We start from the raw sequence: 57,671 nt of genomic DNA on the forward strand, positions 1-57,671 counted from the left end.
AAGGCACCCAGTGATGGGTGCCTTTTTTTAAAATAATAGACTTTATCAAGTGAACTGGTAGAATTGAAAGCAAACGTTGTTTAGGGAAGGAGGAAGCGCAGGTGAGCAATTATTCATCAAAATATAAACAAGGTGTTATTGATACATATTTATCTGGCATGAGCTGGGACTACTTGGAAGAGCATTTTACACCATCCAAGGTAACGATGCAGAAGTGGGTTAAAAGCTATTTACTAGCTAACCCAGAAAAAGCGATTGTCTTGTATGAAAAGAGTCGTAAAAATGAACAGCAGCTGCTGGATGAACTTGATCAGGTCTATCAGAGTTTAGAACAACTTGAGTCAACACAATCGCATTCCTCAAATGAAAATACTGGAATTGTAACAGATGTTGAGATGTTGGAGGCTTTGCGGACTAATGATCAAGATGCAGAAGCAATCGTTTATTATCAAATCATTATGACTGAGCGCGATCGGCAATATCTGGGCATTCCGGCAGATCAAGTGGCTCATTCAGCCAACCTACCGGTAACGGATACGTTTACCTATTTTCACGATGCTCCAATTAAGCTACCTAGTCAAAGTGAGCAAATTGAGATTGAGCTGCTTGAGCACAATCAATCAGGGGTTGTAATGCTCCAAGGTTATGAATATCGTCAAGGCGAGCCAATTGATGAAGATGAAAGTATCCATATTGATTGGCTATTAGATCAATTGGTCAGTGACGGTCATATTGATGTACCAAATAATGTACGGTTAGTTTATAATGTTTTGGAAAGTTATACAGTTGAGAAACTCCGTAAGAAGTATCAGGACCATAAGTTCAGTATCTTGCAAAATTATATTCAGACCGGTGAACTGGAATGGATTTAAAAAGGAAGTAATCAAATCAATGATTACTTCCTTTTTTATGCAATGGGGAAAGTGAATGTTTGAATGGCAAGATCGTTATAGCCTTGATAGTAGAGTTGCTTCTTATCAATGGAATAAGCACTGCGATAAATGGTGTAAGTGTCCGAGCGACTGGTGCTCTTGGGGACTGTTACACTATTCAGAATATGCCAAGTTTCAATAACATTATTCGCCTCGTCGATCGGGGTTACGGCATAGTCTTTCAAGATGGTTGCTCGAATGAACCGAGCGGTTGGAGTGAAGCCTCCTGGGAAAGCTGGTTTGCCACTGAAATTACCACTTGAGATTCCATTCAGCAGCGTTGATGTAGTTGAGAAGTCCATGTAGTCATCAAGTTTAGCGATTTCTCGTTGAAAGTTAGGTGCGTTTGTAACAACACCAATTGGATTATTGATGACAATCAGTTCGCCATCAATCGGCTCAATGCTAATCATTGCCCCAGTTGGATCAGTCAAGGCAAAGTGTAGATCATTGCGGCCGTAGTCGAAGGCTGCATGTTCGGCGGTCATTAGTTGAACTTCGTGAATGTGTTCAACCACATCGTCAACGGATTTGAAATTGCCTAGAAGCCAAAGAATGAATTCTAAGGGTGCAAGGGGGAGTTTGTCAGATTGTGGAACGTTATTATAACCCGACTTGTTTGAAAAAGTTAGCTTTTGACCGGCCAAACCATACTCATTAATACCATCAGATAAATCAACATGCAAATTGGCAATAGAGTGACCGACGCCTAAGATTGCATATTTATTATTGACTACTCGCTGATCATAGGCCGTAAGCCATTCATAGTCGCGAGGAAGTACAAGTGGCGTTGCGGGAAAGGTATGCCAGTCCATTGTGCGGGCAAAGAGGATGTTATTATCGAGGGCGTGCATTTTTATACTAGTACACATTAGCTTGAGCCTTTCAGAAGATATAAGTGCCTTTAGTATAAATGATTTTCTTGAAATAAAACAGTTACTTGAATCTTAACTAGCAAAGGTATATATTAGTTTTAACCTTATAAAATTATGGATGGTGCGACTAATGAGCCTATTTCCAAATGAAGAACGACGTAAAATCCTAGCAATTGATTCAAAAAGTTTTTATGCAAGTGTTGAAGCAATTTCGGTTAATCTAAATCCATTAACAGCGGTGCTGGTCGTAATGTCGACAGCCGAGAATGCCGGCCGTGGATTAATTCTTGCGGCGTCGCCAATGGCTAAGAAGCTTTTTGGCCTATCAAATGTTTCGCGAGCGTATGAAGTCCCAATCCATGATCCGCGTTTAATAATCCGGCAGCCGAGGATGAATTATTATATCCGGGTTAATAAGCAAGTGAATGATATCTTTCGTAATTTTGTAGCTGATGAAGATTTACACATTTATTCAATTGATGAGTCCTTTTTAGATGTAACAGATTCATGGGAATATCTCCGTGCGCAATATGGTAGTGACTTAACCTTGAAGCGTTTGGGACGCATCATCCAACGTGAACTACGGGAGAAAATTGGACTATATTTATCGGTTGGGATTGGCGATTCATTAGCAATGGCTAAATTGGCGCTAGATTTAGAAGCTAAAAGTGCTCCCGATTTATTGGGCGAGTGGCACTTTGAAGATTTGGCTGAAAAGTTATGGCCACAGACCAAGTTGGACGATGTTTGGAGTATTGGCCGTCGTACCGCGAAGCGACTGTACCGGTTGGGTATTATGAGTATGGGTGATTTGGCAATGGTTGATCCGGCAGTTTTGTATAAGGAATTTGGTGTAAGGGGTCATGAGTTATTTGCCCTAGCGTGGGGAATTGACCGAAGTAGAATCACTGATAAGCATCATGCAAAAGAACATTCATTATCGAATGGACAGGTGTTACCACGAAACTATCAAACGGCGGCGGAGATAAGCAATGTAATCCGTGAGATGGCTGAACAAATTGCGAGTCGTCTACGGGCTGAAAAATTGGTGGCTGGGCAAGTTTCTTTAAGTATCAGTTTTAGTCGCAACACCACCGGTGGTCTAAATGGTCGATCAAATATTATTCCCACGAATCGAACGGTGGCAATTGTTGATGCATTGGAGGAAATCTTTCAGCAGAAATACCAAGGTGAAAGTGTACGAAATATTTATGTCGGGGCCAGTAAAACGGGACCGGCTGGGATGGAACAGGGTGATCTTTTCGTTTCTTACGATGAAGATATGAAACAACAAAAGCTAGATCAGACGGTGGATAGAATTCGTAAAAAATATGGTATCACGTCAATTGTTAAATCTGCATCCTTGACTCAAGGTGGTACGATGATTGGTCGGGCTGGATTAGTAGGTGGGCACCGCGGGGGTAATGCTTATGGATCATGAATTTGAGCAAGGTTACGAACGGGCGCGACACTTTTTTAACGAACATTATCTTGATCGGGGGATGCTGAAATGGATGGGATATTATTTGTCCGATCATACACAGAGCATTGCAAAGGATGCACGAGCACAAGTTGAAATTGATAGTCGGACCCGCAAGCAAGAAATGACAGAGAGTGAAATTTCAGATATCTTATTCCATAGCTATGAAAACACTTTGCCAGTGGTCGTTCAGGTCAGTGGTCAAACAATTGAAGGAACACTACCTGAGAAAATTACGGGGAAGGTTTTGGGTTACGATGAAAATAATGCTGTATTTATTGGGAAACAGGCGATTATTATTAAGGATATTTGGTGGGTCGGATATCTTGATTGATTTTTGATAAAATTAAAATAACTAATTAGAAAAGAGGGCGACGCATTGGCATTATCATTACTGTTTGGCCGTGCAAGTATGGATCATGAGCTGGCATTGTTGGAAGAAATGCAATTGGTGCGAAAGCATGATCCACAAGCACAGATCTTTTACGTAGTCCCTAATCACATCAAATTCGAATCAGAAATCAATATCTTATCGCGCCTTGCAGATCTGGATGGCCGACGTGGTGCAGCACTGGTTACACCAAATGTACAAGTATTCTCACTGAGCCGCCTTGCATGGTATTACATGCAAGATGATCCAATTTATCGGCAATCTAACCTGTCAGAAAATGGATTGGTAATGTTGGTTCAAAGATTGTTGGCTGAAAACGTTGATCAACTCGAACAATATCAAGGTATGCTTGGAAAACAAGGTTTTATTAGTCAGTTTTCAAAGCAGTTGCTTGAATTAAAGCAATCCGGTTTGACTTGGAATGGTGTTAGGCAAATGGCACAAGATCTTAGTGATCAAGTAGTTTTGCAACGCAAGCTGAATGATTTTGCATTGATTGGCGAAGCCTTAGATCAAGAAATGGCCGAACGAGGGCAGTATCTATCTAGTGAGCTTCTAACTGCCCTAAAGTTATTTCTCGCGACCTCTCGGGTAGACATTAAAAATCATTATTTCTTTATCAATGGCTATTCCCAAATGACACCAAGTGAGCGAGGCGTAGTTGAAGCGCTGATTGAACATGCAGGCGGCGTGACAATTGCATTGACGACTGATGATGGTGCGGCGAGCATAACGACCGATAAATTAATTGATTACGATTTGTTTTATAAGCCGAAAGTCTTAGCGCAGAATTTCAGAGATTTTGCTCAGAGTAAAAATATTGCGGTTATCGCAAATAGTATTGACCGTAAGCGCGATATTTCAACCACATATGTTGCGGTTGAAAATTTTTGGATTGACTATGTTCAGCATGGTATTGGTCAGTCTAAAAGCAGTACATTAGTACCTGATCTTGAGATCGTTGAGTTATCCTCGCGCTATCATGAAGTTGATCAGATGGCGCGAACCATTCGTCGTGAAGTAGCGCAAGGAAAGGCTCGTTATCGAGATTATATTCTTTTGACGCCCGATCTTGGTCAATATGAAAACATTATTCCAGCAATTTTTGCTAAATATGATATTCCAATCTTTATGGACCTAGATCGGCCAATGGCGGCGCATCCGTTGGTTGCGTTCATTCGTAAGCTACTGGTATTGGCGCCAAATTATTCATTGGTGGACATCATGACCTTGTTAAAAACAGAGTTATTGATTCCGGCGGGAATTGACCGTGAAGCTTATCGTGATGCATTGGCATTAACGGAGAACTATGCACTTGCTAAGAACTATACAGGTTGGCGTTGGACTGACCAGACAAATTGGCAGTATGACTATCGAGTTACAGATGAGGATGATGAGACCGTCAGGGAACGTGCTGCAAAACAAGACGGTCAACTAGCATTAATTCACGATCAAATCAGTAAGTTGATTGCACCATTATTAGATAAGCTAGAACAGGCCACTGATGCGAGAGCGATTGTTAGTATTTTGTATCGTTTTATGAAGACCACAGGGGTCGATCAGCAAATCATCCAGTGGCGTGATCTAGCAATTGAGAATGGCGATCTTTGGGGGGCTCAGCAACCAGAGCAGGTCTGGCGAACATTGATGGATATTTTTGATGATTTCGTAAATGTCTTTGATTCTGAGCGGATCTCATTAGCTGATTTGAGCGACTTATTAGGGGCGGCATTTGATAATGCGAAGTATACTGGGATACCTGCAACTATGGATCAAGTTAGGATTTCAGAAAGCGGGATCGTTCAAAATAAGGGCTACCAAACCGTAATGGTATTCGGTGCTACTAGTACTAATCTTCCTGCAACGGTCAATCAGAAATCACTCTTACATGATCTTGATCGGGCGAAGTTGAGTCCAGTATTACCTGAAAATGTTTATTTGAATGATACAGCTGAGCAGACTATGTCAGAAGAAGAATTGCGAATTTATAACGCGATGATGATTGGAACGCACCGACTGATTTGGTTATATGCAACTAGCAATGGCGAAAAGCAGCAGCAAGCCTCAAGTTATGTGCTACGCCTGAAAAAACAATTCGACTTAGATGTGGAAGTCCAACCTCGATTGCCGTTCTTTGCTGGTGGGGCAGATGATGTTGATCCTTGGGTTGGCTCAACGCCAGTAACAACAGCGAATATCCTGATTGCAAAACGCTTGGCACAACAAGCTGATACACCGTTGAGCGAATCATGGAAGGCGTTGCAGCGACTAGTTGAAAAGGAAAATCTTGCACTAACAAAACAATTGTTTGGTGCATTGTTCTACCAGAATCGACCACAAGATGTTCACCCAGCTTTGATTCAAAACTTGTTTGGTACTAATTTAAAGACATCAATATCTCGATTAGAGAGTTATGCGAGAAATCCGTATGAGTTTTTCCTGAAGTATGGCCTGCGATTGCAAGAGCGACAAGTACTTGCATTAACGCCAGCTGAAAAGGGGACATTGATGCATGGTCTCTTGGAACACTCATTCCAAGGTTTGATTAAAAACCACCAAACGTTAGGTGAGCTTTCCGCCACACAGCTTATCGAACAAACAAATCAGGCACTGCAAAGTTTGATGGAATTGGACGATCCAACTTACGACATTTTCAAATCAACTCCACGAATGGAGTTTTTGACCAAATTGCTTAAAGAGCAAGTTGAGCAAGCTTTATTCAATATGCAGCGTGGGCAGGCTCAGGGTGGCACAATTCATAGTTTGGCAGTCGAAACAGGCTTTGGACTTGGCAAGGGTGGTTTAGATCCAATTAAACATGAGTTACCTGCAGGGGAAGTGACTGTTCGCGGTAAGATTGATCGCTATGATCAAGTTGGTGAGGACTATTTGGCAGTTGTCGATTATAAGTCCAGTGCGAAGGTTTTCGATTACAATCAGGCGTTAGCAGGTTTGGAACTGCAATTACTGACATATTGGGATGCGATGACGAAAAATGCGCATACAATTGCTGATAAGCAGATTGCGGCAGCTGTGTTTTGGACCTTAAATAGTAATTTAATTAAGGCGGAAGATCTATCGGTTGACTCATTTAAAGCCTTACAGGAGCAAGCGTTATCAGAGAGCCATGAGCAAGGCAAGTATCGTGGAATAATCCTAGATACAGGTAACTTTGTCGATGAATTAGCTGGTAACGATGAAGATAAAGCACCTTTTGCAATCAAGCGGAAGAAATCGGGTGATTTTGCAGCCAGCGCTGATGTGATTTCAGAAGAAGAGCAGACGATCTTGTTGGATTTTGTAGCGGCTAAGACCACTCAATTGGCTGGTCAGATTTTAGAAGGAAAGTTTCCCTTGCAGCCATATCGTGATGGTAATAAAACAGCACTACAATATTCAGAATATAAGTCGATAATGCGCTTTGATGCAATGATGGGTGACCAGTATCATGACTTAATGGGTAAGCTGAAAAAAGAAGATGCTTTAACTGCTATGCAGGCATTGATAAATAAGGTGAGAGGAGCAGATGCGTAATGGCGATGAAGTTTACAGCGTCACAGACAGCTGCGATCGAGACAAAGGATAAGAATATCTTGGTATCGGCCTCAGCTGGTTCTGGAAAAACACGAGTGCTAGTTGAACGAGTAACTCAGCAACTATTAGCCGGTGCGGATATTGACCGCTTTTTAATTGTTACATTTACAGAAGCAGCAGCTGCTGAGATGAAGGATCGCTTGGAAGGAGCTCTTCTTGCGCAGTTAGCAAACAGTACCGGCAAACAGCAACAACATTTAAGACGTCAGCTTAGACTACTGAAGGTTGCAAACATTTCGACCTTACACGCTTTTGCACTGAGGTTAATTGAGCAATATCATTACGCAATTAATTTAGACCCACAGTTTCGGTTGGCAGACGATGCTGAGTCGACTTTATTAAAGCTTGAAGTTTATCAAATGACCCTTAATCAGGCTTATGAGGATGATGCCAATGGTGTGTTTAAAGACTTTGTTAGTCAATTTGCAACCAGCGGGCAGGATGATCAGCCTTTGCAAGATGCTGTATTCAAGATGTTTAATTTTGCGATGGCCCGTCCGGATACCGACGAGTGGTTAGCAGCATTAACTGAGAAGTATGATTTCACAGGCGACTTTAGTCAAAGCACGTTCTATAAGGAAGCATTGCAACCTCAAGTCATTGAAAAACTTGATAGTTTGATCTTACGAAATGAAGTTTTACAAAACGAGGCCAGTATTGACTCAGAGGATCCAGGAATCATGAATCGCTTTGATAATCTGGTTGGTGACGGAAAGGTTTTTGAGTATGTTCGTGAGCAAATCAGCCATGCGAATAGTTGGGATCAACTAGTCAAGGCAGTTCGCGAACAAGTATTCGATGGCTGGGGAAAGCGTGATGGTAAGGGAAAGAACTTAAAGAAAGATACTGACCCTGAGGTTAAGAATGCTTGGGCTGAAGTTAAAGAGCAGCGTGATGATATCTTAAAAGAGTTTGAAGCGATGAAAGTGGCCTATTTCTTACTAGATTCGGCAGGCCTTGTTTTTACACTATCAGGTGCAAGCAATGTTTTGAGACAGTTGATTGATTTTGTTCAAGTTTTCAGAAAGAATTTCTTGACGGAAAAGTTGCGTCGGAAAGTTTTGGACTTTAATGATTTGGAACACTTTGCGCTTGAGATTGTTCAGAGACAAGAGATCGCTGATGACCTCCGGCAACAATATGTTCAGATCATGGTTGATGAATATCAAGATACCAATCAATTGCAAGAGGCGATTTTACAATCGTTTGTGCAGTCAGATAATGTCTTCCAAGTTGGCGATATCAAACAATCTATTTATAAGTTTCGTCAAGCTGACCCAGCATTGTTCAGGCAGAAATTAAGTGCTTACCCAGCGTTGCAAAACAGTGAAGTAATCACCTTGCAAGAGAATTTCCGTTCGCGACCAAATGTTACTAATTTTATCAATTACTTGTTTGAACAATTAATGAGTGAAGACTTAGGGGATGTTAATTATCAAGGCGCACACGAATTAGTTGCTGGGGCTGATTATTATCCAGATGAACTTGAAAAACATGCTGAACTGTTGGTCTATCTTAACGAGCAGTCTGACGAAGATGAGTCAGAGATTGTTGATGGTACTTCGGCGAATGGTTACACTGCTACTACGGGTCAGATAACGATGATGGGACACAAGATTAAGGATCTGATGGCAAGTCAAATGTTGATCTATGATCGGGAGCTGCAAGTCAAACGTCCACTGAAGTTTAGCGATATTACGATTTTGGTGCCCGCACGAGGCCAAAATTTAGACGTATTAGCAATCTTTAGGGAATTAGAGATTCCAATCATGATTAGTGCAGCGGAGAATTATTTCCAAACAATGGAAATCTCAATTATGTTGAGTCTGCTGCAAGTTATCGATAATCCACTACAAGATATTTCCTTGGTAGCAGTGTTACGTTCCCCAATTTATAATTTGGGCGAAAATGCCTTGGCATTTATCCGGGCACAGAAGGTGGATGGAAACTTTTTTGAGGCCTTAAAGGCAACTGTCGCGAGCGATCAAGTTTTGCTGGCAACAGATAGCATGGCCCTTGAGGAAATCGAGAAGGTTATTAAAACAGTTAAACAGTTTTTCGCTGATTTAGAGCGCTTCAGAATGTTGGCTGTGCAAAACCAAATTGTTACTTTGATTTGGGACATCTATACACAGACGGGTTGGTTAGATTATGTTGGGGGATTACCAGCTGGCGAGCAACGTCAAGCAAACTTGCATGCCTTATATGAGCGAGCAGCGGCTTATCAAAGGACCTCATTCGTTGGACTATATCAATTTATTAATTATGTTCAACAAATCCAAGCGCAGGACAAGGATTTGGGTGCGGCAGATGCAAATGTCGTGAGTGATGCCGTCCAACTAATGACGATTCATCATTCGAAGGGTCTGGAATTCCCAGTCGTCTTTATGCTTAATACAAGTCGGCGGATGATTTCGAATCAGGATACGACTGGTGCAATTGCTTTAGACGGTGAAGCAGGTGCGGGGATTGACTACATTGATGTTGAACATAATCTTAAGCTACCAACGCCGCAACGAGAGAACGTACGTGAAGCGATTCGGCGTGGTGCTTTTGCTGAACAATTGCGAGTATTGTATGTGGCACTGACAAGAGCTGAGCAACATATTTATCTAGTTGGAACATATAAATCGGCCGAAACGATGTGGAAGAAGTGGTCACAAGCTAAGTTCGGCAGTCAACGAATGTTGCCAGACTGGGTTCGCTTGAAAGGGAGTTCATATTTAGACTTGGCGGGGATGGCCTTGTTACGGCATCCTGATGTTAGTCAAAAATTGGCTGATTTAGTTGATATTGATTTGACGGAATTTACTGTGCAACCACCAAAAGTTGCTTTTGATTTTGATATTAATTTTGCAACTGAGCAACAACTTAACGATTGGCAAGATAGTTCAACTACTGAAAAAATTACTGAGGAACAAGTAGCGCTACCAGTGAGTCAAAGTAAGATTGATGATTGGCAGACAATTTTGAACTTTGAGTATCCGTATGAAACTGCAACCAGGGCGACTAATTATCAATCCGTTTCGGAATTGAAACGACTGTTTGAAGATCCTGATATTGTCGATGGTCAGCGAGGGCTTGATCGCCGACTGGTGGGGGATGATCTAGCCGGTTTACGATTTACTGCAACTGAATTGCCTGAGCCAGAGTTCTTGCAAGTTGACGATGGGAAAGTCGCTCCTGCAGCGGTTGGAACCGCGACACATCTCATTATGCAACGGATTGATCTGGCGCAAACTGGTGATTTAAAGACTATTATCGATCAGGTTGCATCGACCTTAGTTGATAATGGAATGATTGAGCCAGCTGTAGCAGAACATGTGAACCTGACTCAAATTGAGTACTTCTTTACTGAATCATCATTGGGTAAGGTGATGCGGCAACAAGCTGATACGCTTCAAAGGGAAGTGCCTTTTTCATTATTGTTTGAGGCAGATCGATTATATCGGGAGATTAATGGTTCAGAACGTGTGTTGGTTCACGGAATTATGGATGGCTATTTTGAAGTTGGTGATGAAACATGGTTATTTGATTATAAGACCGACTTTATTATGCCAAATGAAAGTGCGGCAGACGTATTGAGCAAGAGGTACGGCGGCCAATTGCGGGTTTATAACCAAGCATTAATTGCAATGGGAAAGACAAATGTGCGAAGTTTCATCTATTCGTTTGCGAAAAACGAAGTCATCGAGTTATAGAGAAATATGCATATCAAAGGACTGAGCTAAGCGCTGAGTCCTTTTTTTAGGCTTGTTTTTGTTTGTGAAATGATTTACAATATATCTATTGAAAAAAATAGCAATTAAAATTGAGGAGATCAACATGAAAGCAGCTGTAGTACGTGATAGTTTAGATGGATATGTAGATTTGATTGATAACTGGGAGCCACGTGCCTTAGGGTTTGGTGAGGCACTAGTTGACGTTGAATACAGTGGTTTGTGCCACACAGACTTGCACGTTGCAGCTGGTGACTTTGGTGACCCTTCTGCGCTGAACAAGCGTCCTTTCCGTCGTGTAATTGGTCACGAGGGTGTTGGAATTGTTACCAAGTTGGGTGAAGGATCTTCTGATTTCTTGAAGGTTGGTGACCGCGTGTCAATCGCTTGGTTCTATGATGCTTGTGGAAATTGTGAGTATTGCAACACCGGTAATGAAACTTTCTGCCGTAAGGTTCGAAATGCCGGTTACTCAGTTGATGGTGCCATGGCACAACAAGTAGTCGTTAACGCAAAGTACGCTGTTAAGGTACCTGCTGGGTTGGACCCAATGGAAGCCTCATCAATTACTTGTGCTGGTGTAACCATGTACAAGTCATTGAAGGTTGGTGAAACTAAGCCTGGGCAATGGGTATCAGTTGTCGGAGCTGGTGGACTAGGAAACTTAGCTGTGCAATATGCCCACAATGTTTTCGGCGCCCACGTGGTTGCTGTTGATGGTAATCCTGATAAGTTGGCAGCCGCACAAGCATCTGGAGCAGAATTATTGGTTAACCGTAAGACAGAAGATGTTGCTGCGGTTATTCAAGAAAAGGTTGGCGGAGTGCATAATGCGCAAGTTACAGCCGTTAATACAGCTGCCTTTGACCAATCAATTTCATCATTACGTCCAATGGGTAAGTTAGTTGCGGTGGCTTTGCCATCAGGTGACATGGGCTTGAACGTTGTTAAGACTGTTTTGGATGGAATCGAAGTCAAGGGTTCATTGGTTGGAACACGTGAAGACCTAAAGGAAGCCTTCCAATTCGGTGCCGAAGGTAAGGTTAAGCCAATCGTTACCCGTGCGGATATCAACGATATTAATGATGTAATTACTGATATGAAGAATAACAAGATTACTGGCCGGATGGTCTTTGATTTCACACACATGTAATAAAGGAAGCGATCAGAATAACTGATCGCTTTTTTGTTTGGACATAGAAAAAGGGATGATCGGATAAGACCATCCCTTTGATTTCTAACTAAGTTTTTTTGACTGGTTTGCTAAGAGCCAAGAAATCCCGATGAAGACTAAGATAATCACGAAGATCGAGGCGAACAGCAAGTCGTATGAGCCATGATCAATCATTAAGCCACCATAGACTGGCCCAATGGCTCGGCCAAGTGAAATAAACATTGTAATTAATCCTTGTGCTTGACCACGCGCATCAGGGCTACTGATACGATCAATCCATGCTGGGACTTGTGGTGATACAAACATTTCACCCAAAGTCAAAATGATAAAGGCACAGATGAAATCAAAATAACTCCGAGCAAAGATCAAATAAATGAAGGATAGACTGAACAAGAAACTACCACCTAGAACAGAAGTCTTGAACGGAATTTTAACGATTACGCGATCTAGGGCGATACCACCAACAATGATGATCAAGCCATTTAGTGTCCAGAGTGAAGAATATTGTTCCGTGGACATCCCTAGAGAAACCATATGTGTAGCAACGACCGTTTCCCAAAGTACATAGGCCATATAAATCGCAAAGGTTAGCCCAAGTAATGAGAAGACCAGGCGGGGCCATTTGACAGAGGGACGTTTTGTTTTACTAGATCGATCGGCACGTTGTTGAAGGCCGGCAACGTTGAAGTAACGTATCGCCATAAAAAGGAAAACTAAATACATCACACTGGCAATACCAAAGACCAAAGCAATTCCATGGTTGAAAATAAAGCCGACGCCGGCAGTTCCGACAACTACACCGACATTGAGAAAGAGATACTGCATGTTGAAGACCTTACGTGAGTCAACCGATTTAATGCTGGCCGCAAAGGCATTCAATAGCGCATAAATGATTCCGTCGGTAAGTCCCAGCACGGCCAGTAAAACTGCGAAGCTTGGCCAACCGTGAAAGAAGGTTAGGGCAATTAAGTCGAGCAAGGAAATCGCAACGGCGATCACCATTGCTTTATAAGGGTTCCAGCGGTCGAAGAACCGTCCGCCTAGCCATGATCCGAACATCATTAACAATGACATAATCATTAGGACAAGCCCGGCAGTGGTCATGCTTTCGCCGAGGTTATCATGCATGTATAAGGTCGTAATCGGCCATAGCAGGGAAGCTCCCGTACTTTGGAAGAGCGTGGCGATGTATAAAATGGGTGCTTTGATTTCTGTCTGGATCTTGGGCGATCTTTCAGCTTCTGGTGATTGAGTCATGATTCCTCCGATGTTTCGTAAAGATTATAAATTTGAGTGTAGCATAGTTCTGGTTCTTGTTATACTTAGACAGAATAATGTTTTTAGGAAGGTAAGCGATTATGGCAATTAAGAAACCTGAGTACATTTTGGCGATTGACCAAGGCACAACGGGAACGCGAGCAGTAGTTTTTAATCATAATGCACGGCGTGTAACGACGCAGACTGCACCGTTGACACCAATTATTCCTCAGACTGGGTGGTTGGAACAGCGGCCACTTGATATTTGGCGATCAGTTCAAACGGCGATCGCAGATGCTTTAATTCAAGCCGGCGTCCGGAGTGATGAAATCAAGGCGATCGGAATTGCTAACCAGCGTGAGACGACGATCATTTGGAATAAAAAGACCGGGCGTCCGATCTATAATGCAATTGTGTGGTCGTCAATTCAGTCGCAAGATATTGCTGAAGAATTGGCTAAGCAAGAATATTCGGAATTAATTCGCGAAAAGACTGGCTTACCACTATCAACATACTTTTCGGCCACTAAGATTCGTTGGATCTTAGACCATGTGGAAGGCGCACAGGAGTTGGCTGATGCAGGGGAGCTATTATTTGGAACGGTCGATACTTGGTTGATTTGGAACCTTACAGATGGTGAGGTCCATGCAACTGATGTATCAAATGCATCACGGACAATGTTATTTAATATCCACAGCCTAGAGTGGGATGATGAACTCTTAACCATTTTCAATATTCCAAAGAGCATGTTGCCAGCTGTGAAGTCGAGTGGTCAAATTATTGGAAACACGAATCCAATGCGCTTCTTTGGTGGTAGCGTACCGATTGCCGGTGTGATTGGTGATCAAAATGCATCATTGGTGGGCCAATTGGCAATTAAGTCTGGTATGATCAAAAACACATATGGTGCGGGCGCCTTTATGATGCTTAATACGGGGCACCACCCAGTTAAGTCGGAGCAAAACCTAGTGACGACCATCGCTTATCAGATTGGTGACCAACCAGTTTATGCTTTGGAGGGTTCAGTCTTTGCCGCTGGAACAGCTCTGCAATGGCTTCACGACGAGTTAGACATTGTCGACACTCAGTTGGACGCTTGGGAAGCAGCGGAGGCATCCAAGAACGATGATGAAGTTTACGTTGTTCCTGCTTTCAACGGGTTGGGGGCACCTTATTGGGATCCAAATGCCCGTGGAGCGGTCTTTGGGATGACACGTGGAACCAACCGTAATGATTTTATCAAGGCAACCTTGCAGTCAGTTGCTTATCAAACCGCCGACATTTTGACAATTATGGCCGATGAATATGATGGTAATATCCATACGATTATGGCTGATGGATCAGTTTCGCGAAATCCGTATCTGATGCAATTCCAAGCTGATGTGACGGGCGTGACCATTAAACGCGCAACTGATGAAGATACCACACCTTTGGGAGTCGCCTTTTTAGCTGGTTTGGCAGTTGGCTATTGGGCATCATTGGACAATCTGCAACACCTAATTGACGATGGTCGTAAGTTCTATCCAGCGATGCCAATTCAGCATCGTGACGTGTTAGTTCAAGGTTGGCAACGGGCGATTAGTGCAACCCGATACTTTGGTAATAATGAATCGAATTGATGAAAAACTTTTACATCAATCTAGCATCTTACTGAAAAAAGTTTTATAATATAAATGTGAAACGGTAGCGTTTTCATAAAGCGCCCGATTAATCAAAAATGCTTTAATTTTGCATAAATGCACAGAGGAGAATCAACATGCCCGCAGAAATTACTACATTGTTAACATTCTTTGGAGGAACTGGTGATCTGGCCAAGCGTAAGCTATATCCTTCAACCTATAATCTTTTTAAAAAGGGATTTTTGCAAGAGCATTTCGCAGTAATTGGAACTTCACGTGCTGACCTAAGTGAAGTTGAGTTCCGTCAAATGGTACGCGATTCAATTGCTGGCTTTGTTGATGATGAAGCAAATGCGGAAGCCTTTATTTCACATTTCACTTATATTCAACAAGATATCACTGACCAAGACTCATACAAGGCAATGAAAGAGTTGAATGACCAGCTAGATGCTAAGTATGATTTAAAGGGAAACCGAATCTACTATATGTCAGTGGCTCCCCGCTTCTTTGGAACGGTCGCAAAGTTCTTGAAGTCTGAGGGCTTGATCACAGAGAACGGTGAGTTTAACCGTTTGATGATTGAGAAGCCATTTGGTTCATCTTTTGGTACAGCTGAAGAGTTGCAAAATGAACTTTCAGAAGCCTTTGACGAAGCTCAGATTTTCCGAATTGATCATTACCTTGGTAAGGAAATGGTACAAAACATTGCGGCAGTTCGTTTTGGAAACCCATTGTTTGATGCCGCTTGGAACAAGGACTATATCGAAAATGTGCAAGTGACTTTGTCTGAGGTTTTGGGCGTTGAAGAACGTGCAGGCTACTATGATACTGCTGGTGCCTTGCGCGATATGATCCAGAATCACACTATGCAGATTATTGGTTGGCTCGCAATGGAAAAGCCAACAAGCTTTACCGATACTGATATTCGAGCAGCTAAAAATGCTGCCTTCAATTCGCTGAAGATCTATAATGCTGCCGAAGTAGCAGAAAACTTTGTACGTGGTCAATATGGCGAAAGTGCTGACGGTTCACAAAAGAAGTATCTTGATGAGCTTGATGTACCAGCTGATTCACAAAACAATACCTATGTCGCAGGTAAGTTGCAATTTGATATGCCACGTTGGAATGGTGTCCCATTCTATATTCGTTCCGGAAAGCGTTTAGCAGCTAAGCAAACACGTGTGGATGTGGTCTTCAAGAAGGGCCTAAACATCTTCGGTGGCGATGTTGAATTGGCAAATCCGGTTTTGTCAATTTTGATTGATCCAAAGGGTGGAATTGAATTCAAAATCAACGCTAAGGATGTTACATCAGAATTCTTGACTCGTGTAATCAACTTGGACTGGACTGTCTCAGCTGAAGACAAGCAACTAACACCTGAGCCTTATGAGCGGATGATCCATGATGCAATGAATGGAAATGGTTCAAACTTTGCTGATTGGAATGGTGTCGCAATTGCTTGGAAGTTCGTTGATGCGATTCAAGAAGCTTGGGATGCCCAACATCAGGACTTCCCTAACTATGTTTCTGGTTCAATGGGACCAGTTGCAGCAGATGAGCTTTTGGCGCGTGATGGCAATGAATGGATTTTTAAAGGTTAATTAGTATTAAATAAAAAAGCGTACGACTTTATTGAAAGGTAAAGTCGTACGCTTTTTTGTGGAGGTTACTCTACTCGCCATGGAAAGCTTGGTTTGGTTGCACCATAGACTGCCTCGGTTTGCATAGTTTGATCTGCCCAATTCTGGTTGCCATAGTCAAAGTGCCACCACTCTTCAATATAGTTACTAAAGCCGGCATTGATCATCGAATGATACAATAGGCGGCGGTTGTCACGGGCGTTTTGGCTGGTTACTTGTGCAGGACTTTCAAGGTAATCAGTTCTAGCGGTTTCACCTGTATCATCAAAGGGTGAGCCCATATCCAATAAGTGTCCGCTTGGGTCGGCGATTGATAAGTCGATTGAGCCACCGGTATTATGCGGTGAGGGCATCTTAGAGTTGGTCGAGGGGCGGGCTACGATGCGTAGCGTTGCATCATCTAGTTGCTGCGAGCTCCATGATGGATGAGTTAGTTGGATTTGTGACTTGAAAGTATCAAATAATGTTTGTTGCGTTTGGATTGATCGCCAGGCATCGAAAACAACGAATTTATATCCAGTTGGTAGGCTTTGCGCAGCTTGATTCAAACGGGTAAGAACATTCTGGCGAGCGAAAAGGTCAGGTAAAGCACCTGGCAATTGTTGGATAAAATATTGGGGGCTAACGATAATTTTTTCGGGTGCATAACTGAGGGACACTAGCGGTTCTTGATTTTCAATAATCGGGTTAGCGAAGATTCGTTGACGATCCCAAGGATTAGTTGAAGTTGGAATGGCGGGGAATGTCTCCATGATACTTTCTCCATTTCTGAGCGGCCTTTATGCAAGGTTAGTAAGGAATTCCAGTAGTAGCCGGTTAAATTTGTCGACATTTTCCAAGTGTGGAATATGACCAACATTAGGGATGACATAAGCGCGTGAGTTAGCGTTATTTTGTAACATGCGCGCCGCCTGCGCGTGTTCAGCTGGATAAAGGGGCGAACGCTCTCCGGCGATGAAGAGGTGGGGGACTTGTTCTTGTTTAAGCGTCGCGCGCCAATCTTGAACAACCGTGTCCAGGAGGAGTGTTCGACCGACCTTGAAGTTGAAGGGGAAACTGGTGGGTTGCATGGCGCGCTTCATGGTTTCTGATAATGGTTGAACCATCAGTCGCAGTTGTGGCAGGCGACCCATGAAGACGGGGATGTCGGTATAATTTAGGCCACTTTTGCCGCCGAGCCAGTCATCGTGTTGCATAATCGTTGGGTTTTGATCCTCAGTGACGATTGCGCGGAGTCGTTGATCGGTAAAAAGGGTTTCGTAGGTCATTACGACAACCGCACCCATAGAGTGGCCTATCAGAATAACATATTCGAGTTCAAGGTAGTCTAGTAATTCGTGGAGATCCATTGCTAGTCGGGCGGCGGTAAGTCCGTATTCAACCTGGCTGCTTGCACCATGTGCTCGGTGATCATAGGTGATTACCCGGAAGCCAGCAGCTAAAAGGGGCTCGACTTGATAAAGCCAAGTCACCTCGCTAGATGAGTAGCCTGTTGCGAGAACAATGGGCGGATTCAGTTTGCCACCCACATCGTGGTAATTAATTGATACGTGATCACTAGTTGTAAATTTTGCCATCTCATTACCCTACTTTGGTTTTTATGCATTTGTAAAACTATGCTTTCATTTTAACGCAGATTCTTAGTTTTTACAGATCCAGACATTGGTAACAAAAAACCGTTAACCCCATGTGGGAGTTAACGGTTTAGTTTAATCTTCTCTGATCTCACGTAAGATCTCTTCGAGATGGATGCCATGACTACCCTTTAGCAGTAACATATCATCACGATTTAGAACGCGATTAAGTTCCTTGACTAAGGCTGCCTTATCATCCGTAGCATATAGCTTGACTTGGTCAGCTGGGTATTTATCCTTGAGTGAATCCGCCAAGGAAGCAATGATGTCACCGACTAAGTAGACCCGCTGGATTTTGGCTGGGTCAAGTGAATCTGCCAAACTAGCATGAAGATCTGGACCTGCTGCACCAAGCTCAAGCATGTCACCTAAGACTACGATATGATCGCCATCAGTTGGAGCTTGTGCGAAGAAGCGCAGGACTTCTTTGGCTGCCGTAGGATTAGAGTTATAAACGTCTGACAAAATCTTACCACCGAAACGACCATCAACCCATTCAGTCCGATTCTCAGTGATTGGTGCATGTTGTAGGCCACGTGCAATATCACTCTGGCTGATGCCGAGTTCCTGGGCAACGGCGATCGCCGCTAAGGCATTGGTTACATTATAGCGACCAGTAAGCGGGATTGAGAAACGTTGCTCGGTTTGGTTAGTTTGGAACGTGGTTTGAATTGGCGACATATCCATTTCACTGGCGAAAAGATCATCCTTTGGATCAAGGCCGAAGGTGATTGTGCGCAGATTTGGATGTTGTGCTGTCCGCTCACGGAGCAAAGGTTCGTCGCCGTTATACACGAGAACACCTTGTTCTTGCATCCCGTTGATGATTTCCATCTTACCATCGGCGATATGCGCCCGAGTTTTGAAAAATTCGATGTGCGCTTCACCAATCATTGTCAGAACGGTAATGTCGGGATTGATTAGCTGTGAAAGGTGCGTTAAATCACCGGGACGGTCCATACCGAATTCAATAACAAGTAATTCAGTCCCTAAAGGCATTGAAAGAATCGTTGCCGGAACACCAATTTCATTATTGAAATTGGCAGGAGTTTTAACTGTCTTATAGGTTGTTGAACCGATTGAAGCAATTAAATCCTTGGTGGTCGTCTTACCATTAGAACCTGAGATCGCAACAATCTTTGGTTGAACCTTTTTTAAGTAGAAAGCAGCCAGAGCTTGGTAGGCTGCTAGTGAGTCGGCGACAACAATTACTGGAATGTTCTTAGGTGCTTGGGCTAAATGATCACGTTGCCAGAGTGTTGCTACGGCGCCAAGTGCCACAGCACTTTGAACATAGTTATGACCGTCATGATCCGCAACTAGTGGAATGAACAAACTACCAGCAGTTGCTTTACGTGAATCAAAAGTCGTGTTTGTGATGTCAAGCGTGGCTTCATTAAGCACTTCAGCACGTAGAGCATCTTTAATTTCAGCTAAGCTTAATTTGATCATGGTATGCTTCCTTAATTATCTTTGATAAATTCAATTTTACGGGTTTATTTAGCTTTGGGCAAATGTAAGGTTAAATTATTACAACGCTCTGCTATAATTGAGAATAGCGTCCATCTTATGAAATAGTGGTCAGATAAAAAAACTTATAAAAAAATTAGGGGTGAGCAGATCATGGCCAAGGAAATCGGCATTGATTTAGGAACAGCAAATGTCCTTGTATACGTTGAAGACAAGGGTGTTGTATTGAATGAACCATCAGTTGTGGCGGTTGATACGAAAACTGAAAAAGTATTAGCAGTTGGGACTGAGGCTTATCAAATGGTTGGGCGAACACCGGATAACATTCGGGCAGTCCGTCCACTAAAAGATGGTGTAATCTCAGACTTTGATATGACTGAGGCGATGTTGAACTATTTTATTGGTAAACTTGGCGTTAAAAGTGCCATGTCTCGTCCAAATATCATGGTTGCTGCACCAACAAACATTACGGAAATCGAGCGTAAGGCAATTATCCAAGCCGCTGAAAAGGCTGGGGCTGCGAAAGTTTATCTTGAATACGAGCCAAAGGTTGCGGCAATTGGAGCCGGTTTGGATATCTTTGCGCCAGTTGCCTCAATGGTAATTGACATGGGTGGTGGAACAGCTGATATTGCTGTGCTATCACTTGGTGACATTGTGTCATCACGTTCAATTCGGGTGGCCGGAGATCGTCTTAACCACGATATTGCTTTCTATGTTAAGAATGAGCATAATTTGCAAATTGGTGAGCGTTCAGCTGAACAAGTTAAGATTGAGATTGGAACGGCAATTCCTGAAGATGAGCCTCAAACAATGGAAGTTCGCGGACGTGATAACTTCACGGGTATGCCACGCTCAATTGAATTAAACGCGAATGAAGTTGAAGGTGCGATGCATGATACTTTGGCACAAATCGTGACTGCGGCACATGATGTCTTGGCAGAGATTCAACCAGAATTGGCCTCTGATATCATCGACCGTGGAATTATCATGACCGGTGGTGGTGCCTTGCTTAAGGGCATTGATACATTGATTTCTGACAAATTAGGTGTCCCAGTCATGATTGCAGATCATCCGCTCGATAATGTTGCGCGCGGAGCGGGCGAGTTGCTTGAATATATGAAGAAGATGAATGAAGGTAAGCGGAGGTAATTATGGCACGGAGTAATAAACCAGTCGCCGTTGAAATCAACGATTTGGGCGACAATCTCAATGAAGTTATGGTAAATAAGGTGCGTCTAGGAACGATTGATGAGACTAAGACGCCATTGCAAGTGCGATACGCTGACAACCGGACAACGAATGCCAAGTCTTTTGATGAAGCAGTGAGCTTGTTGATTGCCGAGTATAATTTGCACCATTAATTCAAAAGGTGGGGCAGTATGTTTAAGCGCTTTTTTAAAGCAGAAGGTGAAATTGATTGGGGCATTATCTTTGTGGTACTGATGCTAGCTCTGATTGGGTTGACGTCACTGTACGTTGCAGTTTCACATGATTCAACAATCGTCAGCGTTGCACGGATGGTGGTGATGCAGGGGATTTGGTACATTATCGGAATTGTTGCAGTGCTGGTCATTATGCGCTTTGATTCTGAGCAGCTTTGGCGAATTGCGCCGTATATCTTTGGATTGGCTGTTTTCTTGATGGTTGCTGTGTTGGTTTTCTATTCACGATCTTATTATGCGACAACAGGTGGTAAGTCCTGGTTTGCAATTGGTCCGTTAACCTTTCAACCATCAGAAGTTATGAAACCGGCGATGATCGTGATGCTGGCACGGGTGATTGCACAACATAATACGCAATATTCAGAACACACCTTTGCCTCAGATCGTAAGCTATTGTTGAAAATCATTTATTGGGTGATACCAATTGTTATTTTGGTCCTAGCACAACATGATTTCGGTACGATGTTGGTTTTCTTGGCAATCACAGCGGGAATGATACTTGTTTCAGGAATTACATGGAAGATTTTAGGACCATTATTCGGACTAGCCGGTGCGCTAGGTACGATGGGAATTCTATTAGTGACCCAAGAGTGGGGTCGACGCGTGCTAGAGAAGTTTGGGTTTGAAGCCTATCAATTCGCCCGTGTCGATGCTTGGATGAATCCAGGTTCGGATACGTCTAATTCGGGCTACCAATTATGGCAGGCCATGAAAGCAATCGGTTCAGGTGGACTGTATGGAACTGGTTTCAACGTATCACATGTGAATGTGCCGGTTCGTGAATCGGATATGATTTTCTCAGTAATTGGTGAAAATTACGGTTTCATTGGATCAATGTTGCTACTATTGTTGTACTTCTTGTTGTTCTATCAAATCTACCGAGTTGTTCGCGATACTTCAAATCAGTACTATGCGTATATCGCCGCCGGCGTAATTATGATGTTACTCTTCCATATTTTTGAAAATATTGGAATGAATATTGGGTTGGTGCCGTTGACTGGAATTCCACTACCATTTATCTCACAAGGTGGTTCGGCCTTGGTCGGTAATATGATTGGAATTGGTTTAGTTATGTCGATGCGCTATCATCATCGAACGTATAGTTTGTCAAATCAGAACGGTTTTGTTTAAAATATTTAATAATAACTACTTGATGATGTGCTTTTAACAAGGAGGGGATAACGAATGCTGACGATTGGTTTTATTGGAGCTGGAAACATGGCGCAAGCAATGATGCGGGGATGGAGCCAAGTTGGTGAAGAGCTAACGCAGGTTGTTTATTCGCGTAGCTCAGCGCAACGGGTAGCTCAACAAATTGATGGTGTCGAAGCGAAGGCGACGATTGCTGAAATTGTTGCGACGGCTGATATGTTAGTCCTCGCAATTCCCGTCGGTGCTTTGCCGATTGTTGCGGAGGAGTTGAAGCCCTTGTTGGACACAAAGCCAGGGATGATCGTGGCGTCTGTATTAGGTGGAGTTTCGCTAGCAAAGTTACAGGCGCTCCTTGGAACTCAGTCATTAATCGTGCGGACCTTGCCAAACGTTAATGTCGCAGTTCGCGAAGGGTACACCGCATTAGCGTTTGATGATACGTTCGATGCCGAGACACGGGGTGCTGTGGCTGGCTTGTTCTTGGCTTTGGGCCGTGCAGACGAGCTACCTGAGGCACAATTTGGTGCAGTGTCAGCTTTGGCTGGTTCAGGACCAGCCTTTGTAGCTGGCTTTGTTGACGCCCTAGCACAAGCTGGTCATGATGCTGGCTTGAAGCCGGAGACAGCCTTGACCCTAGCGAAGCAAACTATTCTAGGAACCGTTCAGCAATTGAATGCAGAACATCAGGAGCCAAGGGCTTTGGCAGAGCAAGTTATGACACCTGGTGGTTCGACAGCGGCTGGTTGGGATGTTATGCAAGCCAATAATTTCGATGGAATTATTGCCAAGACAATTCAGGCGACTATGCAAAAAAATGCGGAAGCAGAATAAAAAGTAAACAAAGTTGAATTAATTTAACAAAAAGACTTGCCAAGTGATTTGCTAGCTGGTAAGATAGATTTTGTTGTTACGGCGCAAGTCGTAAAACAAAGTCTGATGGCCCATTCGTCTAGTGGTTAGGACACAGGATTTTCATTCCTGCAACAAGAGTTCGATTCTCTTATGGGCTATCTTAAAACACCGTAGAAATACGGTGTTTTTTTGTCTAATTTTTTCCGAGTAAGGCCCAGTCACCGCTTAAAAACGACCTGTGTTAAAATATAGATAGCATAGTAAATGGATAGGAGTGGTTTTATGCGAAGTGGACGAGAACACAAAGGGCGTAAGTGGCGGATTTTCTGGGTGAGTTTAATTGCGGTGCTTTTGGTGGCAGCCGGAAGTGCCTATGCCATTAATCGAGCACAAACAACCCGTCAAGCTGATCAAAAGGCATTAGCAAGCAGCAGTAGTTCAAGTAGCGCTAAAGCTAAAGCCAAGGCAGAGAGTAAGAAGGCGCAGAGCGCAAGTGTGAGTTCTGCAAAAGCGGCCAGTCAGTCTGAGGCAGCGAGCGCAAGTGAAAGCAAACAAAATACATCAGCATTTGATGGCTTGACACAACGGACGCAGCTGGCTATTTTGACGCAATGGGCGTGGAATGGTTATGCTGATCCTGCAGCAACCTTTGCGGCGGCTGAGGGACAACCTGGAGGCGTTATCTACATTAAGATCACGCGCGGTGGTGGAACGACGAGCTTGGGCGGTTGGATCAATGTAACGCGCAAGATTGTTGACCATGGTGATGGAACATTCTCACTCTATAAGCCTCATTATGATGGTGGCATGGATGGAAGTCCGATCGCCTTTGATACCGTGACCTGGGATCTCGAGCAGACGATCAATTCAGATCAGTTGTTGGCAGATTATCAAACCAGCGGAACACAGATTGCAACAAGTATGGATCTATCACAACTAGCAGTTGCTGATCCAACTCAATTAAAATAAAAGTTTTGCGAGATTGCTGAGCAATCTCTTTTTTATTTTTTCTGAAAAGATTGTTAACTTACTTTACACTTTAGTTGAGAATGTTATACTCTTTCTAAGCTGATAAAGCATAGAAATAAAAAGCGCTAATAAAGACCTGGAGGGCAGGTAAATGACATTTTTGGCATTACGAGATATTCGTAAGTCGTACTTTTTGGGGAAAGATGAATTCCCCGTCTTAAAAGGGATTGATCTTGATTTCGAATTAGGTGAATTCGTTTCAATTCTTGGTGAATCTGGTGGCGGAAAGTCAACCTTGATGAACATCATCGGTGGCTTGGACCGCGAGTTTGACGGCTCAGTTACTTTTGATGGAACTTTGTTGGATCACCGCAAAGAGAAGCAACTAGATGAGTACCGTCGTGGAACGATTGGTTACATTTATCAAGCCTATAACCTGATCAGTCATTTGACTGTTTTGGATAACGTGTTGGTTTCACTAGAAATGACCGACCTTACTCAGAAGGAACGCATTGATCGGGCAACTGAGTTATTGGTCCGCGTTGGTCTTGAAGATCAAATCAAGAAGCATCCAAATCAACTTTCTGGTGGGCAAAAGCAACGTGTCGCAATTGCGCGTGCCTTGGCATCCGATCCTAAGATCATCATCGCTGATGAACCAACGGGTGCGTTGGATTCACAAAATACAGCAGAAGTTTTGGAATTGTTGGAAGAAATCGCTAAAGAAGGTAAGTTAGTAATCGCCGTGACCCACTCACAAGAAGTGGCTAACCACGGTACTCGAATTGTCCACTTGGCAGATGGAAAGATTGATGGCGATACTCGTTTGAAGCCAGCTTTTGACGTGCCAACTGATAACGTTAGAATTAGCGATCGTCCTTTGAAGGCGTCTGCTTCTTACGCAAATGCGTTTAAGCATCTGCGCTATACGTTCGGACGGAATTCATTGATTATGCTAGGAACGGCGATTGGTCTGTTCGCCGTAATGTTGTTCTCTGGTTTGGGGAATGGAGTTAAGGCTTATATTGCAGATCAGGTAAATTCATTGGCAAATCCCACTGCCGTAACAGTCCAACGTTATACCAAGGGTGGCAGTGACCAACAAGGTGCTGGCACTGGAAGCAGCACTCAGTTGATTTCTGACAGCCAGATCAAGAAGCTTAAGAGCATTAACAATGTTCAAAAAGTTGAGCCTGGTTATATTTTGGCGAATGGTCAAACCAAGATCAGTGATAAGACTTATTCATTGAGCAATATGACAACTTGGTCAGCTTCTTATCAAACAAAGATTATCAAGGCCGGTTCAAAGCCTGGTACTAACGAAATCGTTGTTGATAAGAACACGGTTGCCAAGGAATATTCTTCAAAGAACTGGAAGTCAATTGTTGGTCAGAAGGTTACTGTTACCTGGGTTGCAACTACAGCAGACGGTACACCAGTTCCGGTTTCAAAGGAAATGACAGTGTCTGGTGTGATCGACTTTGGTCATAACCAAACGAGCAATTTGACAACATACCAAACTGTTCAAGCAGCAAATAAGGCGGCTGGTGCAAGCACTGACGCAGCCATGGCAACTGTTAAGGTTAATGACGCTAAGAACGTTAGCGCCGTGGCTAAGAAGGTTAATGCAATTAAGACTGATGGTGCCCGTCAATTCACTGCAACGACAGTTGGTGATATCTTGGATACAATCAACACCATCGTTTCATTGGCAACGACTGTCTTGGCAGCAATTGCTGGAATCTCATTGGTTGTTTCAGCCTTGATGATTATCGTAACCATGTTTATGTCAGTTTCTGAGCGTACAAAGGAAATCGGAATTCTCCGTGCCTTGGGTGAGAGTAAGAAGGATATCCGGCGCCTCTTCACCGCAGAATCACTTTTGATTGGGTTCTTCTCATTCATCTTGGCGGTTATTCTGGCATTCGGTTTGGGTGCGGTACTGAATTCGGCATTGTATAAGATCGCGTCATTTAATATGATTCAACTTTCAGTTGGAAATATTGTGACAACCTTTATCTTGGCAATTGTGATTGCTTATATCGCAGCGTTGCTACCAGCACGCCGTGCAGCTAAGCTCAATCCAATTGACGCTTTGTCAGCAGACTAAAAATTAATTAAAACGACTGGTGTTCATTTTCAAATGAGCACCAGTCGTTTTTTATATGCGACTTTGCCATCAATGTGGATGATCTGACTTGTAAAAATTGGACTAGACCATTACAATTAGAACTATACTAAAGAATTCAAAGGGGCAATGAAAATGACAACAGTTTTAACACATGCAACGATTTATACTGGTGAAAATGAAACGCCTGTAATTAAAGATGGTTATATTCGTTTTGCCGAGCAAATTAAGGCAATCGGACCAATGGCAGAGTTGGTTGCTGAGGCTCAAGATGAGTTTGTAAATGTTAATGGCCAAGTAATTGTCCCTGGTTTTATTGACGTGCATACCCATGGAGCTTATGGCTTTGATACGATGGATGGCAATAAGGATGAAATCATTAAGATGGTTCATGGTCAGATTACTGAAGGAATCACGACAGTCTTTCCAACGACAATGACCCAATCAGTTGAAGCAATTAGTAAGTCAATGACCGCAATTAATGAAGCTGCTAAAGAGGAGCCTGCAATTGTGGCGGTACACCTTGAAGGACCATTTGTGAATCCCCACTATAAGGGTGCCCAGCCAGAACAATACATTATCGCGCCCAGCGTTGAGTTAGTTGAGCGATGGAATAAGTTATCTGGTGGTTTGGTGCGCCTGATCACCTATGCTCCAGAGCAAGCTGAGGATTTGCCGGCCTTTGAACACTATTTGTTGGCGAACAATATTATTGGTTCGATTGGTCATTCGAATGCGACTCGTGATTTCTTGAAAGACAATTCGCGTGCGGCCCATATTACGCATTTGTATAATGCACAACGACCAATGGCACATCGTGAAGCTGGTGTGACAGGTCATGCGATGTTGGAAAACAATATCCGGACTGAATTGATCGTGGATGGTTTCCATGTGTACCCAGACATGGTAAATTTGGCATATAAACTAAAGTCAGCTGATCGGATCGACTTAATTACTGATTCGATGCGGGCAAAGGGGCTTGGTGACGGTGTATCTGAACTTGGTGGTCAAACCGTCTATGTGAAGGATAAGCAGGCGCGGCTTGAGGATGGTACTTTGGCAGGCTCAGTGTTAGAATTTGATGATGCCTTCCGCAATATTATGGCCTTTACAGGCGCATCAATTGAGGATGCGGTTAAGATGGCCTCGGTCAATCAAGCGCAGGAATTTGGCTTGGATCAAAAGGGAACCTTGCGAATTGGCAAGGATGCAGATTTGAACATCTTTGATTCGAAGATGCAATTGGCAGCGACCTATTCAATGGGACGCCGCTTTACGAAGAAAGATACGGTAACAAAGGAGGCCTAACATGGCTGCACCAATCTACATTTCAATTCACGATGAAATTCGTGAAGCGATTGATGCTGGACGATGGACACCGGGGGACAAGATTCCGGCGGAACGTGAACTAGCAGAACAATTTGACGTATCTCGGATGACTCTCCGGCAAGCAATTATGTTATTGGTTGAAGAAGGGGTTCTTGATCGACGGGTTGGTTCCGGAACTTACGTTGCTGAGCAAAAGGTTCAGGACCGCTTAAACGGTGTGATGTCATTTACAGAACTAATGAAGGCGGCAGGTAAGCAGGCTAGTTCTAAGACGATTACCTATCATGTTGGTAAAGCATCTGCATCGGAGAGCGCGCATTTGAATCTAACTGAAAACGCTGATGTTTTACGCATGGAGCGAGTTCGTTACGGTGATAATGAACCGATTGCCTTTGAGGTTGCTTCGATCCCAGCAACACTTGTGAGTGGCTTGACACGTGATCAATTGACGGGCTCGTTGTATAAAACACTGGCTGAAGAGCGCAATGTACACGTCGCACGGGCACAACAAACGGTCACAGCCGCCGCCGTTGCTGAGCGGGTGGCAGAATTGCTTGATATTAAGCGGGCTGATCCGGTTTTGGTGATGCGTCAAGTCTCATTTGATACGCAGGACCAACCATTTGAGTATGTTCGAACGCAGTATGTTGGTTCGCGCTTCGAATTTTATTTAGAACATTAAATCCATAGAATGAAACACAAGGTAAGAGTTTACTTACTTTGTGTTTTTTGGTATGCTATTAAAAGTGTTGAAAACTGCAGCGGGTTAACCGTAAGCTCGTCAACAATTTATCAGCAACGTATTCTTACGTTGATATAGAGAGTGTGTGTTGGTCAAATTGATCAGTGCCACGTTTTAGGTACCAGTACCCGCGCTGCAGCGGTGAAAGTTCGATAAATTGCACGAATATGAGTTAACTCTCTAGAATTCAACAAAAATAAATTCTGGAGGACATATATTATGTCACGTTATACTGGACCTAAGTTCCGTATCTCACGTCGTTTGGGCGTATCATTGTCAGGTACGGGTAAAGAAATTGCTCGTCGTAACTATGCACCTGGTGATCACGGTGCCGGCCGTCGCGCTAAGATTTCAGATTATGGAACACAATTGCGCGAGAAGCAAAAGGTACGTTTCACTTATGGTATGACTGAGCGTCAATTCCACAACTTGTTCAACAAGGCTGGTAAGATCCGTAAGGGAACTCACGGTGAAAACTTCTTGGCTTTGTTGGAGCGTCGTTTGGATAACATCGTTTACCGTTTGGGATTGGCATCAACTCGCCAACAAGCTCGTCAACTTGTAAACCACGGCCACATTTTGGTTGATGGTAAGCGTGTTGATATTCCTTCATACGAAGTAAAGGTCGGTCAAGAGATCTCTGTTCGTGAGAAGTCAGCAAAGAACGTTTACATCTTGGCTTCTGTTGAAGCACAAGCTGGCGTATTGCCATTCTTGGAGATGGATAAGGACAACCTAAAGGGATCATTGGTTCGCTTGCCAGAGCGTGCTGAAATTGATGGTGACTTTAACGAAGCTCTTATCGTTGAATACTACAACAAGTTGGGATAATTCTTTATTTCAGTTTGTTATGGAAAGCCACAGCTACTTAGTAGTTGTGGTTTTTTTGTGTATTTATTTTTAATAACATTACAGTTATAATTATTTTGCTAGGTAACAATACAAAGTTAATATATGATCACGATTTTATTGTTTAAAAAGAGAATGGAATGTTCGCAACTATCTGATAAGTGTGATGGATAGTTGTGAAGATTCCAAATTGACAATCAAATCAAATGGGGTAGGGGCAAGCATATGAATTATGATTTAGTGGAAATCGACAATCCAAAGTTATTGGCGCAGATTAATAGTGAATTAAATAAATCCTTTGAGACCGATTTGGCGCAAGTCAATAATGGGTTACTGACAATTTCTACCAATAAAAATAATGTGATGTTAAAGACGGATAGTGCAACGACCTTGGCAATGGGTGGTGTGGCGGAACATCTTGAACAGAATGCTTTTAAAAATGGCGAAAAGATTTATCGATTAACAAACAAGCAAGGGGGGGCATCTCTCAGGTGAGCTGATGAAACCAAAGCAGGGGAGCGGAGTGTTGGGAACGGTTGTGGGATCGGACAAGCGCATTGTTGAACAAGCTCATCTCCATGAGGTCAGTCCTGCGGATCTTGCGGGGAAACCAGCAAAGGTAGCCAAAGCGACTGCGGCAACGATGAAAATTGCGGCAGTCGTTGTGGGTCAATATTACATGAACGAAATTAGTGGCAAACTAGATGGGATTAGTTCGAATATTCAGCAGATCCTAGACTTTCAAGAGTCGGAGTTATTGTCGATTATCATAACCGCTAAAGCTGATCTAGAAAAGATTGCGATGTTTGAAGATGAGTTGCTTAGAGATGATCAGATTAGAAACAATCTTTTACTTAAAATTGATGGAATTAATTCTGCAATCGTGCGGGTTAATAACCAAGCAAATATTATGTTGGAAAAATTGATTGCTCAGCAGGAACGTTCTGAGAAGAAAGTGCTCGAAAATATTACGCTCATTAATAATTGGAATTCAATCGCTGTTGTCACGTTAAATTTGATTACACTGGCGGCCGAGTTAAAGAAGATTTTTGCACAGGGGATTTTATCAACTGATTATGTGAATTATTCAATTGATCAGCAGGTGAAGAAATTTGAGACTAGCAAGTTAAAAATGGAGAATTATTTATTAGATGCTGTGGATAATTTGAAGTTGGATCAGCGAAGCGAAGAACATCGTGCTAAAGATGCCGAACATCGGCTTGGCGGATTATCAGCGCCGAAGTTCTTTAAGCAGGCAGCGATTAAAGCTGATATGGCAATTAGCAAACGTTTAGATTATGGCCTTGATTTCACTATGTCTGATGAGAAATTACAGCAGGTGGGAGAATTGATTGATCAGATTGTTGAACGCCAGCCGCTTGCGTCTAAGCTAGTGACAATTGGAAATGATCTGAATCAAGATCAGGATATTGTCATTAATGAGGGGAAGGCGTACTACGCTAAGCAGGTCAACTAATGTGCTTGCCATCTTTAACGGGTGGAATTTTTACACCCCTAAAATAAGATTGAAAGTATCACTGTGGCAAAGTGGCAAAACATTGTCATATTTGGCTTTCATCCCATTTTGAGTGATGTATGGAGCATACGATAAATTGGAAGAACTGCCGGAAGAACTATGTTTTGAATAATGAACAAAAACATACCGTGGTGGAATTAAGAAAGCACGGATATGGTTATAAGAAGATTGCTGTCCATCTAGGAGTTACGCCAGATTCAGTGCGATACATCTGTAGAAAGAATGATTTAGCTGGTAATTGTTCCGCGACTGCAACACTCTACAATCCGATACCAGATGAAATTGAAAAGTTGCATAAAAATGAAATGGACTATCGGTTAGGTAAAACGATGGCAGATTACCGCTTGCATCAAAAGCTGATGGGTAAGAAGGAATACAAGCGAACTATTGCTCGTTTGCTTAATCGCTATGAGCCGATTCTATGGTCTTTTGGAGAATGAGTATGACAAGTAAAGAAGTCTTAAGCTTGAACGAGCATGCTTCAAAAGATTGAAAGCCAAAAAGCAAGAAAAGGTAAGTTAAAAGTAGCAGCCTATGCACGGTTTTCAACTGAAAAAGAGGATTAGCTTCATAGTCTTTTAGCTCAGAAAACATATTACACGAAGTTGATTGAGTAAAATAAAGATTGGAAGTTTGTGGGTATCTACGCAGACTAAGGAGTGACAGGAACATCTTATCGAAGAGGAGGCTGATATTTGAATTTCTGGATAATGATCAATTTGAATATTTGCTTAAAGAATGGTTACTAAGCGAGCATCGAGAATTGTAATTATTTGAATAATTAAACTCGCAAAAACAGATAAGCTAACAAACCGTCAATTTGTTAGTTTATTTGTTTTGAATAGATCTTCATCAGGGTAAGTCAAAAAATATATTTGGGAATTTCACGGAATAAATATATTTTCACATCCGAACGCATATTTTTAACACGATTATATATAAATATCTTGAGATAGTGTGATATAATAAGGAGCGCATTTATTAAACGAAGGGACTAAAGGTGGTCAAAGTGGCAGAAATGATACCAATTACTTATAACAAACTTTGGAAATTGCTTATCGATAAGAATATGAATAAGACACAGCTCAAAGATGCTGCGAATGTGAGTAGTAACGTGATTGCAAAGATGGGCAGAGATGAGCCTATTGCAATTGAAAGCTTAGTGAAGATTTGTTTGGAATTAGGAGTAGATATTGGAGATGTCATCTCCATAAATAAGAAAAAGGTGGTAACAAATGAATAAACAACAATTAGCATCAAAGATTTGGGAATCTGCTAATAAGATGCGTTCTAAAATTGAGGCCAATGAATACAAAGACTACATTTTAGGATTTATTTTCTATAAATTTCTTTCTGACAAAGAAGTAAAATTCCTAAAAGAAAATGACTACACTGATGATGATATCAAAGGATTGATTGAAGGCTATAGCGACGAAGACATTGAAGATTTAAGAAAACATGGGAAGTCTGACGAAGATATTGAGAGTTTAAAGAAAGAAGCACAAGAGCAAGTCGAGTTCATCCAAAAAGGAGTAGGATATTTTATTGCTTATGAAAATTTATTCTCCACTTGGATAGACAAAGGTAAAGATTTTGATGTATCAGATGTTCGTGATGCATTGTCAGCCTTTAGTCGGTTAATTAACTCTGGTCACAAAAAAGTCTTTGACCGTATTTTCGATACACTTCAGACAGGATTGAGTAAACTGGGTGATAGCTCAGGAGCACAAACAAAGGCTATAAGTGAGCTGATCCAATTAATCAAAGTTGTCCCGATGGACGGCAAGCAAGATTATGATGTATTGGGATTTATTTATGAATACCTTATCAGTATGTTTGCTGCTAATGCAGGGAAAAAGGCTGGAGAGTTTTATACTCCTCACGAAGTTTCTTTGCTAATGTCTGAGATTGTTGCAAACCATTTAAAAGACAAAAATGAAATAAAAATCTACGACCCTACAAGTGGATCTGGGTCATTGTTAATCAATATTGGTCAGTCTGTTGCTAAGCATATTGATGATGAAAACAATATAAAATATTATGCACAAGAGTTGAAAGAAAACACTTATAATCTGACTCGTATGAATCTGGTAATGCGGGGCATTCTTCCTGATAATATTGTTACTCGAAACGGAGATACGCTTGAAGAAGATTGGCCGTTTTTTGATGAGAGTCATGATTATGAATCATTGTATGTAAACGCAGTAGTATCAAATCCTCCTTACTCACAAAATTGGGACCCAGCAAACAAGGATCAAGATCCTCGATATTCAGGGTATGGATTAGCCCCTAAGACTAAAGCAGACTATGCTTTCTTGCTGCATGATTTGTACCATATTGTGCCAGATGGAATTATGACAATAGTTTTGCCTCATGGGGTATTGTTCCGTGGCGGTGATGAGGAGAAGATACGGAAGAATCTAATTGAAAAAGATAAAATTGAAGCGATAATTGGCTTACCCGCCAACATCTTTTTTGGTACTGGTATTTCAACTATCATCATGGTTCTACGTCAAAAACGTTCAAAAGATGATGTTTTAATCGTTGATGCCTCTAAAGAATTTATCAAGGTTGGGAAAAATAATAAACTTCAGGCTTCTGATATAAAAAAAATCGTTGATACTGTTATAAACCGAGAAAATGTTGATAAGTTTTCAAGATTGGTCTCTAAAGAAGAAATTAGGCAAAATGGGTATAACTTAAATATCCCACGCTATGTCGATTCATCTGAGCCTAACGAGACATGGGATATTTATGCATCAATGTTTGGAGGTATCCCAAAATACGAAATTGAGTCTTTGAAGGAGTATTGGGATGCTTTCCCTAAATTAAAGTCTGCCCTTTTTGAAGATGATGGAACACCATATGTTTCTGTGAAAACGAAAAATGTAAAACAAGCAATTATTGAAAACGAAAATGTTATTGAATTCAAAAATAACTATAGTAATAGTTTTGATGGATTTGATGCGAGTTTAAAATCCAAATTGATTGATTTGATGGATTCTCTTAACATAACGAAAACGGAATCAGAGATTTCAAGTGATATTTTCACTCGTTTGAAAGAAGTGCCGTTGATTGATAAATATATTGCTTATCAAGCTCTCGATGATGAATGGGTACAAACAGCCATAGACTTGGAAATTATCCAAACAGAAGGCCAAGAAGCGATTAAAAAAGTTGACCCAAATATGGTCGTAAAGAAAAAAAATAAGGAAGATACGGAAGTTCAAGAAGGCTGGGTAGGACGAATTATTCCTTTCGATTTAGTTCAAGAGCATCTTTTGAAAAATGAAAAAGATATTTTGACACAAAAAGAGAATCGATTAGCTGAAATTACATCAACTTATGAAGAAATTATTGGCTCGTTTACAGAAGAAGAAAAAGAATCTTCTGTTTTGAATGATTCTAATGATGCCTTTGTTACGGCAGAGGTAAATAAAGAAGTCGCTTCTATCTTTTCAAATGTGGAGTCGCCTGAAATAAGTATTTTGATGCAATACATTGATTTATTAGATGTTAAGGCTAAAAAATCTGCAAAGCTTGATTTTATCAATGCTCATTCAGAAGTGAGTTGGGATAAAATTGAACCTAACAAGGACGGTACTTATGGTAAGAGTAAGATCGGTTCTTATATTAAAGAATTGCAATCTACTTATTCATTTGACGAAGAAACGTTTGAAGGGAAAATTGTTCAAGTAAGTAGTTTACTTTTTGAGGAAAAAGAGTTAAAAACACAACTTAAAAAGGAAACTGCTCAATTACACGAATTGACTAAAATAACTATTGAAACATTAGACGATGAAAAAGCAAAAGAGTTGTTAGAGCTAAAATGGATCTCACCTCTTGTAAAAGCCATTGAAAAATTGCCTACTGAAATTATCAATGATTTAGTAAGTGAAATCAGTAATCTTGAGAAAAAATACGCCATCACTTATTCAGAAGTTGCAACAGAAATTAGCGAGGTTGAATCAAGTCTTTCTGATCTCATCGATGGACTTTCAGCAGAAGAATTTGATATGAAAGGACTTAGCGAGTTTCAGGCGCTACTAGCTGGTGAATAAAATGACTGAAAGGCAAAAAGTTCCTCAAATTAGATTTGATGAATTCAAGAAGTTGTACGTAAAAAATGGTGGGAACTCAAATCCAGAAAATCCTTACGCCTGGGAAAAGCGAAGGTTGTTTGATTATGTTGAAAAAACCGTTGACTTTAGAGGAAGAACTCCTAAGAAGTTAGGGATGGAATGGAGTGATTCAGGATATCTAGCTTTATCGGCCCTAAATGTTAAGAATGGATATATTGATTTTGATATTGCCGATAAACATTTTGGCAATGAGGAACTTTACCAAAAATGGATGTCAGGTTCAGAATTGAAAAAAGGCGATGTATTATTCACTACTGAGGCGCCAATGGGGAATGTTGCTCAAGTACCAGATAGTCAAGGATATATTTTGAGCCAAAGAACCATTGCGTTTAAAACGAATCCTGAGAAAGCTAGTGACAAGTTTTTAGCAACAGTACTTCGTTCTGAAAAGATTCGTCGAGAATTGGAAAATCTTAGTACCGGTGGAACAGCCAAAGGGGTAAGTCAAAGAAATTTGGAATACTTGAATATAAATGTGCCTGCCAGAGTTGGAGAGCAGGACAGGATTGGTTGTTTCTTTGAAAACTTAGATAACCTTATCACTGTTAACCAGCGTAAGTATGATAAGACGATAAATATCAAAAAAGCGATGCTTGAAAAAATGTTTCCAAAAGAGGGAGCAAAAATTCCAGAAATTCGTTTTGATGAATTCAAGAAGTTATACGAGAAAAATGGTGGGGGCTCAAATCCAGAAAATCCTTACGCATGGGAACAGTGTGAATTGGGTGAAATTGGAAAAACTCAATCAGGAATTGGATTTCCAGACAATGAACAAGGCGGATTAGAAGGTGTTCCGTTTTTCAAGGTTTCTGATATGAATAATGCTGGAAACGAACATGAGATGAAAACGGCGAATAATTATGTCAGTGAAGAACAGTTAATAAGAAAGAAATGGAAACCTATTGAAACTGTTCCAGCGGTGATATTTGCAAAAGTCGGAGCTGCGATAATGCTTAATAGAAAAAGGATTGTTCGGACTCCATTTTTAATTGATAACAACACAATGGCTTATGTTTTTGATGAAAGTTGGGATACTGGTTTCGGCAAGACACTGTTTGAAACAATCAATTTGCCACGTTATGCTCAATCTGGTGCATTGCCGTCATACAAAGCTTCTGATATTGAAAGCATTGAAGTCAAAATTCCAAGAAAAGATGAACAAGCTAGAATTGGGCTTTTCTTTGCAAACCTCGATCACTTCATCACCCTTCATCAGAGTGAGTTAGAAAAGTTAAAAAATCTCAAAAAATCTATGCTAGAGAAAATGTTTGTATAGGAGGTACATCTAAATGGATGTATTTATAAAAGAAGCCGATTTTGAGGAAGCCTTGATCAAAATTCTTGTCAATAAAGGTTGGGAAAATATTGTTCTAAAAAACGCAACAGAGGATGATCTCAAAAAAAACTGGGCTCAAATTTTGTATGATAACAATAAGGAAATTGATAGACTAAATGGTCATCCATTAACGGAGACCGAGATGGAACAAATTATTGAGCAAATTAATACTTTGCGTACACCGCTTCGCCTCAATGGGTTTATCAATGGGAAAACCATCTCTATCACTCGAGATAATCCTGATGATGAACTCCATTTAGGTAAAGAAGTCAGTTTGAAAATATACGATAGACAAGAAATTGCAGCTGGACAAAGCCGCTATCAGATTGTTCAACAGCCTAAATTCCCCACGAAATCACCACTTCTAAACGACAGGCGTGGAGATATCATGTTGCTTATCAATGGAATGCCCGTAATTCATGTTGAGCTAAAACGGACAGGTGTATCGGCGAAACAGGCTGCCAATCAGATAGAGAAATATTCTAATGAGGGAATTTTTACTGGATTGTTTTCTCTAGTGCAAATATTTGTAGCAATGGAGCCAAATGAGACTTTATATTTTGCAAATCCAGGCCCTGAGGGGTATTTTGATCCAGATTACTTTTTTCATTGGGAAGACTTTAATAATGAATTAGTGAATGACTGGAAAGCCATTGCGTCTAGTTTGCTTTCTATTCCTATGGCTCATCAGCTTATTGGATTCTATACTGTTGCTGATAAAACTGACGGTGTTTTGAAAGTCATGAGGAGCTACCAGTACTGGGCAGCAAGCAGTATTTCTGACAAAGTGGCAATGGCGAAATGGAATTCATCTAATCAGCTAGGCGGATATATTTGGCATACTACAGGATCAGGTAAAACAATGACTAGTTTTAAGTCTGCTCAACTTATCTCTAATTCAAAAGATGCAGACAAAGTAATTTTCTTAATGGACAGAATTGAGCTAGGAAATCAGTCATTAAATGATTATCGTGGATTTGCTGATGATAAAGATGATGTCCAAGCTACAGAGACTGTTCACGTACTTGTAACAAAGATGAAAAGTACGAAAACAGCAAATACACTAATCGTCACTTCTATTCAAAAAATGAGCAATATCAAAGAAGAAGAGGGCGTTAATTCTAAAGATGTTGAAATCATGGCAAAAAAACGGATTGTCTTTATCATTGATGAAGCACACCGTTCCACTTTTGGTGATATGTTACGGAACATTAAGGACACTTTCCCTAATGCAATTCTTTTCGGCTTTACTGGGACACCGATTAAAGGCGAAAATGAGCGAAAGAAAAGTACAACATCAACGATTTTTGGTGATGAACTTCATCGTTACACCATTGCAGATGGTATAAGAGATAAAAATGTATTAGGTTTTGACCCCTCAAGGGTCTTGACATTTAAAGAAAGAGACATTCGTAAAGCTGTTGGATTAAGTGAAGCAAAAGCTAATACTGAAGAAGAAGCCTATGCAGAGCCTGCAAAGAAAAAAATCTATCTTAAATATACAGGAGCTGGCAGTGAAATTAAGATGGCTGGCTATGAAGATGATTTCGGTGGTTACCAAAAGGGAATTGAGGATTATCTTCCAAAGACACAATATTCTGGCTTAGACGAATTGTACTCAGAAAGTGATAAACTTTTGGTGGGGTCAAAGCATCAAAATACCGTTGTTAGCGACATTCTTGATAATTGGATGAGATTATCACAAAACGGAAAATTTCATGCAATTTTTGCCACTGATAGTATTAAAGAAGCTATTAAATATTATCGTCTTTTGAAGCATGAAAAGCCTGATTTGAAAGTTACAGCCTTATTTGATCCTAATATCGATAATGATGGTGGGGCAAAAGTTCAGTATAAGGAAGATGGGCTGGCTGAGATAATTGATGATTATAATAAAAGATACCACTCACCACAAGGTTATGGGATCTCAACTCATTCTAAGTTCAAAGAAGATATTGCAGATAGACTTGCTCATAAGAATGCTTATATGCGTATTCATCAAGAACCAGAAAAGCAAATAGATTTATTGATTGTTGTTGACCAAATGCTGACAGGTTTTGATTCAAAATGGATAAATACGCTTTACATGGATAAGTTGATGAAATACGAAAATATTATTCAGGCATTTTCTCGTACCAACCGCTTGTTTGGACCAGATAAACCATTTGGTTCAATTCGTTATTATAGAAAACCTTTCACGATGGAAAGAAATGTGTCAGATGCTTTGAAACTTTATTCTGGTGATAAGCCAATAGATTTATTTGTGGATAAGCTAGAATCAAATTTGATAAAAATGAATGATTTGTTCTTAGAAATTAAGGATTTATTTGAGAAGGCAGGAGTGAAGAATTTTGAGAAACTCCCACCTGAAAGAGAAGAGAAAGCTAAGTTTGCTAAACTCTTTAAGGGATTCAATGATTTTCTCGAAGCTGTTACTATCCAGGGCTTTAAATGGAGTCAACCCAAATACGAATTTAGTCATGGCCAAGGTAAGGCAAAAACAGCTGTCATAATGAAACTCGATGAGACAACCTACCAAATATTAGTTTTGAGATATAAAGAACTAGGAACTGGTGGAGGTGGTGATAGTGCAGAAGCAATTCCGTTTGATTTGGATGGCCATATTACTGAATATGATACAGGGGTAATTGATTCGAATTATATGAATAGCAGATTCACTAAATACTTGAAGGCTCTTGAGTCAGGAAATGCAGAAGAAGCGTTAAATGAGCTTCATAAGACTTTTGCTACTTTGACTCAAGAAGAACAGAAATATGCCAATATTTTCTTGCATGATATTCAACGTGGAAGCATTCAAGTGGATGAGACGAAAACGCTAAGAGAATATATTAACGAATATCAGGCTCAAGCGAAGAAAGACCAAATCCATAAATTATCAGAGGCTTTGGGACTTGATGAAAGTAAATTGCGGGAGATGATGAATCGAAGCATTAATGAAACGAATATCAATGAGTTTGGACTATTTGATGAATTGAAAAACACTATTGATAAAACTAAAGCCCGAGGTTACATTGGGCAAATTGAAGGACAAATGATAAAAGCTTTCCAAGTTAATATTAAAGTAGATGATATTTTAAGACGCTTTATACTTGAGGGTGGCTTTGAAATATAGTGTTTTTGATATGATATTATAATCACAAAATAAAGTGGCAATCTAATAATTGAGCAGGGAGATTATTTACTTGGATAAAAAAGGCAAAAGAGAAGTAGCCAAAGGCGTGGCTGCTGAATATTTGACTTTCATCGCAGCATCCGGCGTTGATGAGTCAAGTTTTGAAATGAGATATGAAGGAGCGGATATTTAGCACGTCTGCAACAATATTATGAGTTTAGCTGGGAAGGGATTGGCGATAAGCGATTACCTTTCAGCGAGGAGACTTGGTTAAAGTACGTGGGAGCTTATCGTAATTTGAGCGACCCGACTGAACTAGGCGAAGCGGATGATCCTGAAGAGTTAGGCGACGTTAAACTTGTCGATACCCAGGTTGTCACATTTGATGAAATTATCCGCTTAATTGGCAAAGTTGCCGGTGGTACTGGAAGTCAAATGGACGACAATCAAGAGAATTTGCGCCTGATTAACGAAGCGATTATGAAACTACGTAGTTACGGTGACAAAGATAATGCCGATTTGCTCCAACGCTTTATGAATGAAATTGTCGATCATGACCTGCTTGAAGCAAAGTTGACGATTGAAGAGAATTATCGGGCCTTTGTAGCCGAGGTAGCCTTGGGGCAATTGGAAGTTTATGCAATCAAGTGGGGTGTTCAATTATCCGATTTGGAGCGCGTTTACCGCAATTATGAAATCGGAAGTGATCATATTGATTACATCGGTGATTTAAAAGCTAATTCACAGATGGAGGAATCAGAGTGGGATAATTTACCTGATAATGATGGTAAGCCCGCTTTCTTGAAGAAAATTCAGTTTAAAACGGTCTTGCAAGATGATGTCACAAAGTGGCTTTATCAAACGAAGACGGTTTACGGTGAGCTGAACTGAGTTAGTAAATAAGTAGGTAGCATAAAAGCAGGCACAACCATGTGTCTGCTTTTTTTACTGTCCAAAGGTCTGGAATCGTCTGGTAGAAAGCGATATAGTCCCATAAAACGGATGAATAAGGCATCTTTCATCCCACACTTGTGATTGATGCTACAATCTAAATTGATGAACCATTGCTGAAAGAAAATGGTTTAAGAGACAATGTTATTTGCACATGGTTAAAATGGAGGATTGTGTATCATGAAAGCAGCTGTATATCATGGATTGCGCGATATTCGTGTTGAAGAACGGGAATTAAAGGCGCTTCGTTCAGATGAGTTAACGATTCGGGTAGCCTGGGCTGGAATTTGTGGCTCAGATTTACACGAATATGAAGCCGGACCAGTCTTTGTTCCGATGGACCAACCGGATGCAATTACCGGTGAAGTTGCCCCATTAACAATGGGACATGAATTTGCGGGAATTGTTGAGGCAGTTGGCTCAGCAGTCACAAAATATCAAGTTGGTGATCGGGTAGTGGTTAACCCAACTTTGACCCACCGTCAGAATCAACCTGATCTTGACGTATATGATGGCTTCTCATTTATTGGTTTGCACAGTGATGGTGGCTTTACATCATATGTCAACGCTCCAGAGACGAACGTTTACACTTTGCCAGCCAATTTGACCTTGCAAGAAGGTGCGTTGGTTGAGCCAACCGCCGTTGGTGTGCAAGCCGTTAAAGAATCTGGAATGAAGTTTGGTGACACCGTAGCAATCTTTGGTGCTGGACCAATTGGTTTGGTAACTTTGTTGGCAGCTAAGGCCGCTGGTGCAAGTAAAATCTTTATGTTTGACTTCTCAGCAGTGCGTTTGGCAAAGGCCGCTGAACTAGGAGCATCTGTATATAATCTACAAGATCATGATCCAATTAAGGTTGTCCATGATGAACTTGGTCGTGGCGTGGATGCAACCTTTGAAGTTGCTGGTGTTGGACCTGCGTTGAATTCAGCGATTGATGTGACGCGGGCACGTGGAACAGTGGTGGTCGTTTCAATCTTTGCTAAGGGCTTTGATTTTAATCCAATGAAGTTGACTAACTCTGGTGTTAAGTTGACCTCAACCATCGCTTATTCTGATGCTTCCTTCCAACAGACAATCGATTTGATTGCAAATGGCTCGTTGAAGCCGCAAGATATTGTTACGAAAAAGATTGAACTTGATCAAATCGTTGATGAAGGTTTCGTGACCTTAACTGAGGATAAGGCGCAAGTTAAAATCTTGGTTGAGTTGTCTGGTGAAATGTAGTTTTTATTGAAGTAAGTTATCTAAAATAATGGAGCTACCGACAGGTTAAATGTTGGTAGCTCCATCTTTTTTATAGATATGTTAAAGGGGTTCTGAACGTGGCAGGAATAGGCAAATCAGCTAACGACCCTTTTTGAAAATGCCGACTATATTAAGTAAATATTAAACTCCCAAAGCAAGCACTAAGAAATGCGCAAAATCCACATGGATGTCAAAGAGCATGATAGGCTGTACTTATCATTATCCCGAGTAAAAGGAGTTGTGGTCAGGGGGCACCACTAGATAAATCGTATATGACACAAATAGGACATATTGTGATTGGCGTCATCGTGGTTGCGGCGGCAATTTACTTACTAATTTTTATATCACAACGCATGACAGCACGTAAAGTTGCGAAAATGTTAGCACATAAGGAAGAGTTAGTTGCGATTCCAATGCGCGATCGCCTTGTTGAAGGTCGTAAGATGAGCCTGACCGGGCAGACGTTGAAGCAATTTCAAGCGCTCGAAGATCGTTATAATCAACTAGAAACAGCTGGCTTTAATGCTGTTGATAATCAAGCAAATGAAGTTTTGTATGAGTCTCAAGGTTTAAACTTTGTGAAGACGCGTCGTGAAATGCGTGCGTTACAAGATCTTTTGGCGAACGCCGAAGCAACCATCGCGACAGTTACGCAAGGTTTGCAGGATTTAGCAGAACTCGATACAGCGCATAAAGAGGCCGTAAAAGAGTTAGAGGGCAAGTACCAAGAGCTCCGCAAGGTCTTGTTGTCACAAAGCTTCAATTTTGGACCAGCGGTTGAGAAGCTGGAAGAAATTCTTGGCGCGCTCGAAGACGACTTTGCTGAATTTGCGCGGCTAACAGAAGAAGGTGACCATGCAACTGCGTCTGGAATTTATGAGACGTTGGGGATGGAAACCACTCAGTTAGAGGAGCGAATTGACAAGATTCCGGCTTTGTTCCAAGTGCTTGACGAAAAAGTACCTGCCCAACTCGATGAGATTCAAGCGAGTTACGATGCAATGATTGCAGCAGGTTTCCGCTTTGTTGAAGATTTGCCAACTGAATTGGCTGAGATTAGAAAAGATCAAGCTCAGACAATGGACCTTCTGGCAGAACTAACTTTGAAAAAGGTTGCTGAGCATAATGAGCAACTAGAGGCTCGAATCGAGGAGCTTTATGAGATCCTCGAACGTGAAGGTGAGGCACAACGCCAGGTTCTGGCAAGTCAAGAAAATCTACGTGAATATTGGCATCATAATAAACGGCAAAATCATGACCTGTATATTGAACTTGATCGTTTGAACCAAGACTTTGTCTTTTCAAAGGATGAAGCTGGTTTGGTAAGGTCATGGGAAATCCAGCTTGGCAATGTTGATAAGCAGTTAACGCAGATTGACAAGGCAATTAAAAACCATGAAGCAATTTATTCAGAAATGTTAGCTCCTCAAAAGGAAGCCAATGAACGTTTGGAAAACATTGAACGTGAACAAATTGAAATGTGGGAAACAATGCGTGAGATGCCAGCAATCTTGCAGCAAGCGCGTAACCGCGTCATGGTTCTAACGGATAAGTTACGTCAGATTCAACGAAACGTTGAACGCCAAAGTTTGCCAGGAGTGCCTGACGCTTACCTAAGCACTTTTTATGCCGCCAGTGATGAATTGCAACGTTTGAAGCAACAGGTCTCACTGACTAGGGTTAACGTCGATGATGCCCAACGTCAGTTGAGTATCGTTGCCGCTGATATGGATACGCTACAAGAGAAGACGGATACCTTGATTGAAAATGCAGCGGTGACAGAACGTTTGGTTCGAAAAGCACTGGATTACCGCAATCATTCAGCAGTTGTTCAAGCAACGCAACAGGCGCGTTATTTCTATGAAAAACAATATGAATATGATCGAGCGTTAACGACGCTTGGTAATGTGTTGGAACATTTTGAACCTGGAATTGTTGACGGAGCGGTTAACAATTACCGTCAAGAACAGCAGGCATTAGCTGCTGGATTCCAAGAACGTGATCGATAAAAAAGCTGAAGCAGCGAGAAACTGCTTCAGCTTTTTTTATTGTCTGGTAATGACAAATAAGAAAAATAGGAAGATCACCGCCAAGGCAATCATAAATGGATGTAGCTCACGAGATCGTTTATTGGCAATCATCATAATCGGATAGAGCACGAAGCCCAATGCAATTCCATCGGAGATTGAGTAGGTCAGTGGCATCCCCAAAACAATTAGGAAAGCTGGGGCAGCAATGGCAAAGTCGTCCCAATGGATATGACGTAAATTCTCAGCCATCAGTACCCCGACGACGATCAGGGCGGGAGCGGTAACTTGTGGTGTGATCATGCCAAGTAGTGGTGAGAAGAACAGGCCGACAATGAAGAGCAGACCTGTGATCACGGAAGTAAAGCCAGAACGTCCACCAACGGCGATTCCAGCGGATGATTCAACATAGGCCGAAGTTGGTGAGGTTCCAAGGATTGCGCCAATCGTCATACCAATAGCGTCAGCTGATAGGGCCCGACCAGCACGAGGTAACTCACCGTCTTTCATAAATCCAGCTTGTGTGGCCAAACCAATCATGGTCCCAGCAGTATCGAAAAAAGTAACAATCAAAAAGACTAGCACTACTGTAAATAATTGAAAACTGTTGATGTCTGTTAAATGAGCGATACTTTTGCCAAAAGTTGGCGCCAATGAGGGAATTGGTGAGACAAAGGCCGTTGGAAGGTTAACTAGGCCAGTTAAGAGACCAGCAATCGTTGAAAGAATCATCCCGATAAAGATTGCCGCCGGAACTCGTCGTGAAATTAGAATGAAGGTGATGATGACACCAAAGATTGCAAGTAGAACGGTAGGGGTTGTTAACTGACCGAGTGACACCATTGTGTCGGGGTTTTTAGTGATAATACCGGCGTTAGCCAAACCGATAAAAGCAATGAATAGGCCAATTCCGGCTGAAATTGCAATTTTCAAATCCTGAGGGATTAAGTTAATGATTTTTTCGCGAATGCCAAAGAAGGTTAGAAATAGAAAAACTAATGCGGCAATTAGGACGCCGGCCATTGCTGTTTCCCAAGGCACCTTTAAAGCAATCACGACTGAATAGGTAAAGAAGGCATTCACACCAAGTCCCGGGGCGATTGCCATTGGGTATTTAGCAATGATTCCCATGAAGAGGGTCGCAATTGCGGCCGAGAGACCAGTTGCGACAAAGACTGCTCCTTTATCCATTCCGGCTGCACCGAGGACCGTGGGATTAACGAAAAGGATATAACTCATTGAAACGAAAGTCGTCAATCCGGCAATGAATTCAGTGCGATAGTTCGTCTTTAGGATATCAAACTGGAAATATTGAGCGATACTGTTCATGAAGGGAACTCCTAATAATTGAGTAATGTTCTGGAAACAATGATAATTATAGTCAATAATGCTTGATAGTCAAACTAAAATCGAACTTTATTCGATATATAAGAACTTTAATTTCCTTAAAGACGAACAATGCACTTGAAAGATGCCTTTTTCTTCGGTATAATAAATTTTGTTGTTAAATATTAATAATGTTCGGCTTTTAAATAAAATGTTCAAACCTTTGAAAAGGTAGAGAGGTTACATAAACATGGCAGGAATCGTGGTTGTCGGAAGTCAATGGGGTGATGAAGGTAAGGGCAAAATCACTAATTTCATTGCCCGTGAGGCTGATGTGGTAGTGCGATATCAGGGTGGTAATAATGCAGGGCATACAATTTACGTTGAGGGCAAAAAATTTGAACTTTCTTCAATTCCATCAGGGATTTTTGATGCAAATAAATTGGCCGTAATTGGAAATGGTTCAGTTGTTAATCCTAAGGCTTTATTGGAAGAATTACATGCCATTCAAGCCCAAGGGATTCCAGCAAAAAACCTACGAATTTCGGATCGTGCACATGTAATTTTCCCTTATCATATTTTGTTGGATCAGCTGGCTGACCAACGTAAAGGTGCCGGTAAGATTGGTACAACTGGTCGCGGAATTGGACCAGCCTATATGGACAAAGCAGCTCGCACAGGGATTCGGATGGTCGATTTACTGGACGAGGAAACGTTGAGGATGCGGCTTGAAGCGGTCTTGGCAGAAAAGAATGAAATTTTGGTTAAGTTGTATGATCATGCACCAGTTGATCTTAATCAGTTAGTAACGGAATTTGCGGCCTATGGCCAAAGATTGAAAGAATTCATCAGTGACACCGGAGTTTTGGTAAATGACTACTTGGACAAGCAACAAAGAGTGCTCCTTGAAGGCGCTCAGGGTGCCATGCTGGATATCGACCACGGAACCTATCCCTATGTGACATCATCATCACCGGTGGGCGGTGGTGCCACGATTGGTGCTGGGATCGGGCCAACAAAGATCAATCGAGTTGTGGGCGTCGCGAAAGCTTATACATCACGTGTGGGGGATGGTCCTTTTCCAACGGAACTGTTTGATGAAGTTGGGGCACGGATCCGTGAAATTGGTCATGAATATGGCGTTGTGACCAAGCGACCTCGCCGGATTGGCTGGTTAGATACGGTTGTTTTGCGCCATGCTGCAAGGGTTGGTGGTTTTACACATTTATCGTTGAACTCGTTAGATGTCTTATCAGGGCTTACAACACTTAAGATTGCGGTTGCGTACGAGCTGAATGGTGAACGGATTGAGCATTATCCTGCTTCGTTAATCGACGTTCAAAATGCAGTACCAGTTTATGAGGAACTTCCTGGTTGGGATGAGGATATCACAGGTGTTCGATCACGAGATGAACTACCAGAGAATGCGCAACGCTATTTACATCGAGTTGAAGAATTGATTGGTGTACCATTGTATACCTTTGCGGTAGGACCATCAAACGAACAAACAAACGTCTTATTCGATATTTGGGCGGATTAGAGCGAGGTGAAACTATGGAAATGACCTTGGATCGGGTGGTTGTGACAGCTGAAGAAATTGATCGCATGGTTGAACGTGTCGCAACGGAATTACGGCAGACGTTAGCTGGAGTTGAGCGACCTTTATTTGTTGGTGTCATGGAAGGATCATACATCTGGATGGCGGATTTGTTACGGCGATTAGCCAGCGATTTTGACATTGAGTCTGACTACATTGATGTATCATCTTATGATGGTGAAAGTTCAACTGGTCAAGTCAAGATTGTGCAGGATCTACACACACAACTTGCGGGTCGGACGGTGGTGATTTTAGATGAGGTCATTGATACAGGTTTGACCTTGCAAAATCTAAAAGCTAATTTTCTAGAACGTGGTGCCGAGCAAGTCTACATCGCTGTGGCAACTGATAAACGAGTTACCATGACAGAGGCAGGGGTTGATCCGGATTTTGTTGGAATTCGAGTCCCTGATGAGTTTTTGGTGGGTTATGGGATGGATTATAATGAACATTATCGTAATTTACCAATGATCTCAGTATTAAAAATCACAGAATAAATAAAAGCCAAGGTAATGCTTACCTTGGCTTTTTTGAAATTATTTTTGTTGTAAGAAGATTAACATGACGGTAATCATTTGTAGAACAGCGTAAACTCCAAAACGATAGCGTCGTTTTAGATTTAGATTAATTAAGATCATCCAAGTAAAGATAATAATTAGGCTTGCCAAAATTGTCCAGATATTCCAAGGTAGTGATAGAACGTTCAACAAAAGCATGATCCCAAATACTAAAGCTGTCAGGCGCATCTCAGAACCCTGTGTAACAAAGAGGCTGCTCATGTAAAATAAATATGACAGCAGTAGGGGGAGCAGGCTGAGTAGAAACGGGATCGTTAGGTAGGTATTTTGCTGATAGAAGATGGTTACCGGAAAGGTAACTGTTGCCACTCCGGAAAACATAATTAAGCCGAGAATGTTTTGCAAATTCAGCCATTTTGATTGAATTAAGACTAACGCAATTGGGAGTAAGGCGACCAATAGAACTTGTTGACCAGACATCCGGCGATATAGGAAGTAAAGTGATAGAGCCGGAATCAATAAGATCAAATAGTTCTTCCAGTCGGTTAGTCCACGACGGAAGGTTGAAAAGATTACAACTGCACATACGACACTATAAAATAACAGGAGTGGATTTTCCTGCCACTGACCACCTTCGAGATTTTTAGAGTAAATCAAGGGGTAGATCCACCAGATCAAGAGCTGTGAAATGGTTGCTAATAATAATGATATGTATGGGAAGTTACGCCAAGTATTTTTAGTTGGTTTCCTTTTAATTGTGGGATTTGGTCCGCCATTTGTCTGTGGGGGAGCTTGATAATTGTGGTCCATTTAGAGTGCCTTTCTTTAAGCTGTCTATGATATTTTAACAAAGTTAGGCAGATTTGCCCCAAGATTGGTATAATACTTAATTGAATTATATAGAAAAGAGTTTGGCATGTACAAATTAAAAATGTTGATTGGTAAGTATCAAGAGCAACTGATGTATTTGATTTTTGGTGGCCTAACAACGGTCATCAATATCATCATTTATTGGGTTGTTAGTCGCTTGATGGGTGGAACCCCTCAAATTTCATATTGGGTTGCGTGGCTCCTTTCGGTTTTGTTTGCTTATTGGACTAATCGCATTTGGGTATTTACTTCAAAATCGACAGGCGCTGTCAAAATCATACGTGAGATTTTGCGTTTCTTTACGGCGCGGATCGTAACCGGAATTATTGGTGCGCTGATTTTGAGTTTTGGGGTACATGCTTTGCATCAAAATGACTTTATTTGGAACATTATTCAGAATATTTTTGTAATTATTAGTAATTATGTTCTGTCAAAATGGCTAGTTTTCCGTGGTTGGAAGGGGGAGCAATGACTTTAAAATTAATCGCAACTGATATGGATGGAACGTTGCTACGTGACGATCGGACTTATGATTATGATCGGATGCGTCGGCTGTTGGATGAAATGGATGCACGTGGAATTCTATTCGTTGCTGCATCGGGGAATCAATTGGGGCAATTGAAGAATTATTTTGCTGAGGTTGGTCCAGAAAGAATTAACTATGTTTCAGACAATGGAGCCTTAGTAACGTATCGTGGGGAGACTTTAGCAGAGGCAACCCTTTCAAGAACGCAACTGAGCCAGGTAATTACTTGGAATAATGCTAACTTTGCTAAGATGGAAAACTTGATTATCTTATCGGGTGATAAGGGGGCGTATGTTTCCAATAATGTTCCGGCCTCGATCATGGCTGAAACAGAGAAATATTACACGAATCTGATGCAGGTTGAGAAATTATTAGATGTTGATGATCAGATCTTCAAGCTATCTTTGGTCTGGCCACCAACAGTCTCGGTTTATGAGTCAGTTAAGTCCTTACGAACAGTCTTTGAAGGCGAATTACATGCGACTGGTTCGGGATTTGGTTCCGTTGACGTCTTAGCACATGGAGTTAACAAGCAGACTGGTCTGGTTGAATTAGGTAAGTCGCTGAATATTAGACCTGACGAGATGGTCGCCTTCGGTGATAATGCAAACGACCTTGAGATGTTGCGCTTTGTTAAATATCCTTTTGTGATGCCAAATGCAGAGGCGTTTATGCATGATCGAATTAAGCAAACGGCACTAAATAATAACAATGAAAATGGCGTTCTGGATACGATTGAGGCATTATTAGACGGTCGTTTACACTAAGCGAAAGCGGTGTTTAACGGTAACAAGTTAGAAATATAACTGCTATAATACTATTTAGTGGCAAAACATGTGATTTTGGTCATATGTTTTTTTGTTTTGTGAGATTAGAAAATATAAATGAGATGGAAGCGAGGAGTAATCCATGTTCTTTAAAAAGAAGCCGTTGACTCAGACTTCAACCAATCTAACTCTAGATCATGATCGGATCCCCAAGCACGTAGCGATTATCATGGACGGTAACGGCCGGTGGGCTAAGCAACAAGGGTTGCCACGCGTCGCCGGTCACCAGCGTGGGATGGAAGTAGTTAAAGATATTACAAAGGCTGCCAGTGACCTAGGGGTGCAAGCGCTGACCTTATATGCATTTTCAACTGAAAACTGGAAACGCCCGGCAAATGAAGTCGGCTTCCTAATGAAGTTACCTGGTCGCTTCTTCGATACCTTTGTGCCGGAGTTAAATGAAAATAATGTTAAAGTACAAGTGATGGGTTACATTGATCAGCTACCAGCGGATACACAGCGTGCTGTTAATGATGCGATTGCTCAAACAGCACAAAATACGGGAATGGTTCTGAATTTCGCGCTCAATTATGGTGGACGCGCTGAAATCATTACTGGGGTCCAGCAATTGGCTCAAAAGGTTGTGGCTGGTGAGCTAGAAGCAAGTGAAATTGATGAGACTCAAATTACAAACAGTTTGATGACTGCCCCTTTGGGGGAATTGGCAGATCCTGATTTATTGATTCGGACGAGTGGTGAGCAACGTTTATCAAACTTTATGCTTTGGCAACTTGCATATGCAGAGTTTGTGTTTATTGAGCAACATTGGCCAGCGGTGACGCCAGCGGTTTTTGAGCAAGCTTTGATTACTTATCAGATGCGTGATCGACGTTTTGGCGGGATTAAAGAAAATAATAGTGATGTAAAGTAGGTAGGGGTTTTATGAGACAACGAGTTATTACGGCGGTAATCGCCTTGGCTTTATTTATTCCAACGATTTTTTATGGTGGTTGGTTGTTGCAGGTGGTGATGTCGGTGCTTGCAGCAATTGCGGTTGGTGAAGTTGCGCAGATGCGCAGGATGTTGCTGGTTTCTTTTGGGGCAATTTTGGCGATGTTGGGGGCAATTTTTGCCACCCTGCCAAATAATTTTTTTGAAGGCCTGCCAACAATCTTACATCCGGCTGGACTATTATATATTTTCGTCTTGCTAATGTTATTCCACACAGTCTTAGCAAAGAACTCTTTTAGCTTTGAAGACGCAGGTGTGTTTACTTTGGCGATGCTGTATGTTGGCTTGGGCTTCCATTTCTTCATTGATGCACGAAATGCGGGATTAGACACATTATTCTACATGCTTTTGATTGTCTGGATTACTGATTCGGCCGCCTATATGGTTGGACGAAAATTTGGTAAGCACCCTTTGACTAAGATTTCACCTAAAAAAACTTGGGAAGGTTCAGTTGGGGGAACTTTGATTGCAACGGTAATCGTATCAATTTACACATTCTTCTTTCCGCAAACATATGGTTGGGCGACGATGTTGTTAATCACTTTGGTATTGTCAATCGCCGGTCAGTTTGGTGATTTGATTGAATCAGCATTAAAGCGTTTTTATAAGGTTAAGGATTCGGGGAATATTTTGCCAGGTCATGGTGGAATCTTGGATCGTTTTGATTCGATGTTAATTGTTTTGCCAATTATGTTTATTTTTGGCTTGCTAAAGTAAGGCAAACATAGGTTAGTCACGGTTGAAACCATGACTAGCTTTTTTGCGCAAAAGGAGCATTTATGACAGGAATAATTGCATTTCTGATTGTCTTTGGAATTTTAGTTGTCGTTCATGAATTTGGTCATTTCTGGATGGCAAAAAAGGCGGGTGTTCGGATCCGTGAATTTGCAATTGGTATGGGACCCAAGCTATTTCAAACCCGTAAAGGTGGTGTCACGTACACAATCAGAATTTTACCGGTAGGTGGCTATGTGCGTATGGCTGGTCGCGCTGAGATTGATGTAGATGAACTTCAACCAGGAATGGCAGTTAATCTACAGGTCGAAGATCAAGAAGTACTTCGAATTAATTTATCGGAGCGGACAGACTTACTGGCAAATCGAACTTTTATCGTTGATCAAGCTGATTTAGTTGATCAATTATTACTGCAGGGTTATTGGGAAGAAGACGATCAGACTTATATCACATTGGCAGTCAATCATGATGCGGTTAAGATCGAGCAGGATGGAACCGAAGTATTGATTGCGCCACGCGATACTCACTTTGAATCAGCAAAATTATGGCAACGTGCATTAATTAATTTCGCAGGGCCTTTAATGAACTTCATCTTGGCTGTTGTAGTTTTTCTTGGTTTGGCTTTTGCCATGCCGGGAGTTTCAACGACAACTGTTGGCACAGTTCAGCAGAATTCGCCGGCGGCCAAAAGTGGTTTGCAAGTCGGTGATAAGATTACGGCTATTAATGGGCAACACATCGCCTCGTGGAGTAAACTACAGGAAACCATTCAAAGCAAGCCCAATAAAAAGGTCACTTTGGAAGTTCAACGCAACCAAAAATTGGTTGATTTATCGGTGATGGTTAAAGCGGTCAAGCAGGATGGTCAAACATATGGTCAAGTTGGGATTGTGCCTAAACAGTCGACAGCCGTTGCAGATCGACTTAATTACGGAATTTCAACCACTGGTCGAGCATTTACCACAATTTGGTCAGCTTTACGAAACTTAGGTCAGGGTGGCTTTAGTTTGAATAAGCTTGGCGGACCAGTGTCGATATATAAGAACACAGCAACTGTCGCAACCTTCGGAATTTTATCAGTAATTTCTTTCATGGCATGGCTATCAGTTAATTTAGGCCTGATGAACTTGTTACCAATCCCAGGTCTGGATGGTGGAAAACTATTATTGAATTTGGTTGAGGCAATTATGCGCAAGCCAATTCCGGAGAAGGTCGAAACAACCGTGACAATTGTTGGGGCTGGATTCTTGGTGATCCTAATGCTGGCGGTGACTGGTAACGATATCTTTAGATATTTCATCCGTTAAGCACAAGCAATGTGGTAGTATTATAGTTAACGAAAAATTTTAACGAGAACAAATGAGGTTTAATCATGAAGCAGTCAAAGGTTTTTATCCCAACCTTACGTGAGACACCCGCAGATGCGGAAGTCATTTCCCATCAAATGATGTTGCGAGCTGGTTACATTCGCCAGGTTACAGCAGGTGTTTATGCGTACCTACCTTTAGCACAACGGGTCTTGAACAAGATTAGCAAGATCATCCGTGAAGAAATGGAGCGGATTGACGCCAGTGAAATGACCACGCCAATGCTTTTGCCAGCTGAATTGTGGCAAGAGTCAGGTCGTTATGAGTCTTATGGACCGGACTTGTTCAAGCTCCGAAACCGGCATGATCGGGATATGATCCTAGGACCAACACATGAAGAGACGATGACTGCATTAATTCGTGATGATATTAAGTCATATAAGCGTCTACCATTGACGGTATACCAAATCCAAACAAAGCTCCGCGATGAGCGTCGACCAAGGTTCGGTTTGTTACGTGGGCGTGAGTTTATTATGAAGGATGCTTATTCATTTTCTGTCGATCAGGCGGGCCTTGATGAGACTTATCGGAATATGGAAGCTGCTTATATTAATATTTTTGATCGCGTTGGTTTGAATTACCGTGTGATTGTTGGTGATGCAGGTGCCATGGGTGGTTCTGATTCAAAGGAATTCTCAGCTCCGGCCGAAGCGGGTGAAGATATTATTGCGTATTCTGACGAGTCTGAATATGCGGCTAATCTTGAGATGGCTCGCGACCTATATACAGCTAATAAGTCACACGCGCCACTAGCCGATTTGGAAAAGATTGCGACTCCTGAGGTAAAAACGATTGATGAATTAGCTGCGTATATTGAAACGACAGCCGATAATTTGGTTAAGACCATTTTGATGATCGCAGATGAGCAACCAATCATGTTGCTGATTCGTGGTGATTATGAAGTTAATGAAGTTAAGGTGCAAAATCTTTTGCAAGCTGATGAGCTTCGAATGGCAACCGATGAAGAAGTTCTCGATATTTTGGGAGCGCCGTTTGGTTCACTTGGACCAACGGGCGTCGGCGAAGAAGTTAAGATCATTGCTGATGAATGGGTAACCGATATGGTTAACATTACGGTTGGTGCTAATGAAGCTGGCTTCCACTTTCTAAATGCCAATGTTGAACGTGATTTCAGAATTGACGAAGTTGCAGATATTCGCACGGCACGTGAAGGTGACTTGGCAATCGATGGTAAGGGGCACTTGCAATTTACCAAGGGTATTGAAATTGGTCATATCTTCAAGTTAGGAACACGCTACTCTAAGACGATGGGTGCCCAAGTTTTGGATGATAATGGGCGTCAAGCCGACATTATCATGGGTTCTTACGGAATTGGTGTGTCACGATTGCTTTCAGCTATTGCAGAACAAACCGCTGATGAACAAGGTTTGGCATGGCCCACTGCAGTAGCGCCTTGGGATGTTCATTTGGTACCAATGAAGTATAAAGACGAAGTGCAAGGTGCTTTGGCTGATCAATTGAATGATCAACTAACTGCTGCCGGTTTCGAAGTTTTGCTTGATGATCGTAATGAACGACCAGGGGTCAAATTTGCGGATGCTGATTTGATTGGTTTGCCAGTTCGAGTAACGATTGGTAAAAAAGCTGGTGAAGGAATTGTGGAAGTTAAGACGCGTAAGGCAGAAGAGGCAATTGAAGTTCGTGCAGATGAACTAGCAAACGTCCTAGAAATTCTACTACACAGTCAAACCACGCCTAATGAAGCATAATTGAAATTGAAGCGACTAAGTTCGATAGAACTGCCGGTTGCTTCTTTTTTTATGAATCTTGATAAAGTTGAGATTTATTAAGCACTTTACCCACGCAATGATTTTATCGGTATAATAAAAACAGATATTAAGTGACAGAAGGAGGGCGTGATGGCTATTACAGCGCAAGAACAATTTAAAGTTCTATTGCAGCAAATTGGGGCTGAGCAAGTACCAGCCTCACTGCAAGACGCAGCGATTACTAAGTTAACCGTCCATGAAGATACAAAAACTTGGCAATTTCATTTTGCTATGCCGGAATTACCACCAGTAAACGAATTAGCGGCGTTAGTCCAGGGGATGCGGACGACTTTTGCCGAGATCGCCCAAATTGACTATACGTTAACGCTGTCCCAGACGCCAAATCTGGCAATGGCTCAAGCGTATTGGCCTTGGGTGATGCAGCAACATCAGCAAGAACCAGGTGCTTTTAGGAATGCTTTCAACAATGTTTTGCCAGCGATTGAAGATGACCAACTTGTTCTATCATTTACTTCAGATGCTTGGCGGAATTTTGCCGAAAAGACGGGTCTGGCAATCATTAGGGATACTTATACCAAACTCGGATTTACAGCGACACAATTGTTTACGACGCGGGTTGATGATCAATTGGCGGCTGAGTCAATGGCTCAAATTCAAGAGATGCGGGCACAACAGGATCGCGATCTAGCACAACAAGCAGCTAGTCAAATTGAGCAAAGCCAAAAACGACGTGCGGAGACAACTGATGTGGGCAATGGCCTTGATCGTTTAGGACGCAAGATTGCGGACAATGTTGAGATCACTAAGATGATCGATATTGAAAGTGAAGAGCGTTCAGTGATTGTAGAAGGCTTTGTGTTTGCTGTTGATATCAGGACGTTAAAGTCTGAGCGTAAATTGATGACGATGAAGGTGACCGATTACACGTCATCATTTATTTTGAAGAAGTTTTCGCGAGATGAAGAAGATGAGGCTTTCTTTGCAAATATGAAGGCTGGCATGTGGATTCGGGCTCGTGGAGCAGTGCAAGAGGATACCTTTGTACGTGACTTGACGATGAATGTTTATGACATGATGGTAGTTAAGCACGCACCACGTATGGAGCTCTACGAAGGACCTGAACAACGAGTTGAACTGCACACGCACACGATTATGTCGACGATGGATGCAACTAATTCAATTGGGGACTATGTTGCAACGGCGAAGCGTTGGGGGATGGATGCAATCGCCGTAACCGATACTGCTGGAGCGCAAGGTTTCCCTGAAGCAGCGTCGTCAGCTAAGAAAAATGATTTAAAGATGATTTATGGGATCGAGGTAAATCTGGTTGAAGATGGTGAGCCAATTGCTTTTAACCCCACGCATACAAAATTAAGTGATGCTGAGTATGTGATTTTCGATTTGGAAACAACTGGACTATCGGCGGCTTATGATCGGATTATTGAGTTATCAGCGGTTAAGATGGTTAAAGGAAATGTGATTGAAGAGTTTTCTGAATTCATTGACCCAGGTTTCCCACTTAGCCAAACAATTATTAATCTAACTTCAATTACGGATGATATGTTGAAGGGATCAAAGCCCGAATTGCAAGTTTTGAAAGAATTCCGCGAATTTTACGGCGACGCAATCTTGGTTGGTCACAATGTGACCTTTGATATGGGATTCATGCGGGAGGCGTATTTGCGTTATGACTTGCCCAATATTAGTAACTCGGTAATTGATACATTGACATTGGCGCGTTTCTTACACCCAAATCAACGGTCATATCGATTGAATACGTTAGCGAAGCAGTTTGGGATTGTCCTAGAACAACATCACCGAGCGATTTTTGACTCGGAGACCACAGGGCATTTGAATAATGTGCTGTTGCAAGATGCGGCTGAACGATATGAGATTGCGTACCATGATCAGCTGAATGCCCACATGACTGAGAATAATGCATGGAAACATGCACGGCCAAATAAGGCAGTTCTGTTGGTTCAGTCGCAAGTGGGTGTTAAGAATCTCTACAAATTGATTTCAGCTTCTAACACAGAGTATTTGTACCGTGTACCGCGTGTACCACGGTCGCTTTTGAACAAGTATCGGGAAGGCCTTTTGGTTGGAACGGGTGATAGTTCAGGTGAATTCTGGGAAGCCTTGATGCAAAAAGGGGTTGCTTTAGCGACTGAAAAAGCCCGCTATTACGATTTCATCGAAATTCAGCCGACTGCCAATTATGCACCGTTACTAGAGGGTGAGTTAATAAAAAATGAAGCTCGCCTAAGAGAGTTGTTGCAACAGGCAACTGAGATTGGTGCAAAATTAGAAAAGCCAGTTGTTGTGACAGGCGACGTGCATTACTTAAATCCTGAAGATTACATTTATCGTAAGATTTTGGTGTCCTCTCAAGGTGGAGCGAATCCGTTGAATCGTTATGAATTACCAGAGTTACATTTCAGGACGACTCAGGAATTGTTGGATGACTATCAGTTCATGGGACCGGAATTGGCGCACCAATTGGTAATTAGCAATACTCGTTTAGTTGCTGATATGATCGACGATGATATCGTGGCGATCAAGGGCGGAAATTATCCGCCTAATATGCCAACCGCCAATGATGAAATTCGGGATAAAACCTACGCAACTGCGTATCAAATGTACGGGAAGCCCCTACCAATGATTATTGAAGCGCGAATTGAGCGCGAATTAAAGTCGATTATTGATAATGGTTTCGCGGTTATTTATTTGGTGGCACAAAGATTAGTTTCTAAATCAAATAAGGACGGTTACTTGGTTGGTTCGCGTGGTTCAGTTGGATCCTCGCTAGTGGCAATGCTAGCAGGGATTACGGAAGTTAATGCTTTACCACCACATTATCGCTCTGAAAAGGGTGACTATGTTGAGTTTGCGGATCCACGCGAATTCGAATCCGGCTATGATTTGCCAGAGAAATTTAGCCCAATTGACGGGACAAAATTAATTGGTGATGGACATAATATTCCCTTTGAAACCTTTTTGGGCTTCTTAGGAAACAAGGTTCCTGATATTGATTTGAATTTCTCAGGTGATTACCAACCGTTTGCACATAATTACATGAAATCACTGTTTGGTGAGAATAATGTCTTTAGAGCGGGAACAATTGCGACGGTTGCTGATAAAACCGCCTTTGGTTATGTTAAGGCGTATGAACGTGATAACGAATTAAGCCTCCGAGGTGCCGAGATCGAGCGCTTGGCGCTAGGGTCAACGGGAGTTAAGCGGACGACTGGGCAACATCCAGCCGGAATCTTGATTGTGCCCGATGACATGGAGATTTATGACTTCACGCCAATTCAATTCCCAGCTGATGATGTTAATGCAACTTGGCGGACGACCCACTTTGATTTCCATTCTATTCATGACAACATTTTGAAAATGGATATCCTGGGTCATGATGATCCGACAATGATTCGTACGCTGCAAGATCTTTCAGGGATTGATCCAAAAACGATTCCGATGAATGATCCGGGTGTTATGAGTTTGTTCTCTGGTACGGATGCTCTCGGTGTCGAACCAGATCAAATCTATTCAAAGACTGGGACTTTGGGTGTGCCAGA

At 41.8% G+C, this 57,671-nt stretch carries 44 protein-coding genes and 1 tRNA gene (1 of these 45 running past the window's edge); 38 read left to right on the plus strand and 7 right to left on the minus strand.

Features of this window, described 5'->3' with window-relative positions; genetic code table 11:
- Positions 1–101 precede the first annotated feature (101 nt).
- Positions 102–872, plus strand: a complete 771-nt coding sequence (locus tag ESZ50_RS02660) for a hypothetical protein (RefSeq protein WP_148622062.1) — start codon at positions 102–104, stop codon at positions 870–872.
- Positions 873–907: 35 nt separating this feature from the next.
- On the opposite strand, the gene ESZ50_RS02665 is transcribed toward ESZ50_RS02660, so the two are convergent.
- Positions 908–1,804: a choloylglycine hydrolase family protein gene (locus ESZ50_RS02665; protein WP_148622063.1), complete on the minus strand. Its 897-nt coding sequence runs from the start codon at positions 1,802–1,804 to the stop codon at positions 908–910.
- Between the two features lie 133 nt (positions 1,805–1,937).
- On the opposite strand from ESZ50_RS02665, the gene ESZ50_RS02670 reads away from it, so the two are divergent.
- The 5 genes from ESZ50_RS02670 (at position 1,938) to adhP (ending at position 12,144) form a co-directional block, all read left to right on the plus strand.
- Positions 1,938–3,248, plus strand: a complete 1,311-nt coding sequence (locus tag ESZ50_RS02670) for a Y-family DNA polymerase (RefSeq protein ID WP_148622064.1) — start codon at positions 1,938–1,940, stop codon at positions 3,246–3,248.
- The gene (locus tag ESZ50_RS02675) at positions 3,238–3,621 is read left to right on the plus strand and encodes a hypothetical protein (RefSeq protein WP_148622065.1); all 384 of its coding nucleotides are present in this window, start codon (positions 3,238–3,240) and stop codon (positions 3,619–3,621) included. Before ESZ50_RS02670 ends, ESZ50_RS02675 begins: the two co-directional genes overlap by 11 nt.
- Positions 3,622–3,666: 45 nt before the next feature.
- Positions 3,667–7,212, plus strand: a complete 3,546-nt coding sequence (locus ESZ50_RS02680) for a PD-(D/E)XK nuclease family protein (RefSeq protein ID WP_148622066.1) — start codon at positions 3,667–3,669, stop codon at positions 7,210–7,212.
- Complete coding sequence (addA, locus tag ESZ50_RS02685) at positions 7,212–10,973, plus strand: helicase-exonuclease AddAB subunit AddA (RefSeq protein WP_246111498.1); 3,762 nt, start codon at positions 7,212–7,214, stop codon at positions 10,971–10,973. Before ESZ50_RS02680 ends, addA begins: the two co-directional genes overlap by 1 nt.
- Positions 10,974–11,097: 124 nt before the next feature.
- Positions 11,098–12,144 (plus strand): alcohol dehydrogenase AdhP, encoded by a 1,047-nt coding sequence (gene adhP / locus ESZ50_RS02690; RefSeq protein ID WP_148622067.1) that lies wholly within the window; start codon positions 11,098–11,100, stop codon positions 12,142–12,144.
- Between the two features lie 84 nt (positions 12,145–12,228).
- On the opposite strand, the gene ESZ50_RS02695 is transcribed toward adhP, so the two are convergent.
- Positions 12,229–13,422: an MFS transporter gene (locus ESZ50_RS02695; RefSeq protein ID WP_148622068.1), complete on the minus strand. Its 1,194-nt coding sequence runs from the start codon at positions 13,420–13,422 to the stop codon at positions 12,229–12,231.
- A gap of 101 nt (positions 13,423–13,523) precedes the next feature.
- On the opposite strand from ESZ50_RS02695, the gene glpK reads away from it, so the two are divergent.
- On the plus strand, positions 13,524–15,041 hold the full coding sequence (gene glpK / locus ESZ50_RS02700; RefSeq protein ID WP_148622069.1) for a glycerol kinase GlpK: 1,518 nt from the start codon (positions 13,524–13,526) through the stop codon (positions 15,039–15,041).
- A gap of 137 nt (positions 15,042–15,178) precedes the next feature.
- Positions 15,179–16,642, plus strand: coding sequence for a glucose-6-phosphate dehydrogenase (zwf, locus tag ESZ50_RS02705; protein ID WP_148622070.1), 1,464 nt, complete (start codon positions 15,179–15,181; stop codon positions 16,640–16,642).
- Between the two features lie 65 nt (positions 16,643–16,707).
- On the opposite strand, the gene ESZ50_RS02710 is transcribed toward zwf, so the two are convergent.
- The 3 genes from ESZ50_RS02710 to ESZ50_RS02720 form a co-directional block, all read right to left on the minus strand.
- Positions 16,708–17,433 (minus strand): M15 family metallopeptidase, encoded by a 726-nt coding sequence (locus ESZ50_RS02710; protein WP_148622071.1) that lies wholly within the window; start codon positions 17,431–17,433, stop codon positions 16,708–16,710.
- Between the two features lie 27 nt (positions 17,434–17,460).
- Positions 17,461–18,258 (minus strand): alpha/beta fold hydrolase, encoded by a 798-nt coding sequence (locus tag ESZ50_RS02715; RefSeq protein WP_148622072.1) that lies wholly within the window; start codon positions 18,256–18,258, stop codon positions 17,461–17,463.
- Between the two features lie 132 nt (positions 18,259–18,390).
- Positions 18,391–19,764, minus strand: coding sequence for a UDP-N-acetylmuramoyl-tripeptide--D-alanyl-D-alanine ligase (locus ESZ50_RS02720; protein ID WP_148622103.1), 1,374 nt, complete (start codon positions 19,762–19,764; stop codon positions 18,391–18,393).
- Positions 19,765–19,938: 174 nt separating this feature from the next.
- Here ESZ50_RS02720 and mreB point away from each other — a divergent pair, with 174 nt between their 5' ends.
- From mreB to ESZ50_RS02825, 21 genes are all read left to right on the plus strand, one after another.
- Positions 19,939–20,937: a rod shape-determining protein gene (mreB, locus tag ESZ50_RS02725; RefSeq protein ID WP_148622073.1), complete on the plus strand. Its 999-nt coding sequence runs from the start codon at positions 19,939–19,941 to the stop codon at positions 20,935–20,937.
- 2 nt (positions 20,938–20,939) lie between these two features.
- Positions 20,940–21,149, plus strand: coding sequence for a DUF2969 family protein (locus tag ESZ50_RS02730; RefSeq protein WP_148622074.1), 210 nt, complete (start codon positions 20,940–20,942; stop codon positions 21,147–21,149).
- A gap of 18 nt (positions 21,150–21,167) precedes the next feature.
- Positions 21,168–22,361 carry an FtsW/RodA/SpoVE family cell cycle protein gene (locus tag ESZ50_RS02735; protein WP_148622075.1) on the plus strand — a complete coding sequence of 398 codons (1,194 nt, stop codon included), beginning with the start codon at positions 21,168–21,170 and terminating at the stop codon, positions 22,359–22,361.
- A gap of 54 nt (positions 22,362–22,415) precedes the next feature.
- Positions 22,416–23,213 (plus strand): pyrroline-5-carboxylate reductase, encoded by a 798-nt coding sequence (gene proC / locus ESZ50_RS02740; RefSeq protein ID WP_148622076.1) that lies wholly within the window; start codon positions 22,416–22,418, stop codon positions 23,211–23,213.
- A gap of 107 nt (positions 23,214–23,320) precedes the next feature.
- Positions 23,321–23,392: transfer RNA gene (locus tag ESZ50_RS02745), tRNA-Glu, on the plus strand.
- A 124-nt stretch (positions 23,393–23,516) separates the two neighbouring features.
- On the plus strand, positions 23,517–24,203 hold the full coding sequence (locus ESZ50_RS02750; protein WP_148622077.1) for a hypothetical protein: 687 nt from the start codon (positions 23,517–23,519) through the stop codon (positions 24,201–24,203).
- A 151-nt stretch (positions 24,204–24,354) separates the two neighbouring features.
- A complete protein-coding gene (locus ESZ50_RS02755; RefSeq protein ID WP_148622078.1) occupies positions 24,355–26,313 on the plus strand; it encodes an ABC transporter ATP-binding protein/permease in 1,959 nt (652 codons plus the stop codon).
- A 153-nt stretch (positions 26,314–26,466) separates the two neighbouring features.
- Entirely contained in the window at positions 26,467–27,639 is a 1,173-nt protein-coding gene (gene nagA, locus ESZ50_RS02760) for an N-acetylglucosamine-6-phosphate deacetylase (RefSeq protein ID WP_148622079.1), read from the plus strand.
- A gap of 1 nt (position 27,640) precedes the next feature.
- Positions 27,641–28,342: a GntR family transcriptional regulator gene (locus ESZ50_RS02765; RefSeq protein WP_148622080.1), complete on the plus strand. Its 702-nt coding sequence runs from the start codon at positions 27,641–27,643 to the stop codon at positions 28,340–28,342.
- A gap of 279 nt (positions 28,343–28,621) precedes the next feature.
- Positions 28,622–29,233, plus strand: a complete 612-nt coding sequence (gene rpsD / locus ESZ50_RS02770) for a 30S ribosomal protein S4 (protein ID WP_148622081.1) — start codon at positions 28,622–28,624, stop codon at positions 29,231–29,233.
- A gap of 243 nt (positions 29,234–29,476) precedes the next feature.
- Entirely contained in the window at positions 29,477–29,746 is a 270-nt protein-coding gene (locus ESZ50_RS02775; protein WP_148622082.1) for a hypothetical protein, read from the plus strand.
- Between the two features lie 4 nt (positions 29,747–29,750).
- Positions 29,751–30,728, plus strand: coding sequence for a hypothetical protein (locus tag ESZ50_RS02780; RefSeq protein ID WP_148622083.1), 978 nt, complete (start codon positions 29,751–29,753; stop codon positions 30,726–30,728).
- Between the two features lie 119 nt (positions 30,729–30,847).
- The gene (locus tag ESZ50_RS02785) at positions 30,848–31,228 is read left to right on the plus strand and encodes a hypothetical protein (RefSeq protein WP_148622084.1); all 381 of its coding nucleotides are present in this window, start codon (positions 30,848–30,850) and stop codon (positions 31,226–31,228) included.
- 581 nt (positions 31,229–31,809) lie between these two features.
- The gene (locus tag ESZ50_RS02790) at positions 31,810–32,031 is read left to right on the plus strand and encodes a helix-turn-helix domain-containing protein (RefSeq protein WP_148622104.1); all 222 of its coding nucleotides are present in this window, start codon (positions 31,810–31,812) and stop codon (positions 32,029–32,031) included.
- Positions 32,024–34,849, plus strand: coding sequence for a type I restriction-modification system subunit M (locus ESZ50_RS02795; RefSeq protein WP_148622085.1), 2,826 nt, complete (start codon positions 32,024–32,026; stop codon positions 34,847–34,849). Before ESZ50_RS02790 ends, ESZ50_RS02795 begins: the two co-directional genes overlap by 8 nt.
- A 1-nt stretch (position 34,850) precedes the next feature.
- The gene (locus ESZ50_RS02800) at positions 34,851–36,206 is read left to right on the plus strand and encodes a restriction endonuclease subunit S (RefSeq protein WP_148622086.1); all 1,356 of its coding nucleotides are present in this window, start codon (positions 34,851–34,853) and stop codon (positions 36,204–36,206) included.
- A gap of 13 nt (positions 36,207–36,219) precedes the next feature.
- The gene (locus ESZ50_RS02805; protein ID WP_148622087.1) at positions 36,220–39,399 is read left to right on the plus strand and encodes a type I restriction endonuclease subunit R; all 3,180 of its coding nucleotides are present in this window, start codon (positions 36,220–36,222) and stop codon (positions 39,397–39,399) included.
- Between the two features lie 70 nt (positions 39,400–39,469).
- Positions 39,470–39,592, plus strand: coding sequence for a hypothetical protein (locus tag ESZ50_RS11905; RefSeq protein WP_281282877.1), 123 nt, complete (start codon positions 39,470–39,472; stop codon positions 39,590–39,592).
- A 38-nt stretch (positions 39,593–39,630) separates the two neighbouring features.
- On the plus strand, positions 39,631–40,290 hold the full coding sequence (locus ESZ50_RS02815) for a type I restriction endonuclease subunit R, EcoR124 family (protein WP_246111499.1): 660 nt from the start codon (positions 39,631–39,633) through the stop codon (positions 40,288–40,290).
- 240 nt (positions 40,291–40,530) lie between these two features.
- Positions 40,531–41,577: a 2,3-butanediol dehydrogenase gene (locus tag ESZ50_RS02820; protein WP_148622089.1), complete on the plus strand. Its 1,047-nt coding sequence runs from the start codon at positions 40,531–40,533 to the stop codon at positions 41,575–41,577.
- Positions 41,578–41,870: 293 nt separating this feature from the next.
- Positions 41,871–43,607, plus strand: coding sequence for a septation ring formation regulator EzrA (locus tag ESZ50_RS02825; RefSeq protein WP_148622090.1), 1,737 nt, complete (start codon positions 41,871–41,873; stop codon positions 43,605–43,607).
- 36 nt (positions 43,608–43,643) lie between these two features.
- Here the strand turns inward: ESZ50_RS02825 and ESZ50_RS02830 are convergent, their stop codons facing one another.
- Complete coding sequence (locus ESZ50_RS02830) at positions 43,644–44,954, minus strand: NCS2 family permease (protein WP_148622091.1); 1,311 nt, start codon at positions 44,952–44,954, stop codon at positions 43,644–43,646.
- A 247-nt stretch (positions 44,955–45,201) separates the two neighbouring features.
- On the opposite strand from ESZ50_RS02830, the gene ESZ50_RS02835 reads away from it, so the two are divergent.
- Positions 45,202–46,491 carry an adenylosuccinate synthase gene (locus ESZ50_RS02835; protein ID WP_148622092.1) on the plus strand — a complete coding sequence of 430 codons (1,290 nt, stop codon included), beginning with the start codon at positions 45,202–45,204 and terminating at the stop codon, positions 46,489–46,491.
- Positions 46,492–46,505: 14 nt separating this feature from the next.
- Complete coding sequence (locus ESZ50_RS02840; RefSeq protein WP_148622093.1) at positions 46,506–47,045, plus strand: phosphoribosyltransferase; 540 nt, start codon at positions 46,506–46,508, stop codon at positions 47,043–47,045.
- A gap of 39 nt (positions 47,046–47,084) precedes the next feature.
- Here ESZ50_RS02840 and ESZ50_RS02845 read toward each other — a convergent pair whose 3' ends face one another.
- Positions 47,085–47,876 carry a hypothetical protein gene (locus tag ESZ50_RS02845; RefSeq protein WP_148622094.1) on the minus strand — a complete coding sequence of 264 codons (792 nt, stop codon included), beginning with the start codon at positions 47,874–47,876 and terminating at the stop codon, positions 47,085–47,087.
- Between the two features lie 106 nt (positions 47,877–47,982).
- Between ESZ50_RS02845 and ESZ50_RS02850 the strand changes: the two genes are divergently transcribed.
- The 7 genes from ESZ50_RS02850 to ESZ50_RS02880 form a co-directional block, all read left to right on the plus strand.
- Entirely contained in the window at positions 47,983–48,408 is a 426-nt protein-coding gene (locus tag ESZ50_RS02850) for a GtrA family protein (protein WP_148622095.1), read from the plus strand.
- Positions 48,405–49,229: a Cof-type HAD-IIB family hydrolase gene (locus tag ESZ50_RS02855; protein ID WP_148622096.1), complete on the plus strand. Its 825-nt coding sequence runs from the start codon at positions 48,405–48,407 to the stop codon at positions 49,227–49,229. Before ESZ50_RS02850 ends, ESZ50_RS02855 begins: the two co-directional genes overlap by 4 nt.
- A gap of 142 nt (positions 49,230–49,371) precedes the next feature.
- On the plus strand, positions 49,372–50,160 hold the full coding sequence (locus ESZ50_RS02860; protein ID WP_148622097.1) for an undecaprenyl pyrophosphate synthase: 789 nt from the start codon (positions 49,372–49,374) through the stop codon (positions 50,158–50,160).
- A gap of 11 nt (positions 50,161–50,171) precedes the next feature.
- Complete coding sequence (locus ESZ50_RS02865; protein WP_148622098.1) at positions 50,172–50,957, plus strand: phosphatidate cytidylyltransferase; 786 nt, start codon at positions 50,172–50,174, stop codon at positions 50,955–50,957.
- A gap of 62 nt (positions 50,958–51,019) precedes the next feature.
- Positions 51,020–52,282 carry an RIP metalloprotease RseP gene (gene rseP, locus ESZ50_RS02870; protein ID WP_148622099.1) on the plus strand — a complete coding sequence of 421 codons (1,263 nt, stop codon included), beginning with the start codon at positions 51,020–51,022 and terminating at the stop codon, positions 52,280–52,282.
- Positions 52,283–52,347: 65 nt separating this feature from the next.
- Complete coding sequence (locus tag ESZ50_RS02875) at positions 52,348–54,072, plus strand: proline--tRNA ligase (protein WP_148622100.1); 1,725 nt, start codon at positions 52,348–52,350, stop codon at positions 54,070–54,072.
- A 150-nt stretch (positions 54,073–54,222) separates the two neighbouring features.
- A protein-coding gene (locus ESZ50_RS02880) for a PolC-type DNA polymerase III (RefSeq protein ID WP_148622101.1) crosses the window boundary here: on the plus strand, positions 54,223–57,671 show its 5' portion. The gene runs 865 nt beyond the window's last position; 3,449 of the gene's 4,314 nt are visible here — the first part of the coding sequence; it begins with the start codon at positions 54,223–54,225; its stop codon lies beyond the right edge, outside the window.

The organism is Weissella muntiaci, from assembly GCF_008107635.1.
In the GTDB taxonomy this organism is placed as follows: domain Bacteria; phylum Bacillota; class Bacilli; order Lactobacillales; family Lactobacillaceae; genus Weissella; species Weissella muntiaci.

What these genes read in the sequence shown, in the direction of transcription:
- rseP (WP_148622099.1), top strand. Translation starts at nt 51,020, where the DNA reads ATGACAGGAATAATTGCATTTCTGATTGTCTTTGGAATTTTAGTTGTC.
- ESZ50_RS02830 (WP_148622091.1), bottom strand. Translation starts at nt 44,954, where the DNA reads ATGAACAGTATCGCTCAATATTTCCAGTTTGATATCCTAAAGACGAAC.
- adhP (WP_148622067.1), top strand. Translation starts at nt 11,098, where the DNA reads ATGAAAGCAGCTGTAGTACGTGATAGTTTAGATGGATATGTAGATTTG.
- ESZ50_RS02825 (WP_148622090.1), top strand. Translation starts at nt 41,871, where the DNA reads ATGACACAAATAGGACATATTGTGATTGGCGTCATCGTGGTTGCGGCG.
- mreB (WP_148622073.1), top strand. Translation starts at nt 19,939, where the DNA reads ATGGCCAAGGAAATCGGCATTGATTTAGGAACAGCAAATGTCCTTGTA.
- ESZ50_RS02850 (WP_148622095.1), top strand. Translation starts at nt 47,983, where the DNA reads ATGTACAAATTAAAAATGTTGATTGGTAAGTATCAAGAGCAACTGATG.
- ESZ50_RS02765 (WP_148622080.1), top strand. Translation starts at nt 27,641, where the DNA reads ATGGCTGCACCAATCTACATTTCAATTCACGATGAAATTCGTGAAGCG.
- ESZ50_RS02775 (WP_148622082.1), top strand. Translation starts at nt 29,477, where the DNA reads ATGAATTATGATTTAGTGGAAATCGACAATCCAAAGTTATTGGCGCAG.
- ESZ50_RS02820 (WP_148622089.1), top strand. Translation starts at nt 40,531, where the DNA reads ATGAAAGCAGCTGTATATCATGGATTGCGCGATATTCGTGTTGAAGAA.
- ESZ50_RS02755 (WP_148622078.1), top strand. Translation starts at nt 24,355, where the DNA reads ATGACATTTTTGGCATTACGAGATATTCGTAAGTCGTACTTTTTGGGG.
- nagA (WP_148622079.1), top strand. Translation starts at nt 26,467, where the DNA reads ATGACAACAGTTTTAACACATGCAACGATTTATACTGGTGAAAATGAA.
- ESZ50_RS02835 (WP_148622092.1), top strand. Translation starts at nt 45,202, where the DNA reads ATGGCAGGAATCGTGGTTGTCGGAAGTCAATGGGGTGATGAAGGTAAG.
- ESZ50_RS02670 (WP_148622064.1), top strand. Translation starts at nt 1,938, where the DNA reads ATGAGCCTATTTCCAAATGAAGAACGACGTAAAATCCTAGCAATTGAT.
- ESZ50_RS02695 (WP_148622068.1), bottom strand. Translation starts at nt 13,422, where the DNA reads ATGACTCAATCACCAGAAGCTGAAAGATCGCCCAAGATCCAGACAGAA.
- ESZ50_RS02710 (WP_148622071.1), bottom strand. Translation starts at nt 17,433, where the DNA reads ATGGAGACATTCCCCGCCATTCCAACTTCAACTAATCCTTGGGATCGT.
- ESZ50_RS02875 (WP_148622100.1), top strand. Translation starts at nt 52,348, where the DNA reads ATGAAGCAGTCAAAGGTTTTTATCCCAACCTTACGTGAGACACCCGCA.
- glpK (WP_148622069.1), top strand. Translation starts at nt 13,524, where the DNA reads ATGGCAATTAAGAAACCTGAGTACATTTTGGCGATTGACCAAGGCACA.
- zwf (WP_148622070.1), top strand. Translation starts at nt 15,179, where the DNA reads ATGCCCGCAGAAATTACTACATTGTTAACATTCTTTGGAGGAACTGGT.
- ESZ50_RS02750 (WP_148622077.1), top strand. Translation starts at nt 23,517, where the DNA reads ATGCGAAGTGGACGAGAACACAAAGGGCGTAAGTGGCGGATTTTCTGG.
- proC (WP_148622076.1), top strand. Translation starts at nt 22,416, where the DNA reads ATGCTGACGATTGGTTTTATTGGAGCTGGAAACATGGCGCAAGCAATG.
- ESZ50_RS02845 (WP_148622094.1), bottom strand. Translation starts at nt 47,876, where the DNA reads ATGGACCACAATTATCAAGCTCCCCCACAGACAAATGGCGGACCAAAT.
- rpsD (WP_148622081.1), top strand. Translation starts at nt 28,622, where the DNA reads ATGTCACGTTATACTGGACCTAAGTTCCGTATCTCACGTCGTTTGGGC.
- ESZ50_RS02665 (WP_148622063.1), bottom strand. Translation starts at nt 1,804, where the DNA reads ATGTGTACTAGTATAAAAATGCACGCCCTCGATAATAACATCCTCTTT.
- ESZ50_RS02865 (WP_148622098.1), top strand. Translation starts at nt 50,172, where the DNA reads ATGAGACAACGAGTTATTACGGCGGTAATCGCCTTGGCTTTATTTATT.
- ESZ50_RS02860 (WP_148622097.1), top strand. Translation starts at nt 49,372, where the DNA reads ATGTTCTTTAAAAAGAAGCCGTTGACTCAGACTTCAACCAATCTAACT.
- ESZ50_RS02795 (WP_148622085.1), top strand. Translation starts at nt 32,024, where the DNA reads ATGAATAAACAACAATTAGCATCAAAGATTTGGGAATCTGCTAATAAG.
- ESZ50_RS02805 (WP_148622087.1), top strand. Translation starts at nt 36,220, where the DNA reads ATGGATGTATTTATAAAAGAAGCCGATTTTGAGGAAGCCTTGATCAAA.
- ESZ50_RS02675 (WP_148622065.1), top strand. Translation starts at nt 3,238, where the DNA reads ATGGATCATGAATTTGAGCAAGGTTACGAACGGGCGCGACACTTTTTT.
- ESZ50_RS02855 (WP_148622096.1), top strand. Translation starts at nt 48,405, where the DNA reads ATGACTTTAAAATTAATCGCAACTGATATGGATGGAACGTTGCTACGT.
- ESZ50_RS02780 (WP_148622083.1), top strand. Translation starts at nt 29,751, where the DNA reads ATGAAACCAAAGCAGGGGAGCGGAGTGTTGGGAACGGTTGTGGGATCG.
- ESZ50_RS02715 (WP_148622072.1), bottom strand. Translation starts at nt 18,258, where the DNA reads ATGGCAAAATTTACAACTAGTGATCACGTATCAATTAATTACCACGAT.
- ESZ50_RS02730 (WP_148622074.1), top strand. Translation starts at nt 20,940, where the DNA reads ATGGCACGGAGTAATAAACCAGTCGCCGTTGAAATCAACGATTTGGGC.
- ESZ50_RS02800 (WP_148622086.1), top strand. Translation starts at nt 34,851, where the DNA reads ATGACTGAAAGGCAAAAAGTTCCTCAAATTAGATTTGATGAATTCAAG.
- ESZ50_RS02785 (WP_148622084.1), top strand. Translation starts at nt 30,848, where the DNA reads ATGGAGCATACGATAAATTGGAAGAACTGCCGGAAGAACTATGTTTTG.
- ESZ50_RS02735 (WP_148622075.1), top strand. Translation starts at nt 21,168, where the DNA reads ATGTTTAAGCGCTTTTTTAAAGCAGAAGGTGAAATTGATTGGGGCATT.
- ESZ50_RS02840 (WP_148622093.1), top strand. Translation starts at nt 46,506, where the DNA reads ATGGAAATGACCTTGGATCGGGTGGTTGTGACAGCTGAAGAAATTGAT.
- addA (WP_246111498.1), top strand. Translation starts at nt 7,212, where the DNA reads ATGGCGATGAAGTTTACAGCGTCACAGACAGCTGCGATCGAGACAAAG.